Genomic DNA, 42,773 nt, shown 5'->3' with positions numbered 1-42,773 from the left:
GCAGGCATTCGCCTGCGGCACCAGACTGATTTCGACACGGCGGTTCAGCGCCCGGCCTTCGGCCGTGTCGTTGGGGGCAACGGGTCGGCTCTCGCCGTAGCCCTGCACCGCAAAACAGCTCTCCGGCACGTCGCCGGTGTCGCGCATCCAGTCGCGCACCGATTCGGCACGCTTAAGCGAAAGTATCTGGTTGGATTTATCGTCGCCGGTGCTGTCGGTATGGCCCGCCACCACAATCAGCCAGCCGGGCTTCGCTTTAATGCCGACCAGCGAGTTCACCAGCAGCTTTGTCGAGCCGGGCTTCAGCGCCCACCTGCCGGTGTCGAACAGCGACATGCTGTCGAGGCGGATGATTTTCGGCGCGGTTTTCTCGGCAGGCTTCAGTGGCGGAGGCGCCGGGACATAGGAACGAATGGCGTCCAGCACCGGCATGCGCAAATGCTCCCCGTGATACAGGCCGAGCCCCATTTCCAGCGGTTCACCGTGGCGCGCCCACCGATCCAGCTGCAGCGCATCCCCGCGCAGGATCTGCACGGCGCGGGCTTTCGGGGCGTAGTCATCCATCGCAATCTGCGCGTAATGCTGAATATCGAACCCCACCCGCTGCAGCAGCTGGCGGTTGTTCCACGCGCTGGCGCACAGTGCGATGATGGCGGCAAGGGTGAACAGGCAGAATGCCCGCCGTAAAGTTCTGCTGAGCGGCGCCACGCCGGCGCCCAGTGGCAACAGCGGCAGAATAAAATTCGGCAGCGTGACATCCGCTGATGAGGGATTGGGCTGCCAGCCGGGCAGCGAATTCAGGGCGGTATGTTGAGACAACCAGCGCTGCCACAGGCTATCAGCCAGAACCGGCGCCCCCGAAGGCGTCATGTGATATACCACCATCGCCGGGTCCGCCGGAGGCATATCGTCCGACGCCGCCGTCAGCGCGGCCATCATTGTTTGTTCAGTCAGGCGAACCAGCGTATTCATCCTCACCTGCGCAGCCAGGCGGTCCGTCCCGTCCTTTTGCGCCAGCCATGTCCCGGTGCTGCACGGCACATCGTCCGCCAGCCATACCTGCATGGCCTCCCCGGCCTGCGCTGTCTGCCACAGCGGTTGTGGAACAGACGCCCCCGCCACCTTACTGTTCAACAGTAAAGGCACCGCCCGGCGGCAATCGCTCCGCACCTGGCTCAGCTGCCAGCGCAGCTCATAAAGCCCGGCCGCCAGCGCCGCCTCATCACGATGCAGCTGCGGACAGACGCTGACCATCACCGCCAGCTGCGATACGAGGTCCGGGCGTTTCCACAGAAGAATACGTACCGTCTGCTGCAGTTCAGCCGTCGGGACGTTTAACCAGCAGCCCCGTGCCGTGCGGTAAACTGGCCCGCTCTCCGGCCACCCAGCAATATCGCCGCAGACCAGCACCACCGGCAGGCGATACGGCGCGTCCGGTATCTCATCCAGCCAGGCGTTATCTACCAGCGGATCTTCCCGCCTGCGCCCGGCGAAAATCAGCCCGGCGATAACGGCGGCCAGTATCAGCGCAGCGGCCAGAATCCGCCCGCCGGAGGCCAGCGGCAGAAACAGCAGGCAGAGCAGCAGCGCCAGGATCCCGCCCCAGAGCCATAACAGGCGCAAATAGCGCACGTTCATTTCCCGGCCCCCGGCAGCAGGGTTGCAATCAGGGAATCAAGCCAGTGGTTCAGACCCCACCACAGCGCGGCGATCGCTACCAGCGACAGCCCGATGCAAACCGGCCAGCGACGTAACCCGTCCGCCAGGCCGCTGCGCCCGGAGATACCCGCCAGTACGGGACGGCTCTGGTCCGTTTCAAACGGCGGCACGCGCTCGGTCAGTACCCGAACAAGCTGGTCACGAGCCGGTTCATTCAGGGCATAACACCCTTTAAAGCCGAGCATCAGCACCCGGTGGAAACAGGTCAGCACCGCCATATCCGGCGCGGGCTCGCGCAGAACCTGACGCATCCGTTCATACAACGCGTCTCCGGCGTCCAGAGCACCAAAGTATTTCGCCTGCAGCGGACGGTCATACCAGACGATGCAGGCATCATCCTCGCCTTCGCGTCCTTTGGCGGTCTCATCCAGCAGCGCACACCAGGCGTAAAGAATATGCCGACGGCTCGCCTCGCTGACGTCCGCAGCCTCAAGCTTCGCCATCACCTGTTCAATATGATCTACACAATGTCGCCACAGGCGGTCGCCCTCCCCGTCGGCCAGTCTTGCGCCGAACCGCAGTTCCGTCACCGTCAGCCACGCGTCCGCCATCAGGGCGTCGATATTTATGTCCTGTTTCATGAGCGCAGCACCGCAAACAGTTCAAGTTCCGGATCGCCCAGCAGACCGGGGACGTAAAAGACACAACTGCCTTCCAGCAGCATCGCCCGCGCCGCCGGATGGGCCATATCAAGGGTGAAATACTGGTTTTCCAGGCGCAGCGGGATAGCCGCAGGGACGTGGCTCATCGCGCGCAAAGGAATGCCGGGCTGCGAACCGTTGACCACCCTGTCGACTTCATCCGGGCTACCCGCTTTGCACTGAAGCGGAAACTGCTCCAGCAGTTGCGCTACCGGCAGCGGCGAGCGTACCGAGAGATAAAAATCCGCCTCTTCACGCAGTCTCGGATCGTGGAGACGGGCGTGCCAGCGCTTGCGCCGTTCATCGCGGACCATGTCAATCGCCACAACCCGGGATGGCAGGCTGGCTTCCAGCAGCACACCCAGCAGGTCAAACAACGGCGGGAAGACCGCCGTTAGCTGCTCATGACGATAGGCCGGAATATCGGCGGTGGTGTGATCAAGAGAAAACGTCAGCAGGCTGCCTGCAAGACCGGCCAGCGCCTGATAAAGCCGCTCCGGGTGCACCTGCGGATAGCGCACAAAATAGCTGAGCACCGGCTCCGCGCTGTTGAGCGCATTCAGCAGCCAGAACAGCGACACGTCCGCCACCGCGAAGTCGGCCATTCGTTCGTTGCTCTCCCGACGCATAGACATCAGGCGCTGCAGGCGCGCGCGTAGCTGACCCGTCAGATATTCGGTCTGCTCCGTTAGCCAGCGGCTGGCCTGCACGTTCAGCAGCGGCGGGATAAACGACGCGTCCTGCGACCAGTCTCCCTGGCTGTCGCGCTTAAGACGGGCCACGGCGACGGTCTGGTAATTGCCGTTGTCGTTATCCTCTGTACGCAGCGTCAGTTCCGGCTGCATTACCGCAATCTGGCGGCTGTCATCCCCATAGCGGTTACGCACCTCCCGCCAGGCCAGACGCCAGCGCACAGGACGCTCCGCTTTCTGCTCCGGTTGCAGGCAGTTGCCGCCGTTTTCATACTCATGGGGCAACGCCAAAACCACCGTCAGTTCGTGGCTTTCTGTTTCCGGTAAGGTCATCACGGGCGGCAACGCATCGGCGTTATCGCTATCAGTGAGCGTTCCGTCGGCGAAACGCACACACAGGTGGTCGGCCTTCAGTTTCCCCTGCTTCAGCAGCGCGGCGTCAAAAGCCGTCCGCGCAACCCCCCAGGGATGTATTGCTCCCAGTCGGGCGACACACTCGGTGTGCCAGGCCGCTTGCGCGGCCTCCTGCTGAAAATGTTGAGGGGAAACCATCTGGCCCCGCCCCCACAGCGGTCGTACTGTTTTCATCCCTGCCCCCGCCTTACGCTTTCGCTTTCGGCATCTGGCTGACCAGCGACAGGTTCACGTCCATCCCTTCCACCTGGAAATGCGGCACCGCGTACAGCTTCACGCGGAAGAAGCCCGGATTGTCCTCGATATCTTCCACCACCACCTTCGCGTCGCGCAGCGGGTGTGAGGCCTGCAGCTCGTCGCCCGGGTCGGTCATTTCCGTCACCAGACCGCGCACCCAGGTGTTGAGCTCCAGCTCCAGCAGGCGGCGATCCTTGGTGGTACCGATGTTTTCACGCTGAACGAGCTTCAGGTAGTGCGCAATACGCGACAGCAGGAAGATATACGGCAGGCGCGCGTTGATGCGGCTGTTGGCGGTGGCGTCGGCGGTGTCGTACAGCGCCGGCTTCTGGGCCGAGTTGGCCGAGAAGAAGCAGGCGTAGTCGCGGTTTTTGTAGTACGACAGCGGGATAAAGCCGAGGCTGGCGAACTCAAACTCGCGGGTTTCCGGGATCATCACCTCCGACGGGATCTTCACCTGGTTGCCGGTGCCCAGATCGTAGAGGTGGATCGGCAGATCTTTCACCGCTCCGCCCGCCTGCGGGCCACGGATCTGCACGCACCAGCCGTTATTAATAAAGCTTTTCACCATGTTGGACGCGAAGGAGAACGAGGCGCTGGTCCACAGGTATTTCTCGTGGTCCGGGCCTTTCACCTGCTCGACGTAGTTGAAGCTGCGCACCGGCACGGTGTCCGGTCCATACGGCAGGCGGCCCAGCACGCGCGGCATCACCAGGCCGATATAGCGCGCGTCGTCGGTGTCGCGGAAGGATTTCCATTTGATGTACTCGGCGCGGTCGAAGTAGTTGCCGATATCCTTGATGGCGGCAACCTCTTCCATGGACTCTTTCAGAAAGAAGGCCGGACCCACGGCGCCGATAAACGGCATATGGGCCGCGGCGGAGACGCCGGAGATGCTGCGCAGCAGCGCCACGTCCTGCGGGCTGGCGTCGAACTCATACGCGGAGATCACCGAGCCAATCGGCTCGCCGCCCGGGGTGTCGTACTCGGCGGTGTAGGTGTGCCAGTAGAGGCCGCTCTGAATCAGCTCCGGCGCGTCTTCGAAGTCCTGGCGCAGATCGTCTTTGGAGACGTCCAGAATTTCGGTTTTGACGTTCTGGCGGTAGTCAGTGCTGTCCACCAGCTGCTTCAGGCCGCGCCACAGGGATTCCACCTTCTGGAACTCAGGATGGTGCATCACCGCGTCCAGCTGGCGGCTGATTTGATAGTCCAGCTCCGCGATGTGGTGGTCAATCAGGGTCTTGTCGAGCTTCTCCACGGTCTTTCCGGACTGACGGATGCAGTCCATAAATACCTGCATCGCCGCCGTCAGTCGTTCGCCCGCCGGGGCGTCGGACAGCGCGGCATCATCCAGAAAGTCGTTAATATCGCCCAGGCGGGACGCCGGGGTCAGGTTGATTTTGTCAAACAGGGAGGCGTAAACGCTCTCTTTTTCCAGTACAGCGGTCTGCCCCTGCGCGGGGGCGGTTTCAGTATTTACAGACATCAGCATATTCCCGGTTAATCCATTAAATAACGCACGCCGTTTATTTCGGGGCCAGCGCGCTCATTTCGTCGCGTAATTCCTGCGTCAGCGCCGGGTCTTTCAGGATTTTCTCAAGCTCTTTTCTGAAAGTGGCGTTATCAAGCAGGTTGGATTTGAGGTCGCGTAATAAATTCCGCATCGCCAGCATGGCGCGGAGCTGGGGGATCTGGCGGGCCACCTGCTCCGGTTCGAAATCTTTCATATCGGCGAAGCGGAGCTGAATATTTTCTTCGGCGCTATCGCCGGCCAGCGTGTTCTGTACCGTGAGGCTGATTTCCGGGCTGAATTCCGAAAGTACGCTGTTGAAGTTATTTTTATTGACGTTGATTTTTGCTCTTTCCGATAATGGCCGGTCTTCTTTGCCATTACTGAAATCACCGATGGTGAGGAGTTTCAGCGGCAGCTCGACTTTCTTCTGCGCGCCTCCTGTGTGCAGAGCCAGCTTTAAATTAATGCGTGCCTTGGGCACCTCATTCTGGAACGTATCAGCCATAGCAGTCCCTTCCCGTGAGGAATAATGTGTTAAAGATAACGGTGTGTGATGACCCGGATATAGTAGAGCAAAGCGCCAAAAAATATCAACCTGCCGGTTGCAAAGTCCATTATAAGACTTTCCTCAGGCATCCTAAGGCAAATGTAAAAATGAAACGCATCAGACAAACAAAGCCGGTATGTAATAACAACCATTTGCTTACAATAAAGGCAGAAAGTATACCTCATGCAGCAATATGAATTAAATTCACATCTGAATACACAGGGTTGATTGATGCAAATCAATATGCAGGTAAACACTTATCATTCCGGATACTGAAAAGAACACGAACAGGGGGCGTAAGAAATAAATTATTTTTTATCGTTTACTGGCCATGAAAAGCCCAGTGCCGGGCATGGATATGGTTATAATTAATGGCTGACAAGATTAATATAAAACTCACAAATAATATTTTTCAGATATCCGGTATCGATGGTTAAACCGGACAACATATAGATTCGCGCTGAGCGTAAAAGAAATAGCGGTATTTCATTCAGCAGATATATTAAAACAGAGCTTACAATAATACCTCTCGCTCATTAATTCCTGCCTGGCGCCGGGAAAAACGGGTTTACCGCGTAAAGGCCCGGCCGGCAGAGATTGCCAGCGCCCGTTCGAAAGCGACGCGCCCTGTTCCCGCCAGCCAGGACTCAATGGATTGCAGCGGCGGATTCATTTGCCGCATCGCCGCCAGATCGGCATGCCCCGCCAGCCGTCCGTCATCCCCAGGTTCGCATTCCCTCTCCCGCCAGGCTATATCTTAGACACCTTTCTTCATACAGGAGTGAATAAGATGGGCAAAAAGATTCTGATGCTGGTGGGCGATTACGCCGAAGATTACGAAACTATGGTGCCGTTTCAGGCATTACAAATGATCGGTCATCAGGTTGATGCGGTCTGTCCAGATAAAACAAAAGGCGACCTCATTATGACCGCGATCCATGATTTTGATGGCGCCCAGACCTACAGCGAGAAACCCGGGCACCGCTTTGTTCTCAACGCCGATTTTACAACGGTGAAAGAACAGGATTACGACGCACTGTTAATCCCCGGCGGCCGGGCGCCAGAATATCTGCGCCTGAATGCGCAAGTGCTTAAACTGGTGCAGGCATTTGACGCAGCGCGTAAACCTATTGCTGCCGTTTGCCACGGCCCTCAGCTGTTGGCAGCTGCGGGGGTATTAAAAGGCCGCACCTGCAGCGCCTATCCGGCCTGCGCGCCGGAAGTGCGGCTCAGCGGCGGACATTTTGCCGACATCGGTATCGATCAGGCGCATGTGGATGGCAATCTGGTGACCGCCCCCGCCTGGCCCGCTCATCCGCAATGGCTGGCGAAATTTGCCGAATTGTTGCAGTAGCAAACCTGACAAATATAAAAGGCCGGAACGGATCATCGGGGATTACCGTCTGAAGGCGATGCTGGCGCTAAAAATCGCGCCAGCATCGGTTTTAATGGCAGTTAAAAAAGATTATCGGCAATGCTGTAAGCTCAGCTTTTGGGGGAGACGGTGCAGACTTTCGCCGAAGCAGGGCCAGACGCGATCGCTGCCTGTCTGGTCATTCGATATGACCAGAACAACCGGGAACCACGATATGATAAGTTCGGAAATAACCCCTTTGCTTGCTGCAGCCGTTTTCAACCTAAATGGCGTTTAGCCTCCTTACGCACCCGGTGCAGTACATGATGTTTGATCCCGCTGTAATCCGGGTGTTCAGACAGATTCTCGATATCACGTTCCCGGCCAAAAGGCAGGGCGATCTCCTCAACAATTTTTCCTGGGTTTGCTGACATAATCAGAATGCGATCGGCGAGGAATAGCGCCTCTTCCACGTCGTGAGTGACAAAAAGCAGAGTGGTGCCGGTATTGAGCCAGGCCTCACGCAGCAGTTCCTGCATCATCAGACGGGTTTGCGCATCGAGCGCGCCGAAGGGTTCATCCAGTAACAGCACATCCGGGCCGGGTAGCCAGGCACGCGCCAGCGCTACCCGCTGTTTCATACCGCCTGAAAGCTGCCAGGGCGAATGGTGCTCAAAGCCTTGCAGGCCAACGAGTCCAAGCCATTCCATCGCACGGGCGTTAATTTCATCTTTGCGATGCTTACCCAGCCGAGGACCAAAGGTGACGTTATCCAGTACCGATAGCCACGGAAAGAGGTTAGGCTGCTGGAAGATCATTCCGCGATCCGGCCCCGGCTGGCGGACCGGTTTCCCCCCCGCCACCACGCGCCCCCGATCCGGTTTGTTAAACCCGGCGACCAGGTTAAGAATAGTGGACTTACCGCAGCCGGAAGGCCCCAGTAACACCACAAATTCCCCTTTGTGGAGCGACAGGCTGATATCTTCCAGCACCGTGAACGGCTGTGGCTTCGCCGTAAAGGCGAGCGATACGTTTTCCAGCGTGATAGCACTCATTATTCTTTCCCCGCCCAGGGTACAAACAGGCGCTGCAGCCCCAGCAGCAGTAAATCCAGCGCGTAGCCAATGCCACCCAGTAGCAAAATGCCAAGCATGACGATATCGGTGCGTAAATAGGAGCTGGCGTTAATGACCATCCAACCCAGCCCCGAACTGGCAGCGACCATCTCCGCCGCGATAAGCGACGTCCAGCCAATACCAATCGACAGCCTGACGGTGGTGAACAGTTCCGGTAACGTATCCGGTAACACCACGCGCAAAAAGATCTGTTTGCGTGAAGCACCAAGCGTTTGCGCCACACGAATGCGCGAACGACCAATACGCTCTACCGCAGCAGATGCCCCCACCACCACGCTAAGGAAAGTGGCAATAAAGATGAGAAAGAACTTCGAGGCCTCACCAATCCCCAGCCAGACGACCGCCAGCGGAATAAGGGCAATTTTGGGCAGCGGGCGCAAAAACTGCACAAACGGATTCAGCACCGCCGCCAGACCTTCCGACAGCCCCATCAATAATCCCAGAGGAATACCGATGATGATTGCCACAGAAAAAGCGCTTAACGCACGTGCCAGGCTGACGGCAACATGCTCCCACAGCGGCACCTGACGATAACCATCCGCCAGCAACTCTTCGGTCGTCAGGCCTATATCCGTTAGCGATGGCAGCAGCAGCGGATCAACCCATTGCCGCGAGGCCGCCACCTGCCAGACGATAAAGAAAACAGTGACCGAAACGACGCTGATGGCAATGTGATAACTCAATCTCATTGCGCGGCTACCGCTGCGTCACGGATATAACGGGAGTTAATGGCGCTGTCCCAGCTGGCCGGGATATCACGTTGGCGAATCTCGCCGATATCAGCAAGGAAGTGAGAGGTTTTGGTCAGCGCTTTCCCAATCCCGCTGTCGGTGGTTTGCGTACCGTTCCCCAACCATTGCGCCGTACCCTGCTGGCTCAGCGTGGGATATTCCAGCCCACCCAACGTATTGACGGCGGTCGTCACCGGCGCGCCCACCTCTTTCGCAACAATGGCCGCCGCGCGCTCCGGGTCTTTCTTAAACTCATCGACTTTTTGCTGATGAACACGCAGAAACGCGCTGACGGTTTGCGGATACTGCTCAGCAAAAGCTTTACGCACAACGTAGTTGTTATAAATCAGGTAGCCATCTTTTTGCAGATCTTTGGTTGCGAACACCTGATGCCCGCCAGAAGTCTCCAGTTCCTGAGCAAACGGCGCCCAGACATAGCCCGCGTCGATATCACCGCGTTTCCAGGCTGCGACCATTTCCGCCGGACGCAGCGGCAATAACGTTATTTTACTGCGGTCGAGATGGTTAACGCTGATAGCGGCCTCAAGCGCATATTGCGCCGTCGAGTTTGGCGGATAGGCTACGCGTTTACCCTCAATATCTTTAATGCTGGCAATACCGTCTTTACCAATTAAACGCTCGTAGCTGGCAATCACGCCAGAGACGCCGATAATTTCCACCGGCAGTTTTCTGACAATGCCTGCCGTTGCCGGGCTGGATCCAAAATTAGCAATATCAATCGCATTGCTGGCAAAGTAATTTAACGCATCAGCACCGGACGCAAATTGCACCCATTTCACCTTGCTGTTGAGTGCCTTATCCAAAGAACCATCGGCCTTAGCCAGCATCAGCACCTGAGAACCGCCGCTATATGCCACCCGAACTTCCGCTGGCGTTTCGGCAAAGCTGCTATTAACCCACAGGCCACCCGCTGCAAGTAAGACACAGAGACTTTTATTCATTTAATTTATCCTTTAAATAACAACGTTTTTAATGCCATGTCTCGCGTTGCGCCAGCCATAGCCGGGCACACTGCCGGGCGAGCGCTTCTGCGGGATCAATTGACACGGCCAGATGCGGTGAGGTCACCTCAGCCAGCGCAACCGGCACTTCTGTACAGGCCAGCACCAGCCGCTCTGCGCCACGATCGCGCAATGCCTGGGCCTGTAGACTCAGCAGTTCTCCGCCGGTACGCAGTTCGCCGCGTTTTACCGCATAGCATCCCGGCACAAACCACTGCCGCAGTTCTTCTTGCGTCGGCTGTACGCTTTCGATCCCCATCGCGGTAAATCCGTGCTGAAACCAACCGGCATCCAGCGTGCCCTGGGTAGCAATAATCCCGACCCGCCGGGGTTTCTCTTTCCCGTCGAATAGCGCCAGCGTGGCGTCCACAATATGCAGCAACGGTGCGTCGCTATGCTGCGCCAGCGCCTCATACCAGTGGTGCGCCGTATTACAAGCAATGGCAATATGACTGACGCCCACGCGGTTCAGCTGTTCCACACCGTACAACAACTGCGGCAGCGGGGATGGCCCCGTTCCCGCCAGCGCCCGCTGGCGATCCGCAATTTGCGGCACATTCCATACCACATGGGGAATTTGCTGTTGGTCGCTGCTGGCGGGCGTTGCCCGCAGCAATTTATGCATCAGATCCAGCGTCGCCAGCGGCCCCATGCCGCCAAGAATTCCCAGCAGAAATGGTGTACTCATGATGGCAAAGAATCGGCGATGACCTGACGGTAGCCAAACAGACCTGCGCTTCCCCCCGTATGGATAAACACCACATTCTCATCCCTGCGGAAATGACCTTTACGGATCAGATCAATCAATCCGGCCATGCCTTTTCCGGAATAGACGGGGTCGAGCAGAATCCCCTCGTGCTGCGCCAGCAACTGCAGCGCCTCAAGCATCCCTTCGGTGGGCAAGCCATAGCCTTCGCCGACATAATCACCGTTCGCCACCACCGCCTCACGCGGCAATTCACCCGGTACACCGAGCAGTTCCCGCGTCTGCTGCGCCAGACGCCAGACGTTGTGCTCCTGTTTTTCGCGCGGAGCGCGGACGCTAATCCCGAGGAGAGGAATACCGCTGTGCGTGGCAGTTAAGCCCGCAATCAGGCCAGCCTGTGTACCTGCGCTACCGGTGGCATGAACGATATGATCGATGCGCAGCCGTAGCTGGCTGGACTGCCAAAGCAGTTCTTCCGCGCAGGAGACGTAGCCCAGCGCGCCGATAGCGTTCGAGCCTCCACCGGGGATGACATAAGGGGTGTGGCCCCTGGCTCGCAGGCTTTCCGCGTGTTGTTCCATTGCCTGCTGCATATCCGTACCGCCGGGAAGATGAGCGATAATTTTGCCCCCGAGCAAACCGTCCAGCAGCACATTGCCGGATTGCTGATACTCATCACCCAGCGTCGTGACGCGTTGTTCGAGAAAAATATGCGTTTCCAGACCCAGTCTGGCTGCCGCCGCGACGGTCTGACGCACATGGTTAGACTGCGTGGCGCCCTGGGTAATGATAATATCCGCCTGTTTTGCCTGGGCATCGCCCAGCAAAAACTCAAGTTTGCGGGTTTTATTGCCGCCAGTGGCGAGGCCTGTGCAATCGTCTCGTTTTATCCAGATATTTGGCCCCTCCAGCAATCGTGAAAGCTGCGTGAGAGGCTCCAGAGGGGTCGGGAAGTGGCCAAAATGAAGCCGGGGGAAACGCGCCAGATGCATAATAACTCCTGTAAAAAATGACTACGCAGCAAATTAAAATTTGGCCGCGAGGATAAAAGGTTCATACAATATTAAGTATGACTATATTTATTTTCTCACTGATGACTTACCAAGTTTTTCAGCTATGGTTATGAGGAAAAAAGATAAAAAATAGTGCTTTTATTTATTTTGTTCATCAGCACTAATTAACCGGACATAATACCAACGCTTTGAACAGATAACCCAAAGACGTATTTAACCAGGCAGACAACCTCAGGTATTTAATGCTTCCAGGGCGACAAACGCCTGCCAGCTCACCTCATCGATCCAGATACCCTCTTGCTGGCGGCGGGTATACGCGCGCAATTCCGGCTCTCCGGGGATCTGCACATTGCGCCCTTCCTGCCCGCTACGCACCCAGTCCACCTGCGCTAATAGCGCCTGCTGGTAACTCTCCTGCGCCCCCAGCCGCGCAGGATCAAATAAAATCGACAGCATATTGTTGATGATTCCGGCACGTGGCGGAATTTGCTGGCTTTCGGTTTCGCCGCCGGTCAGCGCAGCGCCGAGTAGACTACAAATCAGCGACAATCCTGCGCCTTTATGCCCGCCAAAAGGCAGCAAGGCACCGAACGGTTCCGTCATTAATACCGCAGGGTCGGTGGTGGGTTGTCCGTTCGCATCTACCGCACATCCTTCAGGGATGGCTCGCCCTTCATTCCATGCGATGCGCGCTTTATTGCCTGCTATGGCGCTGGTGGCGAAATCAAGGATAACCGGGGGCCGGTTCGCGAGCGGTACCCCGACACAAAAAGGATTTGTGCCGAGTCGGGCACCGAGTCCATCGAAAGGCAGTACGACCGACGGCGCTGCCACGTTGGCAAAATGGAGCGAGACCAGTCCGGCGTCCGCCGCCTGTTCCGCCCATGCGCCGATTCGTCCAAGATGGTGGGTATTAGACAATCCGATTATTGCCACCCCAAACTCGCGCGCACGCTCAATACCCACGGCCATAGCCTGTTCGCCCAACGCCTGGCCGAAGCCGTGTCCGCCATCAAAAGAGACGATCGGTCCGGCATCAGACAACATGGTGAGCGTGGCGCCAGGGTTCAAATCCCCTGCCAGAATGGCCCGAATATAGCGCGGTAACAGGGTCACGCCATGAGAGTCGTGGCCTTTTAGTGAGGCCTCGACAAGGTTATCCGCGACCTTTTGAGCGATATCAGGTCCGGTGCCAACCCTTACCAGATGGCGCTGCAAAAGCGAACGTAAGTGATGATCCGAAAATAAAGGCATGATGAGGCTCGCAATGACTGCCCCTACATTGACAAGGGCTATTTAAAAGATGAACCCGACTATACTGAGAATATATTTATGACCTAAACATGAATAATGACTAAGCTTTTCCACCTGGTAAATAACAAGCCACAAATATCGTTATTCATTTCTCTGATATTCATTTTCATTTAAATCACTTCCTTTCCCGCTCGCCTCTGCCCATGATTTTTGGCTGAGAAACACCTTTCTGGGAAACTGAAATGAATAAAACAAGCAGAATACTCGCCTGTACGCTGGCGCTTTCCGCCCTGGGCGGGATAAGCCAGCCGGCATTAGCGGAAGGAAACATTAGTATCGCGCAGCAATTTGGCATCGGCTATTTAATTCTTGATGTGGTACGTGACCAACAGCTTATCGAAAAAGAGGGTCAGAAAGAGGGGCTGGATATAAAAGTAGAGTGGCGCACCATTTCCGGAGTGACCGGGATGAATGAGGCTCTGCTCTCTGGCGCTCTGGACGTTGCGTCAGCGGGTGTTCCTCCCGTACTCACCCTATGGGATCGCACCAAAGGTAAGCAAAATGTGAAAGCGATTGCCTCGCTGGGGTCGATGCCCAATTATTTGTTGAGTAATAATCCGGCGGTAAAAAGCATTAAAGATCTGTCCGCAAAAGATCGGATCGCCGTACCGGCAGCAGGCGTCGGTTTTCAGTCTCGTACATTACAAATCGAGACCGCGAAATTATATGGTGACGGGGACTTCAAACGCTTCGATAAAATTAGCGTCAGTTTACCGCATCCGGACGCCAGCGCGGCATTAATTGCCGGCGGCTCGGAGATTACCACCCACTTCTCAAGCCCGCCCTTCCAGTATCAGGCGCTGGAACATAAAAACGTGCATAAAGTGCTCAGCTCCTATGACGTACTGGGGGGACAGGCAACCTTTAATGTTCTCTATACCACCCAGAAATTCCATGATGAAAACCCCAGAACCTATAAAGCGTTTTATCGCGCGCTCAGCGAAGCCGCAAGTATTATTAACCGTGACAAAAATGCCGCTGCCGAAACTTACATTCGCGTTGAGAAATCGCGGCTGCCTTTACCGCTGGTACAAAAAATTGTTAACGATCCCGAAATAAGCTTTACGGTTTCCCCTGAACGTACTGGCGTATATGCCGAAAAACTCCATGAGCTTGGGATACTGAAAAATAAGGCCGACTCGTGGAAAGATTATTTTTTTAACGAAGCATGGGAAAACCCCGGCAGCTAAACCGCGATACTGGAGGCTATGATGGTCAATCAGCAAATTGATGGCCCGCTGCTGCAGGTCAGCCATGTCGATATTGAATACCGCACGCGTGAACGCCGGGTACGCGCGACGCACGATGTCAGTTTTGATGTCTGGCCTGGGGACCGCTTTATTCTGCTTGGCCCCTCAGGCTGCGGAAAATCGAGCCTGTTGAAAGCCGCAGGCGGTTTTATTGCCCCGCGCAGCGGTCAAATTTCGCTTGCAGGGACGCCAGTTAGCGCCCCCGCTCCGGACCGCATGATGGTATTCCAGGAGTTCGACCAGTTGCCGCCGTGGAAAACGGTGCTGGAAAACGTCATGTTTCCTCTGCTCGCCAGCCGCAAAGCCAGCCGTTCACAGGCAAAAGAGACGGCGCTGCATTTTCTTCACAAAGTCGGTCTGGCGGAATTTGCTGACGCGATGCCCCATACGCTCTCCGGCGGCATGAAGCAGCGCGTCGCCATCGCCCGTGCGCTGGCGATGAAACCGCGCATCCTGCTGATGGACGAACCCTTCGCCGCCCTGGATGCGCTGACGCGGCGCACGATGCAGGAAGAGTTGCTGACGCTCTGGGAAGAAGAGCGCTTTACGCTGCTTTTCGTCACCCACTCGATTGAAGAGGCGCTGGTCGTAGGCAGCCGTATTGTGGTGCTTTCGCCGCATCCAGGACGCGTCCGGGCAGAGCTTAATTGTCATCAGTTCACGCTTAATGATTTCGGCAGCGAGGCGTTTCAACACGCGGCTCGTCATATTCACCATCTGTTATTCCCGACGACCGGCAACGGTCCGTCTCACTCATCCGGCGAGGAGCCAGCGTATGTCCCAGCCACCGTACATTCGTCCTGAATTCGAACGCGAATTACCGCCGCTACGTAATCTGCCGGTAGAAACGCCGCTACCCTTAAGCCAGCGCCTGTGGAATCAGGCATGGCTGCGTAAGTCTGTGATTGTCGCCCTGGTGCTGGCGCTATGGGAGATCGCCGCGCGAATACAGCAAAACGATCTGATGCTGCCCGGGGTATTTCAGACGCTGCAGGCGTTCAGTGAAGACCTGCGCAATGGCGAACTGCCGGAAAAAATCGTCAATTCACTCAGTACCCTACTGAAAGGATATCTGGCGGGCAGCGCGCTGGCGCTGATTGCCAGCGCCCTGGCAGTGACCACGCAGTTTGGTCGCGATCTGCTCAGCACATTAACCGCGATGCTCAATCCACTGCCGGCAATTGCGCTGCTGCCGCTGGCTCTGCTGTGGTTTGGCCTGGGAAATGCCAGCCTGATATTTGTACTGATACATTCCGTCATGTGGCCCATCGCTCTGAATACCTGGTCCGGATTTAGCAGCGTGCCGGAAACGCTGCGCATGGCCGGGCGCAACTATGGCCTCCGTGGGCCACGCTATGTGATCACGATTCTTATTCCGGCATCGTTGCCCGCCATCCTTTCCGGTTTGAAAATAGGCTGGGCTTTCGCCTGGCGAACGCTGATTGCCGCCGAACTGGTATTCGGCGCCTCCAGCGGCGAAGGGGGTCTGGGCTGGTATATATTCCAGAATCGCAATGAGCTGTTCACCGACCGGGTATTTGCAGGGCTGTTAACGGTCATCGCGATTGGTCTGCTGGTGGAAGGCATCGTATTCGCCAGTCTGGAAAAGATCACAATTAAGCGCTGGGGGATGCAGCGTTAACCCCACATTCATTCAGGCAGCTACTGCCCCCCCATTAAAACGTCCGCTGGCGCCTTTCAGGCTGGCTCGCCGTGTTGCCGAAGTCGCGGCAACACGCCTTATCCTTACCACGATATGATAAAAGCCCGCGGGGAAATCAGCGGGCTTGTGGGATTGTCGTCATGGTCCATCCCTGGCGCGCTTGACACCGCTATCGCGAAGCAAACCTTGCGACATGCTCTGCGAGAAAATCAATTTCCTGCGGCGTATTATAAAAAGCCAGCGAAGGCCGGACGGTACTCTCATAACCAAAATGGCGCAGGATCGGTTGCGCGCAGTGATGTCCGGATCGCACGGCAATGCCGACCTGACTGAGATAGCGCCCCACGGCTGCATTTTCATGACCCGCCAGCACGAAAGATAAGACGCTGGTTTTGTTCGCCGCGGTACCGACCAGCGTCAGGCCCGGAATAGCCGACAGCTTCGCGATGCCATACTCCAGTAAGGCGTGCTCATACTGCGCAATGTTTTCTATCCCCAGCGAGGTGACATAATCGATAGCCGCCCCCAGCCCGACGGCATCGGCAATATTGCCCGTCCCTGCCTCAAACTTATTCGGCGAGGGCTGATAGCGCGTCAGTTCAAAGGTCACGTCGGCAATCATGTTCCCGCCGCCCTGGTAAGGGCGCGCCTCTTCCAGCACCTCCTGCTTGCCATAGACCACGCCGATCCCGGTCGGCCCAAAAATTTTATGGCCGGAGAAGACGAAGAAATCGGCATCCAGCGCCGTCACGTTGGTCGGGATATGCGAAATAGACTGCGCGCCGTCGATGGCAATGCGCACCCCAAAACGATGGGCGATCTGCACCAGCTCCTGAACCGGCGTGACGGTACCCAGCGCGTTAGAAACGTGGGTCGCGGAGACAAAGCGGGTCTTATCGTTGAACAACCGGATATATTCCTCAACGATCAGCTGACCGTGCTCATCAACCGGCGCAACGCGGATCGTCGCGCCCGTTTCCTGGGCAATAAGCTGCCACGGTACAATATTGGCGTGATGCTCAAGCAACGTCAGGATAATTTCATCCCCCGGTCGTAATAGCGGCTTCACGTAGCTGTGCGCTATCAGATTGAGCCCTTCCGTGGTACCGCGCACGAAGATGATATTTTCCGGGCCGCGGGCGCCGATAAAACGCGACACTTTCTCACGCGCGGCTTCATAAGCATCGGTGGAACGAGCGGCAAGCGTATGCGCCGCCCGATGAACGTTCGAATTCTCATGTAAATAATAGTGGCTGATACGATCGATAACCTGCTTCGGGCGCTGGGTCGTCGCGGCATTATCCAGCCACACCAGCGGATGTCCGTCCACCTGTTCGCTAAGGATCGGAAAATCAGCGCGGATGCGTTCCACCGGGATCTGTCCAACCCGCGCCGGCGGCGCCGTTTTTACGCTGGAAGAGGGTAAAGGCGCGAATCCGCGAGGCGCTATATCCGCCCTGCTCTCCTGGCCCAATGGCAGCACCCGCGGCGCGTAAGCGGCTTCGGTCGCACGCGGGCGTGCGGGCGCATCGTCAGGCAGCCCCTGCAGATCGCGCGCGTCGGGCAGACCATAATCACGCGCGGAGGGCGCGTCGCCCGCCCATCCGCCGGGCGCATAGGGAAGCGTGAATAAATTACTCGTAGTCATAATATTCACCCACTTCAACATCCTCCAGCACGGCAATGGCGTCATCGGCCAGGATCGCAGCGGAGCAATAAAGTGAGAGTAAATAGGAAGCCACGCCGTTATCGTCGATCCCCCGGAAGCGCACCGACAAACCGCGAGACTGTTCGTTTGGCAGCCCTTCCTGATAAAGTCCCAGCACGCCGCGTTTGCTTTCACCGGAACGAATCAACAGGATATTGGTTTTTCCGCCCTGGCCTTTCGGGTTTTTCAGACCATCGACAAACAGCTTGTCGGAAGGGATCAGCGGAATACCGCGCCACAGGATAAACGTGCCCCCATGCAAATTCACGGTGACCGGCGGCACGCCGCGTCGCGTGGCCTCACGCTGAAATGCGGCAATCGCGCGCGGATGGGCCAGAAAGAAGGAGGGCTCCTTCCAGACTTTGGACAACAGCTCATCCAGGTCATCCGGCGTTGGACGGCCATTGCGGGTCTGAATACGCTGCGAGTCGTCGATATTTTTCAGCAATCCATATTCATCGTTATTGATCAGCTGACTTTCCTGGCGCTCGCGCAGGCTTTCAATCGCCAGCGCGATTTGCTCTGAGGCCTGGTCGTAGGGCGAGCTGTAGAGATCGGCGATTTTGGTATCGACGTTTATAATGGTCGTAATCGAATCCAGCTGGTATTCACGCGGCGTGGTCTGATACTCGATATAGCCCTGGGGTATTTCAACGCGCGACGGATCCTGGCTGCATAATACATCCAGCGGCGTCTCCCCCTCCACGACCTTGTTCACCCGGTAAATCCCCGATTCCAGGCCCTTATAATCGAGAAAACGGCTGACCCAGCGCGGGGTGATTGCCGCAAATTGCGGTGCCGTTTTGGTCACGTTCGCTAACTGATACGCGGCTTCACGCCCCAGTGCATTAATGCCTTTTTGTTCTGCCATAATGATTCCTTAGTGTTTGAAAGAGTGGAGCTGAAGGTTAGTACTGCGGCAAACGGGTATCGACATCCCGTGCCCAGGCGTTTAGGCCATCTTTTAAATTCATCACGCGCCCCTGATAACCTGCGCGCTGGAGTGCCCGAATGGCGAAAATACTGCGCTGCCCTATCTTGCACAGAAATACCGCATCGACCGTCGGGTCGAATTCACCGATACGTCTGACTATCTGGCCCAGCGGCATCACTTTTGCCTGCGGAAATTTTGCAATCGCCCTTTCGTGGGGTTCACGAATGTCGATCAGCTGCAGGGGTCTTCCCTCCTCTATCCAGGCGTGAAGCTCAAGCGCCGTGACGCTTTCAACCGGAACTTCTGCTTCATCAGGTTTCAGCCCGCAAAACTCCTCGTAGTCGATGAGCGCATGAATCGAGGGATGCTCACCGCATACCGGGCAGTCGGGAGCCCTCTCCAGCCGCAGCTCGCGTTGCTTCATCTGCCACACATCGAAGAGCAACAGGCGGCCAATCAGGCTCTCGCTGCCGCCGACGATAAGTTTGATCGCTTCCGCCGCCTGAATGGTGCCGATAATCCCCGGCAGCACGCCGACAACGCCGCCTTCGGCACAGGAAGGTACCAGCCCCGGCGGCGGGGGCTCGGGATAAAGACACCGGTAGCACGGTCCTTCCCCGGCATAAAAGACGCTGGCCTGCCCTTCGAACTGAAAAATGGAGCCATAGACCAGCGGTTTACCCAGCAAAACGCAGGCGTCGTTGATCAGATAACGGGTGGGATAATTATCCGTACCGTCGACGACGAGGTCATATTCACCAATAATTTCGAGCGCGTTTTTGCTGCTCAGGGTGGTGTTATAGGTCACCACCTGTATCTCGGGGTTGATGGCTTTAATCTTGTCTTTCGCCGAAGCCACTTTGGGTCGGTTGATATCTTTGGTGCTGTGAATGATCTGCCTTTGCAAGTTGGAGACGTCGACAAAATCAAAATCGACAATCCCCAGCTTACCGACCCCCGCCGCAGCCAGATAAAGCGCCACCGGCGCCCCCAACCCGCCGGTGCCGATAAGCAATACGCGGGCGGCCTTCAGCCGCTTTTGCCCCTCAAGCCCGACTTCCGGCAGCAGCAGATGGCGGCTATAGCGGGCAATTTCCGCATGCGTCAGCTCCGTCAGACGGTCATCCGGGATAATGCTCGGTCTGCTCATATCGCCTTCCCGACGCCGCCGGCAATGGCGGGAACCAGCAGCACTTCCGCCCCATCGCTAACCGGAGTCTCCAGCCCGCCGGTGGTTTTAATGTTGTTCTCTCCCACGTACAGATTGATGAAACTGCGCAGCGCGCCCGTATCGTCATACAGATGCGGCTGAATGTCAGGAAATCGCTCCGCCAGCGCTGCCACCAGCTGCCCAACGGTGTGGCCTTCGAGGATCACTTTCCCCTGACCGTCGGTGAAGGCGCGTAGCGCAGTGGGAATCAGTAATGTCGATGCCATAGTGGTAATCTCTCCGTGTTTTGTTCTGGTTTCCGGCAACGTTGTGCCCGTTATTCACGTTATAAAACGATCTGCACGTCCTCCTGCAAAAAGCGCTGGCGGTCCTGGGTCAGCCGCCAGCTGGTCAGTGCCCCCGCCTGGCGCTGCGCGACCGCCACGATGATATAGGCGTAAAACGGCAGCGCATGTTCGCGATCAAATTCAGATGGAATGGCCGGGTGATCGGGGTGCGAATGGTAATAGCCGATCACGTCCACATCCTGAGCCAGCGCAGCGCGTTCCGCCCGCAGGGAGTCATCGGCGGTGATGACAAAACGGTGGTACTGCTCCTCCGACTCGCGAGCATTAACAATGGGGAAAATCGCCGTCACGCGGGCATCGCCCTGCGCGGAAAAGTGGCCAAAGAGCGCACCGCAGCATTCGTTGGGATAGGCCTTTTCCCCTTCAGCGCCAATCAGCCTGGTGATTTCTTGAGTCAATTCAATCATGGGTTTCATTCCAGAAAGCGTCAGTCAGATAACGCGAGCCGACATCACACAGCAGCGTGACCACCACCGATCCCGCCGGCAGCGTGCGGGCCAGCCGCGCGGCGGCGGCGACATTAGCGCCAGAGGAAATGCCGACAAAAATGCCGTCCCGCCGGGCGAGGCGCCGCGTGCTCGCATAAGCCTCCTCGGTGGTGACGGGAATAACGTCGTCGAACAGGGTTTCGTCGAGAATGCCAGGTTTAATGCTGCTCCCCATATGCTTGGTCCCTTCAATGCCGTGGAATGGCGAAGCGGGCTGTACGGCGAGCGTTTTCACGCGCGGATTTTCATATTTAAGCCGCCGCGCGGTGCCGACGAAGCTGCCGGAGGTGCCCATACCGGCAACAAAATGGGTGATCTGTTGCCCGCTCTGCTCCCAAATCTCTTTTCCGGTCGTTGCGAAATGCGTATTCGGATTGACGGGGTTGTTATATTGGTCCGGATAAAAATAACGTTCCGGATGCGCAGCAACTTGTGCCTGAACTTCAATATAGGCGCCGTCAGAACCTTCCAGCGGATCGGTCTCCACAATCGTGGCGCCATAATGACGAATAATACGTTTGCGCTCCGGGCTGGTATTCTGCGGCAGATATAGCCGGACGTGATATCCCAGCGCCGCGCCAATCATCGCGTAGGCAATGCCGGTATTACCGCTGGTCGCATCAATAATCGTTTTACCCGGCGTTAATAACCCTCGAGCAATCCCGTCCAGCACCATCGCTTTCGCCGCGCGGTCTTTCACCGAGCCACTGGGGTTCATAAACTCTGCTTTTGCCAGCAGCGTTACGCCAGGTAGCTCGGCGGCAAAAGAGGGTAACGTGATTAACGGCGTAGCGCCGATCGTTTCAAGTAAATTCATAATGATTATCACGCTGTTATTTTATTTATTCCGATGCGCTGGTCATTTCATTTTATTATCGGCGGAATTAAATTCCGTCACCGTCGCTGAAATGTTTTTGCTGTACCCGGGCCTGCTGCACATGACTATCCGGCGGAACATCACGGGTCAGCCATATATTTCCGCCAATGCTGGAACGCGCGCCGATAGTAATTCGCCCTAATATTGTTGCGCCGGCGTAAATAACGACATCATCTTCAATGATTGGATGGCGAGGATAGTTTTTTTGCAACTGCCCGTCATCGCCGGCAATAAATCGTTTGGCCCCAAGGGTAACCGCCTGGTAAATACGCACGCGTTTACCGACGATGGCCGTTTCACCAATCACCACGCCGGTTCCGTGATCGATAAAGAATCCGTCATCAATCTGCGCGCCGGGATGAATATCTATTCCGGTCTGGCTGTGCGCTTTTTCAGATATCATTCGCGCCAGCAGAGGCAGACCGAGCTGATGCAGCTCGTGGGCAAGACGATAGTGCATAACGGCGTGAATTCCCGGATAGCAGAGCAGCACCTCATCCATGCTGCGCGCGGAAGGATCTCCCTGATACGCCGCGAGGATATCGCGATCGAGACGCTGGCGGATGACCGGCAAACGGTTGGCAAACTGCTGAACCCGCCTGACCGCCTCCTGCGACAGCGTGTGACTCGCATCCTGCTCATCTGACTGATAATAAAGTTCCAGGACCGCTTCTTCAGTCAATCGGTCAAGCGAGGTGCCTAGTAAATGACCGACGTAATAATCTTCGCCCTCTTTGCGTAATTCAATATCACCTAATCGCATCGGATAAAGCACTTTTATCAAGGTATCGGTGACTGAATTAACGCTTTCCCGGGAAGGTAAACTACGTTTATTACGATAATTATTTTTCGCATGTTCATCGCGCCACGCCTGACGAACGCGACGGAGTTCATCGACGACATTATTTAAATGCCAGTTATTTTCTCTTTTCGGCATGAGATACAATTCACCCGCTTCCGGCATAATAATATCCTTCTTAAAATCGCATCGATAAATCTTTTTTGCGTCACCTCACTTTTATGCATTACCCACATTAAAAACAAATAACCATATAGACTTTGAATAGCTAAAAAGAGTAAATACTTTTAAATCAACACATTCGACAATCAACCGCACCCGGCGAATACGATCGATGCGTCCCCCCCTCGCCAGAGCGGCTCGTTCGCGATGGTACGAAAATGAGGCGGGGTGAAAAAGGGAGTCATTAACGCCACCGTTCAGTTGGACAATGAGGGAAAATTTATAGCGAATTTATTGCAAAGCATAACTGATTTTTAGCTATTGATTATGAGGAATTAACGTAACATTTCCGTTATTAAATCATGATGTTTAAGGTTCCCTATGCGCGCTTTATCCGATGCTCCCGCTAATGAATTCGAGCCAGTACGTTTTGTCCTCACCGATATGGATGAAACGCTCACCTGGCAGGGCCGTTTGTCGGCCGCCGCCTATACCTCGCTTGAACAATTGCAGTCCGCCGGGATACGGGTGATCCCGGTCACCGCCGCGCCGGCGGGCTGGTGCGATCAGATGGCGCGGATGTGGCCTGTTGACGGCGTCATTGGCGAAAACGGCGGGCTTTTTTTCCGCCGCACCGCGGACGGGCATGGCATCGAGCATCATTACTGGCACGCGGAAGACGCCACGGCATCCGTCGCCGCCCGGCTGCGGACCATCGCCGACCGGGTCCTGGCAGCGCTACCGGAAGCCCGTCTGGCGGACGATCAGCCCTTCCGCCTGACCAGCCTGGCCTTCGCGCGGCCTGCCGACCCGGTACTGGAGCGCCGCATCGTCAACACGCTGCGGCAGGCGGGTGCCGACGCTACCGTCAACAATCTGTGGGTGCTGGGCTGGCTGGGTGGCTACGACAAGCTGACCATGACGCGCCGTACTCTGGCTCAGCACTACGGCGTCGATATCAATCGGGAGCGGGAAGCTATTCTCTACAGCGGCGATTCAACCAACGACGCGCCGATGTTCGCTTTTTTCAAACACACGGTAGGCGTCAGCACCGTCCGGCAGTATCTGGATCAACTCCCCGTTGCCCCCCGCTGGGTAACGCTCGGCCCCGGCGGCGCGGGGTTCGTGGAGATGGCGCAGGCGGTATTCGGCCAAAAATCCCTCTGAAAGCAGCAGCTTATCCACCAGCTTAACGATTCCCCGGCGCCCTGGTTTTTCTCTCTGGCTTTCAGAAAATGTTGCAGCGGTTGCCTGACGTTCGCAGGCAGCCGGTTCCCATCAGTGCTTCGTTATGTACACATCCCATAACACCATGTCTTATATTAGTTTTTTCTTACTGATAAAAACCAATACCGTCATTTTTACCGTATGCAAAAAAGTTTTCCGTTTGCTGATCTCGCGACGTTTCCAACGAAACACTTTTGTTCATAGAAACAGCGTCTGGACGTTTCCATTTCATGCCAAATCGATCAAAAATGGTGCATTAATGGCAAAATTTCACGTAAATGATGCAATAAAACGGCAGGTAACGACGGCGGGTTTGCATCAAAAAAGAGTGGCTTAGCTTTTTTCTATATAACGTTATTCGTATATATTTGTTTTCGCACACGGCGCAAAGAATATAATTCTCACTAATCCGGCCCCCAAATAATTAAGCCGGGCTAATAAAATATTCCGCCAGCAATTTCTGGCAAGATGCTATGTCCGGAAGGTGTGCAGTGCCAACATGGTTACCCTTAGCGATTGATTCTTTCTGGCCAATGCTTTCCGCGGGGCTGAAATTCACCATTCCCTTAACGCTGATCTCTTTTATTCTTGGGCTGTCGCTCGGGTTTGCGGTGGCACTTTTGCGTCTGTACGGCCCGGCCTTTTTAAAGCCGGTGATACGGTTTTACGTCTGGCTGATTCGCGGTACACCGCTGCTGGTGCAGCTATTTTTGATTTTCTACGCGTTGCCGAGCGCTGGGCTAACCATTGATGCCTTCCCTGCGGCGGTGATTGGCTTTACCGTCAATATTGGTGCGTATACCTCAGAAGTGATCAGGGCAACGCTGCTGGCCGTGCCGAAAGGGCAATGGGAAGCTGCCCATTCCATCAGCATGACATGGGCGCAGTCGCTGCGTCGTATTATTCTGCCGCAGGCCGCGCGCATCGCCGTGCCGCCGCTCTCTAACACCTTTATTTCACTGGTAAAAGATACTTCGCTGGCGTCGGTGATCACCGTACCGGAGATGTTTCTTGCCGCGCAGCAAATTGCGGCAGTGACCTATGAACCGCTGATTCTGTACAGCGAAGCGGCGATTATTTATCTGTTCTTCAGTTCGGTGTTATCGCATTTGCAAGAGAAGCTGGAGCGGAAATTAGCGGGTACGACAGTAAAAGGTCAGGTCAATGATAACGCTCTCCAGCATTGAAAAAAGTTTCGACGGCAGCCGGGTGCTGAAGAACATCAATTTAACGATTGAAGAAGGCACGGTAACCACGCTGATTGGCCCTTCAGGCAGCGGGAAAAGCACCTTATTGCGCTGCATTAATTTGCTGGAAATTCCTCAGTCCGGGGAGCTGACCATCGGCAAAGAGCGCATCACATTCGCGCCGGACACGCGGATAAAAGGCCAGGATATTCGTCGTATCAGCCGCCAGACCGGCATGGTGTTTCAGAACTTCGCGCTGTTTCCGCATATGACCGCCCTCGACAACATCACCGAAGGGCTGATTACGGTGCATAAATGGGATCGCGAACGCGCCCGCCGCCGTGGTGAAGAGCTGCTGGATAAAGTCGGCATGCTGCACAAATGCAACGCCCTGCCGAATACGCTCTCTGGCGGCCAGCAGCAGCGCGTGGCGATTGCCCGCGCGCTGGCGCCGTCACCGGCGGTGCTGCTGTGCGATGAACCGACTTCCGCACTCGATCCTGAGCTCTCCGGCGAAGTGGTGGCCGTGCTGCGCCAGCTGGCGCTGGAAGGAACAACCATGATCATGGCGACCCATGATTTGCGTCTGGCGGCGAATATCGCCAGCCAGGTGGTGTTTCTGGAAGCCGGGGAAATTGTTGAGTCCGGCTCCGCTAACGATTTGTTTTTACACGCGAAGAGACCCCGAACTGCGGAGTTTATCGCCTCTTTAAGCACCGCGCTCCCGTAATCCGGGGCGAGTTAATAAAAACAACATAGGGTAATGCAGATGAAAGCACTCGCAACATTAGTCGTCGCCGGGATTATGCAGCTTGGTTTTGCCCACGCAGCGCTGGCGCAGGATGATTTGGCAAAGATTCAGTCCGCTGGCGTACTGAAAATCGGTACTGAAGGTACCTATCCGCCGTTCACTTTCCACAATGCTTCCGGCACGCTGGAGGGTTTTGACGTAGAGATTGGCCGTGAAATCGCCAAACGCCTGAAAGTGAGCCCGCAGTTCGTAGAAGGGAAATGGGACGGCCTGATCGCCGGTGTCGATGCGAGCCGTTACGACGTGGTGATTAACCAGGTCGGCATTACGCCAGAACGCCAGAAGAAATTCGACTTCTCCGAGCCGTATATCGCGTCTAAAGCGGTGCTGATCGTCAATGACAAAAGCAGCATTAAAAGTTTTGAAGATCTGAAAGGCAAAAAATCGGCCCACACGCTGACCAGTAACTATGCGCAGATCGCGCGTAAATACGGGGCGGATATCGTGCCGACCGATGGCTTTAACCAATCTGTGGATTTAGTGGTGCAGGGTCGTGCCGACGCGACCATCAACGACAACCTGTCGTTCCTCGACTTCAAAAAACATAAACCGGATGCGCCAGTGAAAATTGTCGCAACCCAGTCTGACGCGGAGAAATCCGGCGTGTTGCTGCGCAAAAACAACCCGCAGCTGAAAGCGGCGATTGATAAAGCGCTGGAAGAGATCAAGGCCGACGGCACCTACGAACGTATTTCCCAGAAATACTTCGGTGCGGACGTGTCGAAGTAATTTTTAACCCCGCGGTAAAAGAGAACCGTAAGCCCGGATCGGGTTTACGGTTTTTTTATCATCACAAGACTGTAAAATGCGCTAGCTACGCTTTCTGCGAAATGTTTCTTCAACTGACCGGGAACGCCTTTACAGACTTCCTGTTTATCGACGTCGGAGATTTATGATGCCGTACAAGCTCTATACAGCCGTGTTGCTTCTCGCTGCCGCAAGTTTCTCTGCAACGGCAATTTCTGCTTCAACCCCTTCGATTGGCAATTTGATCAATGAACGTTTGTCCTTGATGAAAGATGTTGCCGGATATAAAGCGCTACATCACCAGGCGATTGAAGATCTACAGCAAGAGAAGAAGGTTCTGGAGAGCGCCACTGCTGATGCTGATTCGCTGGGATTAAAAGGCGAGAGCGTAAGGCCATTTATTCAGGCGCAGATGGACGCCGCCAAGGCGATTCAGTACCGCTATCGCGCCGACTGGTTGGCGGCGCCGGAAACTGACTGGCAGCCTCGCCCGCTTCAGGATGTCCGGACGCAAATCGGCCAACTTAGCCATCGTATTCTGCAAAGTGTGGCGGCACGATTAAAGTCCGGGCAACCTCTGACGGAACAGGGCCAGGAGGCATTTATGCACGCCGTGCAGCAGAAAAATTTACACGAGCAGGATAAGCATAGAATCTGGGAAACAATGAAAGGGATTTCGTTGAAAGATTAAGTAAAAAGCCCCGCTGAAGCACTGAGGAATCCCCATTCATGGGCAGGTGAAAAAGACAAGCATAGCGTTTTGTGATCTACTGATTGTGCAACCAATTCAATAAGATCACCCCTATGCTTGCAGTATCAGGGGGAAGAGAGCCCAGCCTGATTCAGCTATAGCGCAGCACTCCTCCCCTTCGACCTGGCAGCATCACACGCTAACACTGTTCAGCCCGTTACGCAGACTTTCCACTGAGTATTGCGCCGGTGGGCGCAGTATCGGCCGCGCGGATTGCCGAAGTGAGATACTCTGGAACAGCCTGACGGACAATATGTTAACAGTGCCCTGTTGACTCGCATGTGGGCCTGACAAGAAACATGCCTTCACTTTCCGGGGGGACGTTCCTGAAACCAAATTCTTAAACGCGTATGCTGAATCCATGTATCCCCCTGTCAGCGCTCATTCAATCGTAGCTACGATGATTTACGAAGAAGATTAAGGGCTAATGACATTCACCGCATATACTGATAACAGAATGATGAACATCATCCAGATCGCGAGGTTCATGACCGGATGGCCAATACTCTGAATACCCAGTCAAATTAAATCACCGGTGAGAATCAGAACCCCTACTTCAGCTGTTGCTCAAAATAAACTCGTAGCGTTCCGGACGAATGAAAAAGCGAGAGTTCTCAGCGCACTGCCCGTTTTCAAACCAGGATGTTCGCTCCAGTAGAAAAAGCGGCGCGTTTTTATCGGTTCCCAGCACGTCAACGAGTCCCTTATCCGCGAAGGCCAGCCGGATGGCGATATCGGAGCGACTGATGTGATGTTGCGTGGCTTTTTCTAACAGGACCCAGGTCGGTTCCTTCTCGGTCTCTTCCCAGCTCAGCTCATGAGGAAATGCCGGGAAATGACTGTAACCCACCGCAATGGGATCATTATCCACCAGATGCAGCCGTGAAATAAACGTCAGCGTCCGGGACATTTGAAACAGCGATTGCAGCGACTCTGGCGTTGGCACCTTCTCTTTGACCAGCAAACGCATTGTGGCATTCAGCCCCTGCTGCTTTAGCGACTCATGAAAGCTACGCATGACGTTGATGCCATGTGCAACCTTCTTGCCCGATATGTAGGTTCCCTTTCCCTGCTTGCGCTCGACAATCCCCTGCTCTGTCAGATGCTTCAGCGCGAGCCGTACCGTCACCCTGCTGACCGCAAAGCGCTGTTCAAGCGCAGCTTCAGAGGGCAGTTTTCCGCCAGGTTGAAAATGTCCGGCGGCAATTTCCTGCCGCAGGGTATCGGCAATCTGCCGGTAGAGCGATGTGATGTTTTCACGCACCAGTGTCATTCAGGTTCCGTCTCTCGTATTCCGTTCGGATCTAGTTTAGTCAGAAGCGATCTTAGATCAACTTGTATTAATACGTATTATAACCACATCTCATTATTTCTTATACATGACGCTCAGCATGACCAATTCTCAACCATACGCACTGGCGGTAGACAATATCACTTTTCGCTATCCCGGCGGCGCGCCGGTATTCAGCCATTTCAGTTTTCATGCCCGCCAGGGAGAGTTTGTGGTGTTGCTGGGCCCCTCGGGGTGCGGTAAGAGCACGTTACTCAATCTGCTGGCCGGTTTCACAGAGCCAGAGCGGGGAGCCGTGCGGATTGGCGGTGAGCGTACCACGCCGGAAAACCATCGGCTTGGCTATGTTTTTCAGCAGCCACAGCTCTTTGGCTGGCTGACCGCGCTGGAGAATGTCCGGTTCGGATTGCGGATGCAAAGGCGCGAGGACGTGGCCTCTCAGCGCCGACGCGCTATGACATATCTGCAACGTGTGGGCCTGGTACATGCCGCACATCAGTTGCCGCACCAGATGTCCGGGGGCATGCAGCAGCGCGTGTCACTGGCTCGCGCGCTGGCGCTGGAGCCGGATGTTCTGTTAATGGACGAACCATTTGCTGCGCTCGATGCCATCACCCGTGGGGACATGAACGAGGAGACACTACGTCTCTGGTCCGCCATTGGGCAGACAACGGTCTTCATCACCCACGATATTGAAGAGGCTGTGTTTCTTGCTGACCGCGTCATCGTTCTGAATCGTGCACCCGGTGGCGTACACAGCGAATTGTCCATCGCCTTACCGCGCCCGCGAAGCAATCTGGAGACGCGACAGCTTCCGGCTTTTGCCATGTATCGTAATGAATTACTGAAGCGCATTACCGATGTGATGCAGCAGTCCGACAACCACTCACTCTAACAAAACGGAACATCAATCAAATGGGTAAATCATTTCTTGCTGTGCTGATATCAGGGGTTTTATTCAATGCTGCTGACGCTGCGGATTCCCAGCCGCTGCGTATTGGCTGGGTCTATGCGCTGGCCAACGCGCCTGCACTTATCGCCGAGAAAGAGGGTTTTTATCAGCAGGAAGGGCTGACCGTCGAGCTTAAATCCTTTGGTGATGGTCCCGTCATCAGTCAGGCGCTGGCCGCGCATGAACTTGATGCAGCCTATATGGGTGCGACACCGGTATTCCAGTGGTTTTCGCGCGGGCTCAAGGGGCAAATTATCGCTAAGGTGAACAGCGGACAGGCCGCGCTGATCGTTCCCGCACAGAGTGCTATTTCCCGGTTGGCTGACCTAAAAGGCAAACGCATCGCTGGCGTCAAAAAAGGGAGCGGAATGGATGTTCTGCTGCGCGGTGTGGTGCTGCAACAGCAGGCAGGTCTGGTTGCTGACAAAGATGCTCAGATCCTGAGTATGCCCGCCGGTAACATGCCCGCTGCGCTGCAGCAGGGCGTTGTGGATGCAGCCTTCACCTGGGAGCCCTTTGTCAGCGAAGCACTGCTGCGCGGCGACGCCAGACTGCTGCTCGATGTAAACAAAGTCCAACCGGGTTATCCGTGGTATGTACTGATGGCGTTACCGGAGACCCTGAAGGACCGCCCGGACGATGTGGTGAAGCTTATCCGTGCGCATCAGAAAGCAGTGGATTTTATCAATCAGCATCCTGCAGAAGCCGATCGGATCATGGCCGATGCGTTTAAGCTGCGGGCCATTAAAACCGCTGACGGTAAAACGCTGCCGCCGGAGGCGCTGGTTCAGGAAGCCCGTAAACGTATTGAGTGGTCTGTGTCACTGACGAAGAAAGATGGCGCCTTCTTTGAGCAGCTGATGAAGGACTCACAGACGCTGGGCTACATGCAAAAGGCGCCAGAGCTGAATGAATTTGTTGATACGCAGTGGCTGACAAAAGCAGGGATAACGCAGTGAAGTTCAAACCAAACTGGGGCTGGGCTTCCCTGCCCGCGTTACTCATGGTCTGGGTTATCGTTGCGAGTCACTATCCCTCTTATGTGTTGCCGCAACCCTGGGACGTATGGCGGGAAGCCATACGCTGGTTCAGTGATGGTTCCATCTGGGGTCAGCTACAGGCCAGCCTGCTGGAAGAATTCACCGGCTTTTTGACTGCCGTGCTGCTGGCACTGATTCTTGGTGTCAGCGCCGGACTTTCCGATCGCGTCAGGGAGTTCCTTACGCCACTGAACAGCCTGTTTATGGCTATCCCGCCCATCGCATGGGCACCTCTGATGCTGCTGATCTTCGGCCTGGGATTCGTTTCCATCGTGGTGGTGATTGTCATCGCTGCGCTGTTCCCGATGTGTCTGGCCATTCAGGAGGGGATCCGCGGCATCCGTGGCGGTGAAGTGCGTGCAGCACGCACGCTGGGAGCTCGACCGTTTCAACTGCTTCTTCATGTCTATCTGCCCAGTTCCCTGCCATTTATCACCGCCGCACTGCGCATCGGATTCAGCCAGGCGTGGCGTGCGCTGGTGGCAGCGGAAATGCTCGGCGCCTCTCAGGGCATAGGCTGGATGGTTGCCATGGGCGGACAGACGGGTAACAGCAGTCAGGTACTACTGGGAATTTGCCTGATCGGGCTTATCGCCTGGTTAATGGAAAATCTTGTTTTTCGCCGCATTGAACAGCGCTATCAGCGCTGGCGCGCCCAATAATTGTGAGGTTAATGTGAGTCAGTTCGATATCCGTGATGCAGGCGATTACATCGCTCCGAAGGGCTTGTATGAGCAGAATAAAGCCCGGCCGTTTCTGGGCAGTGTGGCCTGCTCGCATACTCAGTTGACTGCCGGTGCGTGGGAAGAGATCCAACTGGTATATACCGTGGGCGCCAGCGGGCTTGCTGACGGCGCATGGCTGAAGCTCGCCTTTAAATTTTACTCGGACTGGGCGCTGTTTCAGACCAGCGATCCCTCGGCAGCCAACTATGTCAGCGCCGAGTATCAGGCAGGCCCGCTAGTGCCAGGACAGAGCCCTGCCACGGTCCAGCATTTGAAGGTGCGTTTTGATCAGAAGGGGCACGAGCGTCCGTTCCAGAAAGCCATTCTGATCGACATTATTGATGGCTACATCAATCCGGGAGACAAAATCATTATCCGCCTGGGCGATCGGCGCCATGGCGGGGGCGGTACGCGTGTACAGAGTTTCGTTGAGAAAGCTTTCCGCTTCCGCCTGTTTGTTGATCCGCTGGGGAGCTCAAAATTTGCTGAGGTACCCGGCGATACGCTGCTGGATATCGTGCCCGGTGAGCCCGCTTCTCTTGCCGCGATCGCGCCAAGGTTACTGGCACCTGAAACGCCTTTCTCCGTTATCGTCCGGCTGGATGACCGCTGGGGGAATACCTGCCGGAGCCTGCCGCTGGCAGGATGCCTGACGCTGACCTCATCGGGAGGTGAAACACAGCATCATGATTTCCGGCTGGCCGAAGAGGGCTGGGCGATTGCGCGTATCAGCGATTTGCATCTCTGCGCAGGAGAATGGTCGTTCAGCGCCGCACTGGGCACGCTGCCCTTGCTGGAAGGCAAAGGATGGATAACGGTGGAGGAAACCGCCACAGGTCTGCGCCCGCTCTATGCCGATCTTCATGTGCATTCTGATGACACGGTTGGTACCAACGACACGCTGTATAACCTCAGCTACGGGCGTGATGTCGCCGGTCTCGATATTCTAGGCTATACCGCCAACGATTTTAATGTGACTGAAGCGCGCTGGAAGCAGGCGGTAAAGCTGATTAATGCGCTGAACCAGCCAGACAGTTTTGTCTGCTATTCCGGTACCGAGTGGTGCGGTAATACCTGCGCCGGTGGCGATCATAATGTGGTGTTCCTTGAAGATGATGAACCTCAGTTCCCGTTTGATAATCAGGGGCGGCTGGTGCGTTCATTCGAGTGGAATGAGTTCACTGCCGGAACCATCAAACCGGGTGCATGGCCACTTGATGAACTTTATGCGGCCTACGCACGCGAACCGCACAAACATCTGTTAATCCCGCATGTTGGCGGGCGCCGCTGCAACCTGGACTGGCATCACCCGGAGCTGGAGCGCTTGATAGAAGTCGGTTCCGCCTGGGGGCAGTTTCACTGGGTCTATGCCGAGGCGCTCGAACGGGGCTATCGTCTGGGCGCGACCGCCAACAGCGATGAACATCAGGGGCGATGTGGTGGTGGCGTGCCTGCGACAGCCGTCTTCGGATCCCGTGGAGGCCTGACTGGCGTACTTGCTGAACAATTCGACAGAAAAGGTGTGGCTGCAGCGCTTCGTGCCCGCCACACCTATGCCACAACAGGTGAACGAAACTATGCCGAGTTGCGTGCGGGCGATGCGCTGATGGGAGATGTAGCGGAATTCAGTTCAGCAGATGTACTGCGTTATCGTCTGTTAGGCGATGCGGGCTGGGAAGCGGTAACGCTTTACGATGGAGAAAGAGAGGTATGGCATCGCGATTTGCACGCGGAATTTGGGCGCTCTAAATATCAGTTCCGGGTACGTCTGGGGGGTGCACGCATTAAGGACCGCTATCGGGGTGCTTACTGGACGGGACATATTGAGGTCACAGGGACACCAATCAATGCGTTTTCCCTCTCGGGCGCAGATCACCCGGAGCAGACCGTCTGGCGTAAAAGTCATACACAGATTGGCTTGCGAACCGACACCAATGGTGACAGCGACACAGTTACTGTCAGTACCGGTGGGCTGGCCGGAGCAAAAATACACGTTCATCTGGACATCAGTAGCTATATCAAAGTGGGCGATCCGCTTTTGCCACAACCACATGCCTGGGCGCCGGTTTTTGAAACGGATATTGATGGTCAAACGCTTCTGATTGCAGGCAAAGAGACTTTTACGCTTCCAGGCACCGAACTTCAGGTAGATATTGAACTGGTTACCGAACAGCCGCTTCCACGTGATATCAGCGGCGAAATTCCACTTTCTGAACTTATCCTGTCAGAAAAACGGGAACATCCGTTCTTCATCAGTGCCAGGCAAAAGGACCAGTCCCGGATTTGGACCTCAGCCATCTTCTTAACACGTTAAATAGTGGCATGCGGCAGTTTCTTGCCGCATTTTCGGTAGCTATTTGTTGTTTAAGAGTCAGACCGTATTGCAATATCTGCGAAAAAGATAAGGATTGAGGGGAAGACTCTTCCGGAGTCTTCAATAATCCGATATATCTCAGTAAGGGAACACGATGAGAAAATTAATGTATCTGCAGATCCTGCTTCCGGTAATAACTGCCCTGCTCTTTCTGTTAGCAACAAACCATCTCATCGTCGCATATCAAATGGAGCACCAGGAACAGGTTGCAGGACGGTTACTGCATAATGCTGAGGAGGTCTCCGGGCAACTGGCTGGAGCCCTAAGCAAAGCGATAAGCGCAGGAAATGTGAGTTGTTCACCAGAAGGAATAAATGAACTAATAACGTGCAGAGATAAAAAAGACCAGCGTCGCCATTAATCAAACCACCACACACGCCTGCATCAGGCGCTTATTATCAGATTCAATAAAGGTAATACCTTTCCGGCTCACTAAATAGAGGGGGCAGGAGGCGTTCTACCGCACTCGGCTGAAGCTTGTTGCTTGCAAAAAAAAATGGAACCAGAAAACACTACCAATGTAGACAATATTCTCGAAGTGCAAAAAACAGAAAATAACAGTATTATTTCAGAAATAAAACGCCCCCCTGCCACCCTCAAAATAGTACTTTCTTTTCATTTCAATTGAAAAAAACATCTGGTCATACTCGCCCCCAGGACATGAATTATTTACCCCCCATACCCCTAATAGTTAAACCAGGAATGTAAAGCTAAAAAACGAATATAATGAGCAGTCAAAAAATGTTTTAAACCTTTCCGCAATTGAATATCTAAAATACGCATAACTGGCAGGATTGATTTTATTAACAGTTAATATAACGTCATTAACACTTCATTTTCACACATGCAATTAATAACCAGATGATTTAGCAGTCAGTAACTTTTGGTCGTTATGTGTATTTTTATCAGGGTAATTATGAGTAAACAAAGAGTGGCTGAGCCAGACGTGGCAGTCGCAGTTTATGCATTAAAAGCAGAGCTGGACAGGCTGGCCGTTACAGCGGATCTCCACAGTGATTATCAACTGGCACGTGAGGCATTGCGCCGCTCGGGCCTGCTGGCACTACGTGTTCCACAGGCTGCAGGGGGATGGAGTGGCAGTCAGGCGCAGGTTATTGCTGTCAGCCGAATCCTGGCGCAGGCCGATGCCGGTATCGCGCAATTGCTACAGCCGCACTACGGCTTTACCGACACCATTCCCCTGCTCCCTTCAGTGGATGCACAAAAGGTGCTGTATCAGGATGTGCTGAAGGGTGAACGTATCGCCAATGCAGCCAGCGAACGCGGCGGTAAACATTCAGCCGATTTTGCTACCACGCTGGTGCCCGAAGGTGATGTTTACCGCATTAACGGGCGCAAATATTACGCCACGGGCTCCATCGGCGCCCGCTGGGTCACTGTAATAGGCAAAGCCGATCACGGCGGTCAGGCGCTGGCATATATCCGCACCGACTCTCCTGGTGTCACGCTTCTTGATGACTGGAATGGCCTCGGTCAGCGCGGCAGTTCCAGTGGGACACTTATCCTCGAAAACGTCACGGTACCCGCAGATTACGTCATTCCGGTATGGGACGAAGCGCATCGCGGCATTGCCTGGCATGAAAGCGGACGGCTGATCCATGCCGCCATCGACCTCGGTATTGCCGAAGGCATCGTGACGTGGGGGGTGCAAAGTGTGGCGACGGATAAGCGCATTCCCTTTGAATCACCTTATCAGACGCTGGCGGAAGATCCTGTTCTGCAATACCAAATCGGCCTGTTGAGCGCGCGGATTTTGTCCGTTGCGGCGCTACTGGAAAACACCGCGCATTTGCTCGATGAAGTGCAACAGGCCGATGCCAGCCAACAAACGCAACTTTATCCACAGCTCCGGGCACAGCTCTCCGCTGCCAAAGCACTGGCTGCGGAAGTCAGCCTGGCCGCCAGCAGCGATGTTTTTTCCTGGAGCGGTGCCCGTGCCGCTGACCGTGCCCTGCGTATTGACCGTTACTGGCGCAACGCCCGCACTCACACCCTGCATGACCCGGTTCGACTGCGCTATCAGGAACTTGGCCGCAGCCAGATTGCCCAGTTTAAGGAGCCTCAGCCATGAGCGAACCGCGCTCGCTGATTTTTAACGCATTTGAAATGAACGGCGTGGGCTACTACGCCCAGGGGAGCTGGACGCACCTGGATAGCCAGCGTCACCGCTACAAAGACCTCGACTACTGGGTGGAGCGCGCACGATTCCTCGACGAAGCCGGGTTTACCGCACTGTTTTTTGCCGATGTTCTGGGAGTGTATGACGTCTATCGTCAATCTCCCGATCCGGCCATCGAAGGGGCGGTGGATTTCCCGCTCAATGATCCGTTTATGGTGATCCCGGCAATGCTGGCGGCCAGCAAAAACCTCAGCTTTGCGGTTACAGCGTCCACGACCTATGAACATCCCTTCACCTTCGCCCGCCGTTTCGGCACCCTGGATCATCTGTCGAAAGGGCGAATCGGCTGGAACGTGGTGACATCTTACCTGCCGAATGCTGCGCGCAACTACGGCCTGCCGGATCAGTTGCCTCATGAAGTGCGCTATGCACGGGCGGAAGAGTTTCTGACGGTGTTCTACAAGCTGCTGGAAGGAAGCTGGGAAGAGGATGCCGTACTGTACGACAAAACCACCAAACGCTATGCCGATGCCAGCAAAGTCCATCGTATCAACCACCAGGGCGAACATTTTTCCGTACAGGGGCCAGCGCTGACGGAGCCGAGTGTGCAACGCACGCCGGTGATTTTCCAGGCGGGAGCGTCTGCCCGTGGGCTGGCCTTTGCTGCACGCCACGCCGAAGTGGTGTTCGTCAACGGCATGAACCTGGATGCCCTGCGCATCAATGTCGATAAGCTGCACGCCGCCGCAGTGGAGGCCGGGCGCTCGCCAGAGGCAATTAAAGTGGTGACCGATCTCTCGGTGGTGACTGGACGCACTCAGGCGCAAGCGGAAGAAAAAGCCAATGCCATTCGTGCCGCTCAGTCACCGGAAGCACAGTATGCCGCGTTTGGTGGTGCCAGCGGCTTTGACCTCTCCCGCTATCACGATGACGACACGCTAACTTCGGAACCGCACAACTTCTCCCGTTCTGAATCGGCCCGATTCACCAGTGAAAAAGCACGCCCGGACAGCATCGCCGCCATCAAACAGCGGCTGGTGAACTTAAGCCCCTACGCCAGCACGCTGGTGGGTACGCCGGAGCGCATCGCCGATGACATTGAAGAAATCGTGCGTATCACCGGTGTGGATGGCTTCAACCTGCACGAATTCGTCAGCCCCCGCGACTTTAGCGAATTCGCCGAACAGGTATTGCCAGTGCTGACGGCGCGCGGCCTGTTCCAGCCGCCGCAACCCGCCTCCTCCCTGCGAAACCGGCTATTTGGCCAGGGCGACCGTCTGGCCGCTCCGCATCCGGCAGCCGGTTATCGCGGGCGTTTTACAAAGCAACAATAACAACAAATATAATTTAGGGGTAATACATGACAGCATCTGCAAAAACATCTATCAGCCTGGTGGCAGGCCTGATTTTCATTACGACAACGGTATCCGCCGCCACCATTCCGGCGGTGGAAAGCCTGAAAGCACCGGAGAAAAGTATCACCCTCAATTACTTCGGTGGTGCGATTCCGGCTGAGCGAGCCAACAAGATTATCGCGGCGTTTGAAAAACAGTACCCGACGATCAAAATCAGCTACCACGCAGTGCCATTCAACAGTTACAACGAAACTCTAGGCGCCCGTTTCGCCCAGAGGGAGGTGGATATTTTCGATATCGACCAACCCCAGAGTGCCAGCTACGCCGTACGCGGCTGGGAAGCCGATCTGACGGACGCCTTCGCCGCGAAACGTAACCTGATTGATCCACCGGCGCTGAAAGAGTCCACCATCAACGGCAAACTGCTCAATTTGCCGTACCAGATAGGTACCACCTTCCTCTATTACAACAAAAAAGTGCTGAAGCAGATTGGTGTGGCATTCCCGTCAAACAAAGCCGGGGAAGCGCCGACATGGGAGTGGGTGGAAGCGACAGCACGTAAAGCGGTGGCAGCGAAAGCCGCGCCTTACGGCATCACCTTCTCCACGCCGGATATGTATTACTACCTGCAACCACTGGCAGAATCCCTCGGCGCTGGCACGGGGGTGAAAGGTGACAATCAGCTGACCCCGGACATCAACAACGCCGGATGGGTCAAAGCCCTGAGCTGGTACGGCAAACTGTATGCCGATGGTCTGGCGCCGCGCGGCGTGCGTGAAACCGCGCTGGCCTTCGCCAACGGAGACAGCGCTTTCTTCTATGGCGGCATCTGGAATTCGCCAACCATCACCAAAAATGCCAGCCTCGATTTCGGCATCACCACCGCCCCGAAATTTGACGGTGGTCAGGATGCAACCACCAGCGGCGGCTGGGCGTTGGGTATCAGCGCACTGTCCAGCCCGGAAAAACAACAGGCCGCCGCGCTGTTCCTCAACTGGTATCTGTTTGGTGAAAACGGCGGTTTTGTCTCTGCTGACCCGGAAACGGAAAACGTACCGACCACCGACACCACCCGCGCGGTGTTCTGGAAAAACCCGATTTACGCTGATCCGCGCCTTAACGGTTTGCAGGATATCCTGACCTGGCAGGCGCAGCACTCGGCGCGGATCCGCCCGCAAACCGTTGGCGGTGCGGAGTTTACGCAACTGGTGAGTGCAGCTATTGCCGACATCACCAACGGCGCCGATGCAAAGAAAACGCTGGATACCACTAATGCGAAACTGAACGCTGCGTGGAGAAAATATCAGTGACCAGCCGTGCCTCCCGCCACGAATCACGCACCGCGCTGTTGTTGCTGGCTCCGGCGTTAGCACTGTTGTTGTTGTTGCGTATTATTCCGGCAGGCATGGCGGTGGTGGAATCGTTCTACACCTCGGTGCCGGGTAGCGTGATCCCGCCGAAATGGGTTGGCTGGCAGAACTATCTCGACCTGTTTGACGATCCCGGTTTCTGGGATTCGGTGTGGCGCACGCTGCTGTTCGCCGGGCTGGTCAATCCGCTAACGATGGTGTTCGCCCTGCTTCTTGCCTGGCTGCTGACGCGCAATGTGGCATTCACTGGCGTGTGGCGCACACTGGCCTTCTTGCCCACGGCTCTGCCGCTGATGGGCACGACCGTGGTGTTCGGCGTGTTGCTGCGTCCCGAAGGGGTGGTGAACAGCCTGCTGACGCTGGCACATCTGCCAGCCAGCGGCTGGTTTACCGATGTCAATGGCGCACTGGCCGCGCTGGTGATCCTCTCCACCTGGACAGCGGTGGGCTACTGGATGATTTTCCTGATTGCCGCTATTCGTGATGTGCCGCAGGACTATTACGACGCAGCGATGCTGGATGGCGCCGGGGAGTGGCGGCAGTTTATTAACGTCACGCTGCCGTTAATTCAACGCCAGTTGCTGTTTGTCCTGACCGCCAGCACCGTGTGGAACTTCATCCTCTACGCGCCAATCAGCGCCCTGACCAAAGGCGGGCCGCAGGGCTCCAGCAACTTTTTAATGTACGACATCATCACCCGCTATTACGCCCTCAGTTCACCGGGCGCGGCGCTGGCGGAGATGACGATGCTTTTCGTTTTAATGGGAGCAACGGTATGGCTGCAGTTTCGGCTGTTGAACCGCATGCGCAGCGCGCCATGACGCGGCGTGTTGTTTTGCGCCGTCGTCAGTGGCGACGAGTGCTGGCAACCAGCGTGGCTTTACTGATTTCACTGCTGTTTGCCGTGCCGTTTATCTGGCTGGTGGCCTCGGCCTTTCGCCCGGTAACGCAAACCTTTCAGGCCAGTGTGGATATATGGACCTTTATCCCGCGCACCTGGACGCTGGAAAATTTCACCTCCGCTTTCAACCGGGGATTCATCACCAATCTGTTCAACTCGTTATGGGTGACCGGAGTATCCGCGGCGATCGGCACGCTACTGGCGATTCTCGCCGCGTTTCCGCTGGCGGTTATGCGTTTCCCAGGACGTGACTGGCTGTTTGTGGTGGTGGTGTTCGCCTTCATGATCCCGTTTGAAGTGGTGGCGTTACCGCTGACCACGGTGTTCACGCAACTCGGGCTGGCGAACACCCTGACGGCGCTGATTGTGCCGGGGCTGGTACATGGCCTGGCCATCTTCAACCTGCGCCAGTTCTTTTTAAGTATACCGCGCGAGCAACTGGAAGCGGCACTGCTGGATGGCGCCTCCTGGTGGCGCATTTTGTTTCAGATTTACCTGCCCCTGGTACGCCCGGCGGTGATCGGCTCGGCGATGATTCTGGCAATGGCACAGTGGAACGCCTGGCTGTGGCCGTCGCTGATTATCACCGACAACAGTAAACAGACCGGCGCGGTGGCGATTGGTCTGTCGGATTCCGCCTACACCCAGGACTACGGCCTCGCTTTTGCCGAAGTATTTATTCTGGCGCTGATCCCGGCGCTGCTGATCTTCTTTGGTCAACGCTCTTTTACCCATTCGCTGAGTCATACCGGCGGCAAATAACATGAATTATGCAGGAGAATATGATGACACAACGCGTTGAATTTCTCGATGAACGCCCGGACCCGAATAACCCGTGGGCCGCGCCGGAGAACCGCTTTAAACGTTATGGCTACAATCGCGTCGGCAACAGCGGCCTGATTGTCTCGCCGATTGGTCTTGGAACCTGGTACAACTTTGGCGACACCACGCCGTTCCAGCAGCAGCGTGACATTCTCCGTTTCGCCTTTGAAAACGGCATCAACCATCTTGATATTGCCAACCAGTATGGCCCGCCGCTGGGTGCCGCTGAAGAAAATATCGGCCGCATTCTGCGCAAAGATTTTCACCCGTACCGTAATGAGCTGGTGATCGCCACCAAAGCGGGCTGGCCGCAGTGGCTGGGACCGAACGGGCGTCTGGGCGGCAAAAAGCACCTGCTGGGCAGCATTGATGAGTCGCTGGAACGTCTCGATCTCGACTACGTGGATATTTTCTATTCACACCGTTTTGACCCGGACACACCGTTGTATGAAACCATTGAAGCGCTGGATACTATCGTGCGTTCCGGCAAGGCGCTATATGTCGGCATCTCTTCGTATTCTGCGCAGCGATCCCATGAGGCTTTCGCCATTGCCCGCGAACTGGGTACACCACTGCTGGTCAATCAGTCCTCTTATTCGCTGATCAACCGCTGGATTGAAGATGAGCTGCTGGACGACCTCGGCGAATCTGGCGGCGCAGCGGTGGCCTTTACGCCGCTGGCGCAGGGGCTGCTGGCGGATCGTTATCTCCAGGGCTTTGATAAGGTGCAGCGCGCGCAGCATCGTCCTTACATTTCCGCCGAGGCGCAGTCCGAAGACAACCTGAACCGTCTGCGTGGGCTGGCCGCGATTGCTGCTGAACGTGGACAGAGCCTGTCACAACTGGCGATAGCCTGGACGCTGCGGGACCCGCGCGTAGCCTCAACGCTGGTGGGCGTTTCCAGTAAGGAACAGCTGGCGGAGAACCTGAAAGCGCTGGACAACCTGGCATTCACCGCCGATGAGTTGGCACGGATTGATCGGTTCGCGGTGCATGATGGAGGTGTTAATCCGTGGAAAATTTCCTCCGAACTGTAAAAGGATGAGTGACGTGGCAGAGCAACAGTTTGATGTGGCGGTCATCGGCCTTGGCGCACTGGGCGCAGCGACGTTGTGGCGGCTGGCGGAACAAGGTGTCAAGGCAATCGGCATCGATCAGTTTACCCCGCCCCATGATCTCGGCGCGACGCACGGTAAAACCCGCTTGTTTCGTACTTTCTGCCTCGAACATCCGGTGCTCGGCGACTACGCCCGTTTATCGCGCCGCCTGTTTCAGTCACTGGAACAGAGCAGCGGTGGATCGCTGTTGTCGATCACCGGCGGCACCATTATCGGCCGCCCGGACTCACAGGCGGTGAGCGGCACTTTACAGGCAGCACAGCGCCTTGGAGTGCAATTGCCGGTGTGGTCGTCCACGGAGCTGGCAGCCCGTCAGCCGCAGCATATTGGGTTACGGTCTGATGAAGTGGCAGTGGTGGATAGCGAAGCAGGCGTGGCGAACCCGGAGTGCTTTATTCGCGCGGCATTGCAACGGGCGCAGCAGTTATCGGCGCAGGTGCTGACGCCGGTACGGGTGGATGCGGTGCAGGATCACGGCGCTGCGGTGCGTATTGTCACTTCCGCAGGTGAGATTCGCGCCAGTCAGGTGGTGATTGCTGGCGGCGCCTGGCTCACGCGTTTCGCACCGGATCTGCCGCTTGACCCTGTTCGCACAATAATGACCTGGTTTGATCCCGTCGCGGGCTACAGCCTGGACGCCTTCCCGGTATTTGTGCGTGAAATCAGCCCGCAGCTGACGCTGTGGGGCCACGGTGCGCAAGCTGGCGGCTTAGTGAAACTTGGGCTTGGCGATGTCGGAGTTCCACGTACCGCGCTGAATCTGGAGAACCCTGACAGGCATATTGCCCGCGAAGATACCGCTGAACTGCGCGCGGCCGTTCGTCAATGGCTGGAAGATATCAGCCCTGAACCGGCAAGTGCGCATCCGTGCATGATCACCCGAACGCCGGATGCGCAATTTATTGTCGGACGTTACCGGGGCAACATTCTGGTTGCGGGCGGTGACAACGGCCATGCTTTCAAACACGCACCTGCCATCGGCGAGGTGCTGGCCCGCCAGGCGCAGGGCAGTACCGTGGAGCTGGAAACGGCATTTATTGATCCGCGACGATTTGCACATTAACAGGAATAAAGATGGGACGTTTAGTTTTACAGAATGCAGGAAAAACTTATCACGACCTGAATGTGGTACAGGATATTAACCTCGATATTGAAGACGGGGAATTTGTGGTGATAGTCGGCCCATCCGGCAGTGGTAAATCCACCTTATTACGCATGATTGCCGGGCTGGAAGATATTAGCGCCGGGGAAATGTTTCTTGATGGCCAGTTAATTAATGACACCCTGCCGCAGGAGCGCAGCATCGGCATGGTGTTTCAGTCGTACGCCCTTTATCCTCACATGACGGTTGAAGAAAATATGGCATACGGCCTGACGCTGGCGAAATGCCCGAAAAAGGAAATTACCCGGCGTGTGCATGAGGCGGCAAATATTTTGCAACTTACATTGCTGCTGGAACGTAAACCGGCGATGCTCTCAGGTGGGCAACGACAGCGAGTAGCGATTGGCCGGGCACTGGTCAAG

At 55.8% G+C, this 42,773-nt stretch carries 41 protein-coding genes and 1 pseudogene; 22 read left to right on the top strand and 20 right to left on the bottom strand.

Annotation, left to right across the window (positions count from 1 at the left end; translation table 11 throughout):
• The 6 genes and pseudogenes from CDA56_RS26020 to CDA56_RS31580 form a co-directional block, all read right to left on the bottom strand.
• A partial coding sequence (locus tag CDA56_RS26020; RefSeq protein WP_104011460.1) for an OmpA family protein occupies positions 1-1,638 on the bottom strand: 1,638 nt, incomplete at its 3' end.
• A complete protein-coding gene (tssL, locus tag CDA56_RS26015; protein ID WP_014229072.1) occupies positions 1,635-2,300 on the bottom strand; it encodes a type VI secretion system protein TssL, short form in 666 nt (221 codons plus the stop codon). The genes tssL and CDA56_RS26020, both read right to left, overlap by 4 nt.
• Positions 2,297-3,640, bottom strand: coding sequence for a type VI secretion system baseplate subunit TssK (gene tssK, locus CDA56_RS26010; RefSeq protein ID WP_104011459.1), 1,344 nt, complete (start codon positions 3,638-3,640; stop codon positions 2,297-2,299). Before tssK ends, tssL begins: the two co-directional genes overlap by 4 nt.
• 13 nt (positions 3,641-3,653) lie before the next feature.
• Positions 3,654-5,189, bottom strand: coding sequence for a type VI secretion system contractile sheath large subunit (gene tssC / locus CDA56_RS26005; protein WP_025107033.1), 1,536 nt, complete (start codon positions 5,187-5,189; stop codon positions 3,654-3,656).
• 40 nt (positions 5,190-5,229) lie between these two features.
• A complete protein-coding gene (tssB, locus tag CDA56_RS26000; RefSeq protein WP_014229069.1) occupies positions 5,230-5,721 on the bottom strand; it encodes a type VI secretion system contractile sheath small subunit in 492 nt (163 codons plus the stop codon).
• Between the two features lie 610 nt (positions 5,722-6,331).
• Positions 6,332-6,484: pseudogene (locus CDA56_RS31580) on the bottom strand (NmrA family transcriptional regulator); the annotation flags it as partial.
• Between the two features lie 69 nt (positions 6,485-6,553).
• Between CDA56_RS31580 and CDA56_RS25990 the strand changes: the two are divergent.
• Positions 6,554-7,117: a DJ-1/PfpI family protein gene (locus CDA56_RS25990; protein ID WP_103814057.1), complete on the top strand. Its 564-nt coding sequence runs from the start codon at positions 6,554-6,556 to the stop codon at positions 7,115-7,117.
• A gap of 278 nt (positions 7,118-7,395) precedes the next feature.
• On the opposite strand, the gene CDA56_RS25985 is transcribed toward CDA56_RS25990, so the two are convergent.
• The 6 genes from CDA56_RS25985 to CDA56_RS25960 form a co-directional block, all read right to left on the bottom strand.
• A complete protein-coding gene (locus tag CDA56_RS25985; protein WP_089046358.1) occupies positions 7,396-8,172 on the bottom strand; it encodes an ABC transporter ATP-binding protein in 777 nt (258 codons plus the stop codon).
• Positions 8,172-8,942 carry an ABC transporter permease gene (locus CDA56_RS25980; RefSeq protein ID WP_014229065.1) on the bottom strand — a complete coding sequence of 257 codons (771 nt, stop codon included), beginning with the start codon at positions 8,940-8,942 and terminating at the stop codon, positions 8,172-8,174. Before CDA56_RS25980 ends, CDA56_RS25985 begins: the two co-directional genes overlap by 1 nt.
• Positions 8,939-9,946, bottom strand: a complete 1,008-nt coding sequence (locus CDA56_RS25975) for a taurine ABC transporter substrate-binding protein (RefSeq protein WP_014229064.1) — start codon at positions 9,944-9,946, stop codon at positions 8,939-8,941. Before CDA56_RS25975 ends, CDA56_RS25980 begins: the two co-directional genes overlap by 4 nt.
• A gap of 28 nt (positions 9,947-9,974) precedes the next feature.
• A complete protein-coding gene (gene cuyB, locus CDA56_RS25970; RefSeq protein ID WP_103814055.1) occupies positions 9,975-10,694 on the bottom strand; it encodes a cysteate racemase in 720 nt (239 codons plus the stop codon).
• Complete coding sequence (gene cuyA / locus CDA56_RS25965; RefSeq protein WP_048261889.1) at positions 10,691-11,704, bottom strand: D-cysteate sulfo-lyase; 1,014 nt, start codon at positions 11,702-11,704, stop codon at positions 10,691-10,693. Before cuyA ends, cuyB begins: the two co-directional genes overlap by 4 nt.
• 252 nt (positions 11,705-11,956) lie before the next feature.
• Positions 11,957-12,979 carry a malate/lactate/ureidoglycolate dehydrogenase gene (locus tag CDA56_RS25960; protein ID WP_103814053.1) on the bottom strand — a complete coding sequence of 341 codons (1,023 nt, stop codon included), beginning with the start codon at positions 12,977-12,979 and terminating at the stop codon, positions 11,957-11,959.
• Positions 12,980-13,221: 242 nt separating this feature from the next.
• On the opposite strand from CDA56_RS25960, the gene CDA56_RS25955 reads away from it, so the two are divergent.
• The 3 genes from CDA56_RS25955 to CDA56_RS25945 are packed head-to-tail and all read left to right on the top strand — an operon-like array spanning position 13,222 to position 15,931.
• Positions 13,222-14,229, top strand: a complete 1,008-nt coding sequence (locus CDA56_RS25955; RefSeq protein ID WP_049068962.1) for an ABC transporter substrate-binding protein — start codon at positions 13,222-13,224, stop codon at positions 14,227-14,229.
• A gap of 21 nt (positions 14,230-14,250) precedes the next feature.
• A complete protein-coding gene (locus CDA56_RS25950) occupies positions 14,251-15,093 on the top strand; it encodes an ABC transporter ATP-binding protein (protein WP_025107026.1) in 843 nt (280 codons plus the stop codon).
• Positions 15,065-15,931, top strand: coding sequence for an ABC transporter permease (locus CDA56_RS25945; RefSeq protein WP_014229058.1), 867 nt, complete (start codon positions 15,065-15,067; stop codon positions 15,929-15,931). The genes CDA56_RS25950 and CDA56_RS25945 overlap by 29 nt, the downstream gene beginning before the upstream one ends.
• A 190-nt stretch (positions 15,932-16,121) precedes the next feature.
• On the opposite strand, the gene CDA56_RS25940 is transcribed toward CDA56_RS25945, so the two are convergent.
• From CDA56_RS25940 to epsC, 7 genes are all read right to left on the bottom strand, one after another.
• Complete coding sequence (locus CDA56_RS25940; RefSeq protein ID WP_102802783.1) at positions 16,122-17,600, bottom strand: cysteine desulfurase; 1,479 nt, start codon at positions 17,598-17,600, stop codon at positions 16,122-16,124.
• Positions 17,587-18,531, bottom strand: coding sequence for a family 2A encapsulin nanocompartment shell protein (locus CDA56_RS25935; RefSeq protein ID WP_014229056.1), 945 nt, complete (start codon positions 18,529-18,531; stop codon positions 17,587-17,589). Before CDA56_RS25935 ends, CDA56_RS25940 begins: the two co-directional genes overlap by 14 nt.
• Before the next feature lie 37 nt (positions 18,532-18,568).
• Complete coding sequence (moeB, locus tag CDA56_RS25930; protein WP_049084326.1) at positions 18,569-19,744, bottom strand: molybdopterin-synthase adenylyltransferase MoeB; 1,176 nt, start codon at positions 19,742-19,744, stop codon at positions 18,569-18,571.
• Positions 19,741-20,031: a MoaD/ThiS family protein gene (locus CDA56_RS25925; RefSeq protein WP_014229054.1), complete on the bottom strand. Its 291-nt coding sequence runs from the start codon at positions 20,029-20,031 to the stop codon at positions 19,741-19,743. The genes moeB and CDA56_RS25925 overlap by 4 nt, the downstream gene beginning before the upstream one ends.
• A 59-nt stretch (positions 20,032-20,090) precedes the next feature.
• Positions 20,091-20,519 (bottom strand): M67 family metallopeptidase, encoded by a 429-nt coding sequence (locus CDA56_RS25920; RefSeq protein WP_102802784.1) that lies wholly within the window; start codon positions 20,517-20,519, stop codon positions 20,091-20,093.
• Positions 20,512-21,417 (bottom strand): PLP-dependent cysteine synthase family protein, encoded by a 906-nt coding sequence (locus CDA56_RS25915; RefSeq protein ID WP_014229052.1) that lies wholly within the window; start codon positions 21,415-21,417, stop codon positions 20,512-20,514. Before CDA56_RS25915 ends, CDA56_RS25920 begins: the two co-directional genes overlap by 8 nt.
• Positions 21,418-21,484: 67 nt before the next feature.
• Entirely contained in the window at positions 21,485-22,441 is a 957-nt protein-coding gene (gene epsC, locus CDA56_RS25910; RefSeq protein ID WP_014229051.1) for a serine O-acetyltransferase EpsC, read from the bottom strand.
• A gap of 378 nt (positions 22,442-22,819) precedes the next feature.
• Here epsC and CDA56_RS25905 point away from each other — a divergent pair, with 378 nt between their 5' ends.
• The 5 genes from CDA56_RS25905 to CDA56_RS25885 all read left to right on the top strand — a co-directional run bounded on the left by CDA56_RS25905 (position 22,820) and on the right by CDA56_RS25885 (position 27,101).
• Positions 22,820-23,605 carry an HAD-IIB family hydrolase gene (locus CDA56_RS25905; protein ID WP_102802785.1) on the top strand — a complete coding sequence of 262 codons (786 nt, stop codon included), beginning with the start codon at positions 22,820-22,822 and terminating at the stop codon, positions 23,603-23,605.
• Between the two features lie 551 nt (positions 23,606-24,156).
• Entirely contained in the window at positions 24,157-24,852 is a 696-nt protein-coding gene (locus CDA56_RS25900; protein WP_014229048.1) for an amino acid ABC transporter permease, read from the top strand.
• Positions 24,830-25,582 carry an amino acid ABC transporter ATP-binding protein gene (locus CDA56_RS25895; RefSeq protein WP_025107019.1) on the top strand — a complete coding sequence of 251 codons (753 nt, stop codon included), beginning with the start codon at positions 24,830-24,832 and terminating at the stop codon, positions 25,580-25,582. The genes CDA56_RS25900 and CDA56_RS25895 overlap by 23 nt, the downstream gene beginning before the upstream one ends.
• 39 nt (positions 25,583-25,621) lie before the next feature.
• Positions 25,622-26,392 carry an amino acid ABC transporter substrate-binding protein gene (locus CDA56_RS25890; RefSeq protein ID WP_014229046.1) on the top strand — a complete coding sequence of 257 codons (771 nt, stop codon included), beginning with the start codon at positions 25,622-25,624 and terminating at the stop codon, positions 26,390-26,392.
• A gap of 163 nt (positions 26,393-26,555) precedes the next feature.
• Positions 26,556-27,101, top strand: coding sequence for a chorismate mutase (locus CDA56_RS25885; protein WP_177986818.1), 546 nt, complete (start codon positions 26,556-26,558; stop codon positions 27,099-27,101).
• 616 nt (positions 27,102-27,717) lie between these two features.
• Here the strand turns inward: CDA56_RS25885 and CDA56_RS25880 are convergent.
• Positions 27,718-28,434: a GntR family transcriptional regulator gene (locus tag CDA56_RS25880; RefSeq protein WP_102802786.1), complete on the bottom strand. Its 717-nt coding sequence runs from the start codon at positions 28,432-28,434 to the stop codon at positions 27,718-27,720.
• Positions 28,435-28,552: 118 nt separating this feature from the next.
• On the opposite strand from CDA56_RS25880, the gene CDA56_RS25875 reads away from it, so the two are divergent.
• The 13 genes from CDA56_RS25875 to CDA56_RS25815 all read left to right on the top strand — a co-directional run.
• Positions 28,553-29,347, top strand: coding sequence for an ABC transporter ATP-binding protein (locus CDA56_RS25875; RefSeq protein WP_025107016.1), 795 nt, complete (start codon positions 28,553-28,555; stop codon positions 29,345-29,347).
• Between the two features lie 20 nt (positions 29,348-29,367).
• Positions 29,368-30,363 carry an ABC transporter substrate-binding protein gene (locus tag CDA56_RS25870; protein WP_014229041.1) on the top strand — a complete coding sequence of 332 codons (996 nt, stop codon included), beginning with the start codon at positions 29,368-29,370 and terminating at the stop codon, positions 30,361-30,363.
• Positions 30,360-31,106 (top strand): ABC transporter permease, encoded by a 747-nt coding sequence (locus CDA56_RS25865; RefSeq protein ID WP_014229040.1) that lies wholly within the window; start codon positions 30,360-30,362, stop codon positions 31,104-31,106. Before CDA56_RS25870 ends, CDA56_RS25865 begins: the two co-directional genes overlap by 4 nt.
• Before the next feature lie 13 nt (positions 31,107-31,119).
• Positions 31,120-33,483 (top strand): CehA/McbA family metallohydrolase domain-containing protein, encoded by a 2,364-nt coding sequence (locus CDA56_RS25860; RefSeq protein ID WP_103814063.1) that lies wholly within the window; start codon positions 31,120-31,122, stop codon positions 33,481-33,483.
• A gap of 154 nt (positions 33,484-33,637) precedes the next feature.
• Complete coding sequence (locus tag CDA56_RS25855) at positions 33,638-33,904, top strand: hypothetical protein (protein WP_025107012.1); 267 nt, start codon at positions 33,638-33,640, stop codon at positions 33,902-33,904.
• Positions 33,905-34,459: 555 nt separating this feature from the next.
• The gene (locus CDA56_RS25850; protein WP_165795095.1) at positions 34,460-35,635 is read left to right on the top strand and encodes an acyl-CoA dehydrogenase family protein; all 1,176 of its coding nucleotides are present in this window, start codon (positions 34,460-34,462) and stop codon (positions 35,633-35,635) included.
• Positions 35,632-37,017 (top strand): NtaA/DmoA family FMN-dependent monooxygenase, encoded by a 1,386-nt coding sequence (locus tag CDA56_RS25845; protein ID WP_102802788.1) that lies wholly within the window; start codon positions 35,632-35,634, stop codon positions 37,015-37,017. The genes CDA56_RS25850 and CDA56_RS25845 overlap by 4 nt, the downstream gene beginning before the upstream one ends.
• A gap of 26 nt (positions 37,018-37,043) precedes the next feature.
• Complete coding sequence (locus tag CDA56_RS25840) at positions 37,044-38,348, top strand: extracellular solute-binding protein (protein ID WP_025107009.1); 1,305 nt, start codon at positions 37,044-37,046, stop codon at positions 38,346-38,348.
• On the top strand, positions 38,345-39,229 hold the full coding sequence (locus tag CDA56_RS25835; protein ID WP_025107008.1) for a carbohydrate ABC transporter permease: 885 nt from the start codon (positions 38,345-38,347) through the stop codon (positions 39,227-39,229). The genes CDA56_RS25840 and CDA56_RS25835 overlap by 4 nt, the downstream gene beginning before the upstream one ends.
• A complete protein-coding gene (locus CDA56_RS25830; protein ID WP_025107007.1) occupies positions 39,184-40,071 on the top strand; it encodes a carbohydrate ABC transporter permease in 888 nt (295 codons plus the stop codon). The genes CDA56_RS25835 and CDA56_RS25830 overlap by 46 nt, the downstream gene beginning before the upstream one ends.
• A 20-nt stretch (positions 40,072-40,091) precedes the next feature.
• A complete protein-coding gene (locus CDA56_RS25825) occupies positions 40,092-41,168 on the top strand; it encodes an aldo/keto reductase (RefSeq protein WP_224226515.1) in 1,077 nt (358 codons plus the stop codon).
• Positions 41,169-41,181: 13 nt separating this feature from the next.
• A complete protein-coding gene (gene solA, locus CDA56_RS25820; RefSeq protein ID WP_025107005.1) occupies positions 41,182-42,312 on the top strand; it encodes an N-methyl-L-tryptophan oxidase in 1,131 nt (376 codons plus the stop codon).
• Between the two features lie 11 nt (positions 42,313-42,323).
• Positions 42,324-42,773: ABC transporter ATP-binding protein (locus tag CDA56_RS25815; protein ID WP_139536108.1), on the top strand; the 450-nt coding region annotated here is incomplete at its 3' end.

It is taken from the genome of Klebsiella michiganensis, assembly GCF_002925905.1.
Taxonomy (GTDB): domain Bacteria; phylum Pseudomonadota; class Gammaproteobacteria; order Enterobacterales; family Enterobacteriaceae; genus Klebsiella; species Klebsiella michiganensis.
This window is presented reverse-complemented; position numbering and strand designations above follow the sequence as displayed.

What these genes read in the sequence shown, in the direction of transcription:
- tssL (WP_014229072.1), bottom strand. Translation starts at nt 2,300, where the DNA reads ATGAAACAGGACATAAATATCGACGCCCTGATGGCGGACGCGTGGCTG.
- tssK (WP_104011459.1), bottom strand. Translation starts at nt 3,640, where the DNA reads ATGAAAACAGTACGACCGCTGTGGGGGCGGGGCCAGATGGTTTCCCCT.
- tssC (WP_025107033.1), bottom strand. Translation starts at nt 5,189, where the DNA reads ATGTCTGTAAATACTGAAACCGCCCCCGCGCAGGGGCAGACCGCTGTA.
- tssB (WP_014229069.1), bottom strand. Translation starts at nt 5,721, where the DNA reads ATGGCTGATACGTTCCAGAATGAGGTGCCCAAGGCACGCATTAATTTA.
- CDA56_RS25990 (WP_103814057.1), top strand. Translation starts at nt 6,554, where the DNA reads ATGGGCAAAAAGATTCTGATGCTGGTGGGCGATTACGCCGAAGATTAC.
- CDA56_RS25985 (WP_089046358.1), bottom strand. Translation starts at nt 8,172, where the DNA reads ATGAGTGCTATCACGCTGGAAAACGTATCGCTCGCCTTTACGGCGAAG.
- CDA56_RS25980 (WP_014229065.1), bottom strand. Translation starts at nt 8,942, where the DNA reads ATGAGATTGAGTTATCACATTGCCATCAGCGTCGTTTCGGTCACTGTT.
- CDA56_RS25975 (WP_014229064.1), bottom strand. Translation starts at nt 9,946, where the DNA reads ATGAATAAAAGTCTCTGTGTCTTACTTGCAGCGGGTGGCCTGTGGGTT.
- cuyB (WP_103814055.1), bottom strand. Translation starts at nt 10,694, where the DNA reads ATGAGTACACCATTTCTGCTGGGAATTCTTGGCGGCATGGGGCCGCTG.
- cuyA (WP_048261889.1), bottom strand. Translation starts at nt 11,704, where the DNA reads ATGCATCTGGCGCGTTTCCCCCGGCTTCATTTTGGCCACTTCCCGACC.
- CDA56_RS25960 (WP_103814053.1), bottom strand. Translation starts at nt 12,979, where the DNA reads ATGCCTTTATTTTCGGATCATCACTTACGTTCGCTTTTGCAGCGCCAT.
- CDA56_RS25955 (WP_049068962.1), top strand. Translation starts at nt 13,222, where the DNA reads ATGAATAAAACAAGCAGAATACTCGCCTGTACGCTGGCGCTTTCCGCC.
- CDA56_RS25950 (WP_025107026.1), top strand. Translation starts at nt 14,251, where the DNA reads ATGGTCAATCAGCAAATTGATGGCCCGCTGCTGCAGGTCAGCCATGTC.
- CDA56_RS25945 (WP_014229058.1), top strand. Translation starts at nt 15,065, where the DNA reads ATGTCCCAGCCACCGTACATTCGTCCTGAATTCGAACGCGAATTACCG.
- CDA56_RS25940 (WP_102802783.1), bottom strand. Translation starts at nt 17,600, where the DNA reads ATGACTACGAGTAATTTATTCACGCTTCCCTATGCGCCCGGCGGATGG.
- CDA56_RS25935 (WP_014229056.1), bottom strand. Translation starts at nt 18,531, where the DNA reads ATGGCAGAACAAAAAGGCATTAATGCACTGGGGCGTGAAGCCGCGTAT.
- moeB (WP_049084326.1), bottom strand. Translation starts at nt 19,744, where the DNA reads ATGAGCAGACCGAGCATTATCCCGGATGACCGTCTGACGGAGCTGACG.
- CDA56_RS25925 (WP_014229054.1), bottom strand. Translation starts at nt 20,031, where the DNA reads ATGGCATCGACATTACTGATTCCCACTGCGCTACGCGCCTTCACCGAC.
- CDA56_RS25920 (WP_102802784.1), bottom strand. Translation starts at nt 20,519, where the DNA reads ATGATTGAATTGACTCAAGAAATCACCAGGCTGATTGGCGCTGAAGGG.
- CDA56_RS25915 (WP_014229052.1), bottom strand. Translation starts at nt 21,417, where the DNA reads ATGAATTTACTTGAAACGATCGGCGCTACGCCGTTAATCACGTTACCC.
- epsC (WP_014229051.1), bottom strand. Translation starts at nt 22,441, where the DNA reads ATGCCGGAAGCGGGTGAATTGTATCTCATGCCGAAAAGAGAAAATAAC.
- CDA56_RS25905 (WP_102802785.1), top strand. Translation starts at nt 22,820, where the DNA reads ATGCGCGCTTTATCCGATGCTCCCGCTAATGAATTCGAGCCAGTACGT.
- CDA56_RS25895 (WP_025107019.1), top strand. Translation starts at nt 24,830, where the DNA reads ATGATAACGCTCTCCAGCATTGAAAAAAGTTTCGACGGCAGCCGGGTG.
- CDA56_RS25890 (WP_014229046.1), top strand. Translation starts at nt 25,622, where the DNA reads ATGAAAGCACTCGCAACATTAGTCGTCGCCGGGATTATGCAGCTTGGT.
- CDA56_RS25885 (WP_177986818.1), top strand. Translation starts at nt 26,556, where the DNA reads ATGATGCCGTACAAGCTCTATACAGCCGTGTTGCTTCTCGCTGCCGCA.
- CDA56_RS25880 (WP_102802786.1), bottom strand. Translation starts at nt 28,434, where the DNA reads ATGACACTGGTGCGTGAAAACATCACATCGCTCTACCGGCAGATTGCC.
- CDA56_RS25875 (WP_025107016.1), top strand. Translation starts at nt 28,553, where the DNA reads ATGACCAATTCTCAACCATACGCACTGGCGGTAGACAATATCACTTTT.
- CDA56_RS25870 (WP_014229041.1), top strand. Translation starts at nt 29,368, where the DNA reads ATGGGTAAATCATTTCTTGCTGTGCTGATATCAGGGGTTTTATTCAAT.
- CDA56_RS25855 (WP_025107012.1), top strand. Translation starts at nt 33,638, where the DNA reads ATGAGAAAATTAATGTATCTGCAGATCCTGCTTCCGGTAATAACTGCC.
- CDA56_RS25850 (WP_165795095.1), top strand. Translation starts at nt 34,460, where the DNA reads ATGAGTAAACAAAGAGTGGCTGAGCCAGACGTGGCAGTCGCAGTTTAT.
- CDA56_RS25845 (WP_102802788.1), top strand. Translation starts at nt 35,632, where the DNA reads ATGAGCGAACCGCGCTCGCTGATTTTTAACGCATTTGAAATGAACGGC.
- CDA56_RS25840 (WP_025107009.1), top strand. Translation starts at nt 37,044, where the DNA reads ATGACAGCATCTGCAAAAACATCTATCAGCCTGGTGGCAGGCCTGATT.
- CDA56_RS25830 (WP_025107007.1), top strand. Translation starts at nt 39,184, where the DNA reads ATGGCTGCAGTTTCGGCTGTTGAACCGCATGCGCAGCGCGCCATGACG.
- CDA56_RS25825 (WP_224226515.1), top strand. Translation starts at nt 40,092, where the DNA reads ATGATGACACAACGCGTTGAATTTCTCGATGAACGCCCGGACCCGAAT.